Here is a 52040-nt window from a genome sequence, read left to right on the forward strand (position 1 = left end):
TCCAACCCCCAACCCCACAGCCGACACACCGAAAACCAGTCGATCCCGCCCGCTACGCGGCCGGGATCGACACCACACCATTTCGCAACAGCCCGGAAACTGCTGTTCTACAGCGGATTGTCCGGGATTGCACCGGTCGTCCGAAACTCAGGCATGAGCGTACTTGCTCGGGATTGGTGCCGAACGCACGGAAAGGGACATCGGTGACCGTCATCATCGGGATGGATCCACACAAACGTTCAGCCACCATCGAGATCGTCGACTCGGCAGGCCACGTCCTGGCCGTTGGTAGATATGCCACCCACACCGTTGGCTATACCAAAATGCTAACTGCCGCACAGCAATTCACCGAACGTGTGTGGGCGGTAGAGGGATGCAACGGCATCGGCCGCCACCTCGCGCATCGCCTGGTCCACGATGGTGAATCCGCCTTGGACGTGGCCGCGAAACTCTCGGCGCAGGTGCGGGTCTTCGCTACCGGCAACGGCCCTGAGACCGACCCGGTCGACCGCAGTGAGCTGTCGAGCTCGCGCATCCACTGCTCATGAACTCAGCCGAGAGCTGGAGCGGCCAGGTCACCACTCACTGGAGGCGACCAGCCGAACACGGTCATCGTTCGTGCTCGGCGGCGAGATCAGTCGGCAATAGGGCGCATCGCCCGATCCGGCAGGATCCCGGCCCGGACGAGTTCGTCGTAGATCCGCTGCTGCTCATCGTCGAGATTCGAGTACAGCATGTCGTACGCCAGTTCTTCCTCGGCGAGTACCGCGACCGGATCCCAGTCGTCACCGAGCGCGGCGAGGACAGCGCTGCGCCGTCGCACCTCGTCGAGGGTGAGGTCGTAAGCAAAATTGTGGTCGGCCATTTGGGCATCTCCAACCAGGTTCTTTCCAAAAACGAATTGACGACGATGCCCAATCACGCCGTCTCGGGCAATGACCTGCATCACGTTTCGCGGTTGGACTTCGTCACATTTGATGCCCGTGCGCGGACTGGACCGCGCAGTAAATGCGTCCACATAATCGCCACGCCACGTCCAACGCTGAAATCGGGCGCGGCTACGCCACACCGCCAACAGAGCGGAACTCGCCAATGGCCGTCGCTAGCGCCCGGGTGCTGTTGCTGGCCGCCCTGATGCTATTTTCCCCGACGCGAAACCCCCGCACCGATCGAACCCGAACTGGGCCATACGACATCAGAGGCCAGTGACGAGCGCTCGATATTCGGCATTTCCGTGCACTGCTGGCGGGCCCAGTCGGGTGAGATGATCTCAGCCCGTTGATCTTCGGAGCGCTCGCGCTGGCCGGTTCGGCCAGCGCGGTGTGCGGCACGAGCGGATGATTGCGATCGATGGGCCTCGGCAGTCGCCGCGATTCAGTGGTGGAACAGTCGAACTCCGGTGCGGGCGAGGGTGATGCGGTGTTCGCGGCAAGCATCGGCGATAACCCATGACAGACCGAACATCCAGACGGACCAAGGCGCACTGGATTTCGGCATGTGGTGCGCTCGCACGGCAGGCCCCGCAGCCGGTTCCAACCACACGACCAGCGGTAGAAGGGCACGCTGCCATGTGCGCATGAACGGCCAACCCAACCGTTCTAAACGTGCACTACAGCTGAGGAATTGGCGCGAAAATGCTGTTCTACAGCGGCTTGTGCGGGATTGCACCGGTCGTCCGAAACTCGGCAAAGTAGTGCACTGCCGGCTGCCGTACGGCGCGGGCCGTTGGGCTTCCGACGCCGCGCACCGGCCGGTCGAACAGCGCGGGTGGCGGTATTCCCGTACGTTCGCGCTGTATGGCGGCACGGGTCTACCGGTGGGCTTCGGTTCGACCGTCGGCGGCTGCCGTGAGCCGGCGGGCCAGGGCGCGCACGGCGTCGTTCAGTGCGTCGGGGTGTTCGATGACGAACGGGCGGTTCAGGCCGGCCAGGACGGGGGGAATCCAGTCGAGTTGTTCGGCTCGGATTCGGACCCGGACCCACGGGTGGGTGTCAGGAAGTGAGTCGATCTCGTGCATGGTCGCGATCGCCGCGGGGAGCAGTGGGCGGACCTCGGTGAGGGTGCCCTGAACTCGGATCGATACCTCGTACCGATAGGGCGCGGTGGCAAGTGCGGACATCAGATGCTCGGTCGGCTCGAATCCCGCTGGCGGAGTGAATGTTCCGGGCAGCGTTGTCACCGTCGTGATGCGGTCGAGCCGGAACTGACGTAGTTCGTCACTGTTGCTGTCCATCCCCGTCAGGTACCACCGGCCGGAGTGGGCGACGAGCCCGTATGGGTGTACAGTCCGCTCACTGCGGCGCCCGTTCCGGTCGGTGTAACCGATCGCGACCGGTCGGCGCTCGCGGGTGGCCTCGGCGAGCCGGAGGAGGACCGCGGTCTCGACAGCAGCCTCGGAGCGGGCGTCGGCGGTGAATTCGGCGGTGTGGATCAGTGCGTCCAGCCGGGCCGTCAGAGGTGGGGGCAGGACGCGACGGAGTTTGGCCGTAACGCTGTCGGCCGCGTGGGCGGCTGTTGTCGATTGACCGACGCCGCGGCTGGTGAGGAGTCCGAGCAACACGGCCACCGCTTCGTCATCGGTCAGCATCAGCGGCGGCATTCGGTACCCCGGGGCGAGGCGGTATCCGCCGTAGCGGCCCCGCACCGATCGAACGGGGATCTCCAGGTCGGTGAGATGGGTGACGTATCGCCTGACGGTGCGTTCATCGACGCCGAGCCGTCCGGCGAGTTCGCCGACGGTGTGGGTGCCGCCGGTCTGCAACAGCTCGAGGAGGGCCAGCACTCGGGCGGTGGGGCGCGTCATCAGGAAATTCTCTCATCTATACCGGGCGGAAACTGTCCGGTATCGGCTCTACCGTGGCCTGCGGGCGGCGCAACCTCCGCCCCAACCAACAACAGGAGTCCGCAATGAACCTCGTCTCAATCCGTTTGATCACCGGCGACATCCAACGGCTGGTCGGCTTCTATCAGCACCTGACCGGTGTCGAAGCCACCTGGGCTACACCGGATTTCGCCGAAATCGTCACACCGGCCGGCACACTCGCGATCGGAAGCACCCGCACCGTCGCATTGTTCGCGGCCGGCAGCGCGCGCCCAGCCGACAACCACACCGCGATCATCGAGTTCCTGGTCCCCGACGTCGATGCCGACTACCAGCGATTGCGGGACACGGTCGACGATTTCGTCAACGAGCCCACGACGATGCCGTGGGGCAATCGGTCATTGCTGCTTCGCGACCCCGACGGCAACCTGATCAACCTCTTCACCCCGGTCACCGCGCAGGCCGTCGCAAAATTTGCCCGCTGACATCCGCTTGTCGGCATGTGCGTGCGGGCACCTGTGAGGCGCTGGGCCCATCGATCCTCGACAGGCCCGCGCTGGCCGGTTCGGGCCGCACACTATTCGGCATAGCGCGTTCGGTCGTGCGTTCAGTGATGGTGCTGAGCGATGGTCAGGATCCACTCTCTAGCCGTAATCGCTGGTGAGCAAAGGCAATTCGGGATTTGTGAGGCTGAAGTTCGATATGTCGGCGGGTCGGGATGGGCCCAACCGGCATATCGCAGCACAACCAGGGGCCTTCGGTCAGCTGTCGGGCATGGCGATTCGGCGCCGTTCGGCACGGCGGGCGAGCGTATCGACGATTCGATGCCATGCCGGCGACTCCCTGAGGATCAGGGAAAAGACCGGCGTCGGGTTCGCTGGTCGGCTGCTGTTGCCTTCGTGTTCGATCTCCCATGCTTCCAGGTCGTTGATGAGCCGATCCACGCGTGGATCGTGCGGATCCCAGTCGACTGATTGATCGCATCCGAGATACAGGCGCATCTTCTCGGGGTCGTCGAAGCCGGCGTTCTTGTCCCGTATCCACTGCGGCACCGCATGCGGGTCCGACGCCTGCATCAGGATCGACCAGTCGCGTTCGAGTCGGACCGTCCGTTCACTGACTCCGAGACTGCGAAGCCGGTTCAGTATGGCGACCATCTCGGGGTGCAGGACAAGCTCTTCGCCGCTTGCCAATTCGGCGATGCGGCGGCGATGCTCGGTGAGCTGCTCGATCTTGGTCTGCAATGCGGTGTCGATATCGGTGATGGCAGCTGCGAATTCGGTTGGTTGTGCGTGCAGCAGCGCATCGATGCGGGCCAGCGGAACTCCGGCATCGGCAAGAGTCCTGATCCGGACGAGATCTACCGCCGCCTGCGCGCTGTAGCGGCGGTAGCCGGAGGCATCGCGCTCAGGCTCGGGCAACAGGCCGACCTGGTGGTAGTGGCGGACGGTGCGCACGGTAACGCGGGCGGTTGCCGCGAGCTGGCCGATCGTGAGCACCGTATGCCTCCGGTCTTCGGGAAACATGGCCAAGCCGAGTTCAGGCGCGAGCCACCCGGTCGACGACGTCGCGGATCGCCTGGACCACGACATCGGGGCGCGTGAAGCACAGCTGGTGGTGGCCGACATCGGAGACGACGCGATGTTCCCCGAACGACACCGTGCTCACCACGGCCGTGGCCATCCTCCGCCTGCCCTCCTGTATCGCACATATCGTCTGCTCCGGCATCGACGCCTGCGGGCCGGGGTCGGTGCCCTCGGCGGTGAGCGCGACCACCGGTACGTCGGGAATGTCCGGCCCGGCACGCAGTTCGTCGGCGAGTGCAACCAAGCTGCCCCGTTCGGCGATGCCGACCCGGAGCCATTCGTCGCTGACATGGGCTTCGATCAGCGGCTGCCGCATGTGTCGCGGATAGTCCGCCATCAGTCCGGCGAACATCTCGTGCAGGGCTGGGCGCATCTGCCGGATCTGCTCGGGACCGGGCGCCGGCTGCCGGCCGGCAGCCGGGCTCGCCGCAGCGGGCATGAAATCCTCCCAGTCGCGGTGGAAGCCATCCAACCAGACCAGCCCGGCCACCTCCTGCGGGTACAACTGCGTGAACCGATGCGCGTAGGCGCCGCCGAGGGAGTGCGCGACCAGGACGTACGGGGCTTCGAGGTCCGCGTGCAGCAACTCGTGTAGTTCCATCGCGACCGCGGCGGCGGTGCGCGGCAGCGGGACCGGATCGCTGTACCCGCTGCCGCCACGGTCGTACACCACTGCGGTGCAGAACTGCGAAACCCCTTGCTGCACAGCGAAATAGTCCAGACCGACCGCACCCGCGCCCGGCAGGAACACGACGGCCGGCCCGCCACTGCCCAGCCGATGCACGAAAACGCGGCGGCCGTCGACCTCCTGAAACTCCCCGATCGGCGGAGCAGGCCGAGCTGCGGAAGCGATGTTCTTCGTCATGAAGCAAGGGTGCAACCCCGACGCAGCGTCAGGGTCAAGCCTTCCCGTCATCCTCGGGCCGTCGCGGAGTGGGGATCGAGTGCCCAGATCTGCGAAAAGCACTGTGTCATAGGCCATTTTGTAGGCCCAGTGATCTATGCCGATGATCTTTTGATGGTGACGCACCGACCGTTGTCCGAGGGTCCGCCGATGCCGGGGGCTTGTGCGTTCAGCGCGATTATTCGCGGGTTGCGGGGCCCTCGATCAACCCGTACTCGACAGCGGCGGAGGTGGTGAGTGTCCGTTGCTGTTCCAGATCTCGACGGATCTGGTCTGTGTCGCGACCGGTGAGTTCCGCCAGTCGAGCGAGCAGTGTGCCGAACATGGCTCGCGCGTGTTCGAGTCGCGGTTCGACACGACTGAGCCCGCCCTCCAGACGTACCGATGGCTCCCGCAACACGAACTGGGCACTTCTGTAGGCGTAGCGATGCTCGCACGATGCGAGCACTCCCAGCGCTGCACCGCCGAGCGTGCCGCTCACGTAGGCGCTCACGGGCGCGCGAAGCACGTCCAGCACATCGGTGACAGTGCTGGCGTCGAGCAGATCCGCTTCCAGCCCGTACATTTCGAGCCGGATCGGTCGGGCGCTCTCAGCGTCCAACGTCAGCAACCGAGCGCACAACTCGGTGGCAGCCGCGGCGTCCAAATGCCCGCGCGCGATAACCGTCCGCTGCATGAGCAACGCGTCCGCCGGTCCGTCCGGGCGAGGATCGATCCACACCTGCGTCGAGGGCGGCGGGACCGGAACAGGCTGCGGTTGTTCACGTTTCGCCGGGTAGTAGTTCGGAAACTCCGACGGCCAGGGCTGCCACTGAGAAGTGGGTGTGCTCGTCTCGATTCTCAAGGTTGTTCTCCGATCCGATTCGATTCAGCTGTCGTACTCGTCACTTGCAACGCGATGCGGCTGTCGACCGCAGCGGCGTACCGCTGCAGCGTCGAGGTCCGCACATCGACGTTCTCCGTCTCCAACCGCGCCACCGCCGACTGCGACGTACCCATACGGGCAGCAACTTCGGTCTGCGACAACCCCGCCGCCCGCCGCCGCTCCACCAGTTCAGCAATCAGCCGCGCACGATCCTCCGACATCCTGCGCAGCGCCATCTCCCGGAACCCGGGCAGCACCGGGAGAGGTTCCTCGCCCGGCGACTGGCTCACCTCCTCGCTCATACCTACAACGATATCTCACTTTAGATATAACGCCAGGTCCTGAACAGAAGCGCGCCAGCTGCACTAACAACGAGGATCCGACGAAATCCACAATCAGCACCGCCGCGCCTTCTAACGTGCTCATCGGCTTCAGGCGAGGGACCGGATTCGGTGCCGATGGGCTCGGTGGTGTGCTGAGACTGGGAGTCGACCACTGCCATGGTCCGCCGCGGCGCGATAGTGCGGCGTGCGGATTTCCTTGCGCCGCAGAACGTTCAGGTCTTGATCGACCAGACAGTGAAACGTGTTCTAGCATCTCGGTGAGCATCGCCGCGATGCGGCATAAGACCGGGAGGGGCGCGGGACGGTAGGTTCGTTCCGCTCGAAGCAGCATGGTCGGGGAAATTCTTGCTCATATCGCGGATGACTGGACCTCTGTGCGCGCTACCCACAGAGTTCGTCCATGGAACTGGAACCCCAACCGGTCCGCATTCGGTGGCACTTTGTACTCGATGACAGATCCGTTCTTCGGGATCATGGCCCGCGGTCAGCTCGGGCGCGGCTATCGTGTTTGGACGAGCGCTGCAAGCATTGAGTTCATCGCGCCCGGCCGTGAGATGGTGACCGCCACCATGTCGCTCCCGTCTGATCACGTCGCGGTGATCCGTGACGCCACGAGCGAGGGCGGCAAGTCGATCACAGCTCACACCGCCGAAATCGTTTCCGATCAAGGCGTTCTAGTTGCCCGAGCCACCCAGCAGCTGTACGTGCGTCGCGTCAACCAGTGACCACGACATGGCCCCACCACCTTCAATGCCGACCCACAACGTCCTGCACTCGACAGCGGCAAATGTTCCTGTGCCGCAGTCGGTCTCATCGTCGGCCGCGCCGCGCCGGCCAGTCCGGTCAGCGCGGTATGCAGTGCGGGATGGGGATGTTGGTTGATCAGCGTGCGGCCGACGCGTGGCGTGCGGCCGACATTGGCTGACGGGCATCTGCAACGGCAGTAACCACACAGGTGCCCAACCGGCCGACGCGATCGTAGAGCGTTGCGGTGCCGACTGCGATCCCGTCGCCGGTGACCTGATCCTGAGCCTGAAGCCCGAGTTCGGGACCTTCGGGCAACCGCGAGAGCGTCAAGGTCATGTCGGTGTTGATGTAGCCGATCCCCGCAGATCCCCAATGGCAGACGAAGTTCGTGGCGTCTCCCATAGCAGCTGCTCGCTGAAACGGGGAGATCGGTTCGCCCTCGACCAAGGGAATGAGGTTCTGCCACAGCACTTTACGGTCGGCGTTCCGGCCTGCGGTCAAGTTGTCGGTCCACTCGGATTCGCCACACTTGAGCAACGGCGGCTCGCCGTGCGGCGATGTCAGCTGAGCCTGCGGTGCGGGCAATGACGCCTGCGGCTGCCACATCTCACCCGGTGCCGCAGAAGCTGAAGCGAGGAAGACCGCACTCGCCCGCGCACGGAGTTCGCCCTGCTGCACGATGGAGGCATCGGCGACGATCACCCGCGTGCCCTCGCGGATGACGGCGCTGTGCACCGCGATCGGTTCGTTGAGTACCGGCCGCAACATATCGACTGTCAGCCGCGCGGGTATGAAGCCCACCACGGGGCAATGCGTTTCAAGCTGACGCGCCAACAGTCCACACACCGCCGGCCCGTTCACCTGCTTCGAAGACCACTGGCTGACCCCGAAACCATGCGCTTGGTACTGCCCGTCTCGCGCCACGAAGAACGAAACCACCGCGATCGGCCCCCTCTGTTTCCGACTCGTCAAAACGCATCGATTAGAACACGTTTCATGGCCCCCAGAAGATCATCCGGCTCTAGTCGAGCGCACGGAATTCGACAATATGGCGCGTTGGCCAGGGCGGCCAGCGCGGCTGCCGAAGTGGTGTGGGACATCGGACCGCGCCGACAACACAGTGGGTCGGCTCGCCCCGCTTTCGGCCTTCCTGGCCAGGCAACGGCACGGGGCCGGTGCCGCGGATTCTGCGGCACCGGCCCCGGTTGGATCATTCGCCTACTTGAGCCGGTCCGGCTCGAATCGCTATTTGCGGCCGGTGAATTCGTCCATGGAGTGGTAGACGCCCACCGTGTTCAGGTAGAAGTCGCGGACCTTGAGCGGGAGGAGGCCGGAGATGGCGCGGTTGAGGCGGGAGGTCCAGGGTAGGACTACCAGGGCGGAGCCCTTCTTCATTTCGGTCCAGGAGGTGTCGACGACTTCCTCCTGGTCCAGGATGGGGGTGAACCAGAAGCCCTTGGCGCCGTCGAACATTCCGGTGTTGATGTAGGTCGGGCAGACCGTGGTGAACTTCACGTGCTCGTTGCCGGACTGCTCGAGCTCCAGGCGCACCGAATCCGACCAGCCCAGTGCCGCCCACTTGGAGGCCGCGTAGACGCTCATGCGGGGGTTGGCCACCAGCCCGGCGGAGGAGGCGATGTTCAGGACGCGGCCCTCGACGCCCTTGTTCGCCACCATGGCGGGCAGGAATTCGAGTGTGATGTACATGGGCGCAAGCGAATTGATCGCCATGGTCTTGTCGATGTCGGCACGGTTGCCGGTCTCCCAGAAGTAGCCGTTGCCGCGCACGATGCCCGCATTGTTGACCAGCACGTCGATTCCGCCGACCTCGGCGCATACGGCCGCGCCCGCCTCGGCGATGGCGTCGCGGTCGGACACGTCCACCGCATAGTGGTGAATCTTGCTGCCGCCCAGCGCCGCCAGCTCGGCCGCGGTCTCCTCGAGCGCCTTCTCGTTGATATCCCACAGCACCACGTCGGCGGCCTGCTCGGCCACCGCGCGCTGCGCGAACGACTTGCCCAGGCCCATGGCCGCCCCGGTGACCAGGACCTTCTTGCCCGCTACGGTCTTCATACCCCTCTGTACCCCTGTCGAAATGAGCTGCGGAATCACTTCTGCCGCAGCGTCTTCATGACGCCCAGGTAGAGCGTCATCGTCTTGGCCCACAGCTGTTCCGACATGCCCGGCAGCGGTGCGATGGGCAGCACCCGCTGCACCGCGATGGTCTGGGTGTCGATGTACTTCAGCAGGCCCTCGGGCCCGTGCCGGCGGCCGGTGCCGGAGATACCGAGCCCGCCCGAGGGCGCGGCCACCGAGCCCCACGCGGCGATGAAGCCCTCGTTCACGTTCACCGATCCGGCGCGCACCCGCGCGGCGACCTCGCGGCCGTGGGCGGTATCGCGGCTCCACACACTGGCATTGAGGCCGTAGGCGGTGTCGTTGGCCTGGGCGACGGCCTCGTCGTCGCTGGACACGCGGTAGACCGACACGACCGGTCCGAAGGTTTCCTCGCGGTAGACGGTCATGCCCTCGCGCACGCCCGCGAGAATGGTGGGCTCATAGAAGTAGGGGCCGAGGTCCGGCCGCGCCTTGCCGCCGGCGAGGACCGTCGCACCCTTGGCGACTGCGTCGTCGACGTGCTTACTGACGGTGTCGATCTGGCGCGGGAAGGTCAGCGACCCGATCTCGTAGCTGTAGTCGAGAGTCTTACCGAGGCCCAGTTTCTTTGTGTGGGCGACGAATTCGGTGACAAACTGGTCGTACACCGTGTCGTGCACATAGATTCGCTCGATCGATTCGCACAGCTGCCCGGCGGAGGCGAAGCAGGCCCGCACCGCGATCTTGGCGGCGGCCGACACGTCGGCGTCCGCGAGCACCAGCAGCGGGTTCTTGCCGCCGAGCTCGAGCGAGTATCCGATGAGCCGCTCCCCCGCCTGCTGGGCGATGGTGCGCCCGGTGGCGCTGGATCCGGTGTAGTCGACGTAGTCGGCGCGCGCGATGACCTCGGTGCCGACCACCGCGCCCCGCCCGAGCACCGCCTGCCACAGGCCCTTGGGCAGACCGGCGCGCTCGGCGACGTCGATGGCCCAGAGCAGGGTCAGCGCGGTCTGGTTGTCCGGCCGCCCGATGACGGCATTGCCGGCCAGCAGCGCGGGCAGCGCGTCGGAGGCGCCCAGCGCGAGCGGGTAGTTCCACGGCGAGATGACCGCGACCACGCCCTTGGGCCGGTTGCGCACCTCCACCTGGGTGAGGACCGGCATGACGCCGCGCGGCTTGCGATGCGCCAGAATCGATTTGCCCTCGGCCGCGTAGTAGCGGGTGTTCACCGCGACGTCGGAGACCTCGTCGAAGGCGTGCACCCGGGACTTGCCGGTCTCGAGCTGGATGATGTCGAGGATGGTGTCCTGCTCGGCCAGCACCAGGTCGTGGATGCGGCCCAGCAGTGCGGCCCGCTCCCCGACCGGCACGGTCGCCCATTCCTGCTGCGCGGCGCGCGCGGTGGCGAAGGCCGCCTCGATATCGGTGACCGAGGACTGCGGCAGGTCGGTGATCTTGGCGCCGGTGGCAGGCGCGAACACCTCCACCGAGGGCGCACCGCCCGCGACGGCGTGGCCGAGCAGGCGCTGGACCCGGTCAAAAGGCAGCGCATCGGCGGCGGCGAGCTGCGGGGCAGTCGTCATTGGTCGCCCTCTCGAGGAGTCGGGTGCGGGTGAAACCCATTATTAACTGAACATCGGTGTTACATGAACACTGGTGTTAGATTAATGGACGTGACGCACACCATGTCAAGCCCTCCGGCGGGCAAGGGCACCCCGGCTCGCCGCGGCCGGCCGCCGCAGACGGAGAAGCAGGCCGACCAGGTGCGCGCCCGCATCGTGCTGGCCACCGCCGAGGTGTTCGCCGAGCAGGGTTCGCGCGGGCTGAGCGTGGCGCGGATCATCGAGAAGGCCGGGCTGGCGCGGCCCACCTTCTACCGCTATTTCGCCAATGCCGTCGAGCCGCTGCACGCGGTGCTCACGGTCTCCAACGAGGACCTGGTCGGCGGCATCCGGTCCGCGCTGGAACGCAGCGAGCAGCCGGTCGATCTCGGCATCAATATGATCGAGGCGTATCTGCACTGGGCGGGCGGCCACGGCCGGATGCTGGCGCCGCTGTTCGCCGAACTGCACGATCCGGGCTCGCCGGTGTCGGCCTATCGCGAGCAGGCCATCGACGACATTCGGGACCTGGTGCGCACCAAGATCACCGGCCTGGGGCGACCGGCCCCCACCGATCTCGACCTCGACACCGCGCTGCAGACCTGCGAATTCGTCGTCTACCGCATTTCCGCGGACGCACCGCACGGCGAACCCGATCAGGCCACCATCGACGCCGCCCGGCTGACCATGATCCGCGGGGTGCTCACCATGCTCGGCACGCGCGCGGATGTCGAATACGCGCTCACGATTCCGGGGTTGTTCGAAGCCACCCAGGACTAACCGGTCCAGCAGGTTAGCCATCGGCGACGTCCCGGGCTAGGCTCGGCGCATGCCGGAAACCACGCCGCCCCAATCCTTCTCGGCCGTCACCCGCGCCATCGTCCAGGACGTCACGGTGACGCCCGCCAAGCGCACCGACCGCATCCAGACCCGCCGCATCTCCATGCCCGCGGGCACGGCGGCCGGCCTGCACACGCACAATGGTCCCGTCGTGGGCAGCATCGTGTCCGGCTCGGTGGCCTACCGGATCGAGGGCGAACCGCTGGTCGTGCTGCGGCCGGGCGATGTGTTCTTCGAACCGGAGGCGGTGCGCATCGCCCAGTTCGACGCACTCGACGAGGACGTCGTGTTCCTGGGTCACTTCCTGCTCGGATCGGATCAGGATCCGGCCATCGAATTCCCAGGAAATTAGCCGACACCGCGCATCCGCCCGTCCTATCGTCGATTCGTTCGTACAACGAAAAGAGCTGAGGATGAAGGCTATTCGCACCCGCGAGCCCGGCATCGACGGATTGGTCTACGAGGACGTCCCCGACGCGAAACCCGGTCTCTGCGATGTCCTGATCAAGGTCGAGGCGTGCGGTATCACGCACAACGAACTGGACTGGCCCATCTGGAACTGCCGCACCGGCCACCCCCGGGACTCGGTCATTCCCGGCAACGAGGTCTCGGGTGTGATCGCCGCGCTCGGCTACGGCACCGCCGGATTCGCCGTCGGCGACGAGGTTTTCGGCCTCACCGACCAGCTGCGCAACGGCGCGGCCGCCGAGTACGTTGCCGTCGAGGCCCGCAATATCGCACGCAAACCCCGCACCCTCGATCACATCCAGGCGGCGGCGGTCCCGCGTGCCGGGCTCACCGCCTGGCAATCCCTGTTCGACCACGGGCACCTCGAAAAGGGCCAGACCGTCGTCATCCACGGCGCGGGCGGCGCAGTCGGCTCGATGGCCGTCCAGCTCGCGCACTGGGCCGGCGCGCACGTTATCGGTACCGGCCGCGAGCACTCCCGTTCCCTGGCACTCGAACTCGGCGCCGACCGCTACCTAGCCCTGGACACCGAGCAACTGGCCGACGCCGCCGGCCAGGCCGACCTGGTGGTCGACACGATCGGCGGTGACGTCCTCACCGGTTCATCGATCCTGCTCCGCCCCAACGGAACCCTCATCACCATCAAGGCAGCAGCCGAATTCCCCACCGACCGCGACGACATCCGCAAGGTCGTCTTCGTCCAGGAATCCAACCGCGCCCAACTGACCGAACTCGCCCGCCTCATCGACGAGGGCCGCCTCCGCCCCCAGGTCGGCGCCGTCTACCCTCTCGAAGAAGCGGTGAAAGCCTTCAGCGCCAAGGCCGCCGGCGGCCTCCCCGGCCGAATGATCCTCCAGCCGTGAACCGCTCGCCGATCACAATCGACATCGGATCGCCGGCCTCGCCCATCGCGTCCATGGGGACCGTGTACCGGTTGCCGGTATCGGCGCAGATCACGTCGGCGATCTTGACCGGCGCTGGAAGGTCCCCGCACTCGAAATGGGCGAGACTCGGCACGATTACCTCGCCGACTCCCTCGGCGTAGGCGAGGTTCATCAGGCGGTTGATCGGCGCGCCCCGCAGTGTTGGACCGGACGGTCGTCACGGCCGCCGAGCTTGATCGACTTCGGTCAACTCACTGGTTTCATTGCTGCAGACTTCATTGCTGCAGACTTCATTGCTGCAGCTCGGGAATGGGTTGTTCTTCGAGGACGACGATTTCGCACTGCTCGGCCCAGTGCAGGTGGTGGTGATCGCCGACCATTTCCAGCGCCTCGTCCATGCAGGTGGCCTGGAGGATGGACATTCCGATCACTCCGCTGTCGGTCTCGGTGGTACCGGTCGGCGTGATGCGGCGCGCATTGCCGAGGGGTTTGCCCGCGTCGACGAGGCCGGTGCCGATCCGGCCGCTCCAATCCGCCCACAGCTGCATGCCTTTCGCGGCTTCCGCGGGTGTGGCCTGGGCGAATCGTTCGGCGACCGAGAGGGGTGCGAGGTAGAGGACTATGTAGCGCTTCATGTTACCGAAGATAGGTGACCAAATGGTCACATGTCAAGCTTCATGTGACCGATTGGTCTCGTATAGAGTGGGGGCGTGGACGAGGATGTGGTGTTCAAGGCGCTGGCCGATCGCACCCGGCGGCATCTCCTGGACGCGTTGTTCGCCAAAGACGGCCAGACGCTGACCGAGCTGGAATCCGGGCTGGAGATGACCCGCTTCGGCATCAGCAAGCACCTCCGTTTGCTCGAGGAGGCGGGCTTGGTGACGGCGGTCCGCAGCGGGCGAAAGAAGTTGCACTACCTCAATCCCGTGCCGATCCGGCTGATTCACGATCGATGGATCGACAAATTCACCGAACAACAGCTCTCCGCACTGGCCGATCTGAAGAAGGACCTGGAATCGTGAGCTTCAAGAACGTCCTCTCGCGTGTGCGCCCGGAGACGACCCAGATCCATCGCGTGATCATCGCCGCACCGGCCATGCGGATCTGGCAAGCTGTGACCGATCCCGACTGGACCGTGCGTTACGGATTCGGCGGCCGCAGCGTGCTCGAACCTCGGGTCGGTGGCGCGTTCACGGTGTTCGCTCCCTCCGGACCTCGTCCGATCGACAGCGAACCGGCGGTCATCATCCGCGGCACGGTCACCGATTACGACCCTCCGGTGTTGTGGGGTGCGCGCATACGTTTCCTGGGCGATGAGAACCTTGCCGCGGAGCCGGAAACCTATCTGCGATACGAGATTCGTGATCGCGGCGACGGCACCTGCGCCCTGACCGTCATCCACGATGTCGCCGGCGCTCCGCTCATCTCGATCATCGTCTCCGGCGATCTGGAATCGGAAGGCTTCGGCGGCGGCTACCCGTTCATGCTCAGCGACCTGAAATCCCTGCTGGAGACCGGGCGGTCGCTACCCGTCAGTCGCCCCACCCACAAGAGCTGATCACCTGAACTGCAATGGATTTGCTTCCACCGGGGTCAGGCCCGCTCGAAACGCATGGCGGGGTCGGTGATTCGGCCGTAGCGGAGTTTGGGGAGGTCGCGAAGGTAGTTCATGTAGAGGCGCCAGGGGGCGCGGTCGCCCGTTTTGGGGAGGATGTCGAGGGCCCGGAGCACGTAGCCCGGCTCGAAGTTCAGGAAGGGCGCGGTGCCGATGGACGGGTCGCGCACCGGGGTCGCCGTGGCGTAGCCGTGGGCGTCCATGTGGCGCAGCAGGCGAACCACGTACTCGCACACCAGATCCGCCTTCAGCGTCCAGGAGGCGTTGGTGTAGCCCATGATGAAGGCGAAGTTGGGGACATCGGAGAGCATCGTGGCCTTGTAGGCCATGGTGTCGGGGAGGTGGACCTTGCGGCCGTCCACCACCAGTTCGACGCCGCCGAAGGGGATGAGGTTCAAACCCGTTGCGGTGATGATGAGGTCGGCCTCGAGGTCGCGGCCGGATTCGAGGCGCAGGCCGGTCTCGGTGAAGGTGTCGATGCGGTCGGTGACCAGCTCCAGCCGCCCCTCGCGGATGGCGCGGAACAGATCGCCGTTGGGCGACAGGCACAGTCGCTGATCCCACGGCCCGTAGGGGGGGTTGAAGTGGGTGTCGATGTCGTAGCCGTCGGGCAGCCAGCGCTGCTGAAAGCCGCGGATCCAGGCCCGCATGCGCTTCGGATAGCGTTGCGACAGTTGGTACATCAGCGTGCTGAGGGCGACGTTCTTGGCGCGGGTCAGGCCGTAGGCGATGCGCGCGGGCAGGTACGCGCGGGCGCGGTCGGCGAGGTCGTCGCGGTCGGGCAGGGAGATGATGTACGACGGTGACCGCTGCAGCATGGTCACGTGCGCGCCCTCCTCGACCAGGGCGGGGCCGAGGGTGACGGCGGTGGCGCCGGAGCCGATGATGACGACCCGCTTGCCCTCGACATCGACGTGGGCAGGCCAGTGCTGCGGGTGGATGATCGGGCCCGGGAAGCGTTCGGTGCCTGCGAAGTCCGGGGTGTAGCCCTTGTCGTAGCGGTAGTAGCCCGAGCAGCTGAACAGGAAGGTCGCGGTCATGGTCACCGACCGGCCGTCATGGTCGGCGGTGACGGTCCAGCGGTTGTCCGCCGAGGACCATTCCGCCCGAACCACCCTGTGCCGGTAGCGGATGTGCGAGTCGATTCCGTTCTCGGCCGCGGTGTCGCGCACGTACTCCAGGATCGAGTCGCCGTCGGCGATGGCCTTCTCCCCCAGCCACGGCCGGAACCGGTAGCCGAGGGTGAACATGTCCGAGTCGGAGCGAATCCCGGGGTAGCGGAACAGATCCCAGGTGCCGCCGCTGGCCTCGCGCATCTCCAGAATGGCGTAGGTCCGCCATGGGAAGGCGCGCTGCAGATGGTAGGCGGCATCGATACCGGACAGTCCGGCCCCGACAATCAGCACGTCGACGTGCTCGGGCGTAGTGGCCATAGCCCCAGCCTATCGACCGCGGTGAGCGAGACCACTACGAACGCGACAAGAATTCGCCCACCAAGCCCGCCACCCGATCCGGATCGCCCTTGTCGATGCCGAAATGGTCGAGTCCCGGCACGGTGACGCGTTCGCAGTGCGGGATCACCGAGGCCAGCCGCTCCTGATCGGAGGCCGTCCACGCGCGCCGATCCTTGTCGCCCTCGAGCAGCAGCACCTCGGCGGTGATCTCGGCGTAGTGGTGGTAGGTACCGTCCAGCCGCACGTACTGGCGGTGCTCGGTGAGATTCTGCGGCAGCTGCGCGATGACCATGTCCATCTCGGGCGCCTCCATGAACCTCGGCATCATGCGGCGGAACATCCAGCGCGGGACCTTGCGCGCGCCGTCCGGGCCGATCGCACGGATGAATTCGACGAAGGCGTCGAAGGGTTTGCCCTGGGCCAGGTACTTCTCGTAGGGACCCATCCAGTCGGACGGCATCGAACCCCGCACCGACAGGCCCGGCTCGTACGCCGCGACCTTGCGGGTGCCCAGATTGTTCCGCGCCGCCTCGAGGGCGACGAACCCGCCGTACGAATGCCCCACCAGGAACGCCGCACCCGTCTTGTCCTGGAGCGCGCGCACATCCGCGCAGTCGTCCTCGACACCGTGGCCGGGCCGCTGCGGGCCGCTGTCCCCGCGCCCGCGACGCTCGATCGTGTGCACCGTGAACGCGGTGGCCAGCGCGTCGGCGAACCCGCTGTACCCCTGTGCCAGCGACAGCACCCCGGGGACGACGATCACCCCCGGCCCCGTTCCCTCGGTCACGTAGGCGATCCGCGTACCGTCCGCCGACACCACGGCATCCGTGGACCGCTCGCCTTCTCTCTCGGCCATGGGCAACCTTCCGCTTCGGCCGCACGCGCCACTTTCGGCCGCACACATTCCGAAAGACCACGGCGACAGCCGTATCGGGCCCCGTCCACGCTACGCCGATCGCGCCACCGCGGGCCGGCCTACCAGCGGGATTCTCCGGCGGTAGCCAGGTGTTCCGAGGTCGGCGCGGCGAGTCATTCCCGGTTGCGCAGGCCGCTGGCGCGCAGCACGCGGCGGGCGATGCCGGAGCGGATGGATTCCTCGGTGCCGAGGATGCGGACGTGCCGCCGGGCGCGAGTGATGGCCGTGTACAGCAGTTCGCGGGTGAGCAGCGTGGACTCCGGTCCGGGCAGTACGACCGACACGGTGTCGTACTGGCTGCCCTGGCTGCGGTGGATGGTCATGGCGTAGACGGTGGTCACGCCGGGGAACTGGGTGGGATGCACCAGGTAGGGCTCGGTGCCGCGCTGTAGAGCGGCGCGCAGGGTGCCGTCGGCCGCGCGGACGATGACGCCGGTATCGCCGTTGTAGATGCGAGCCTCGTGGTCATTGGCGGTGACCAGCAGCGGCTGGCCCGGGTACCAGTGCCCGGTACCGGGATCGGCGCTGATCCCGGCGGCGGTGACCCAGCCGGCGGCCAGGCGATCCCAGCGCTCGACACCGTAGGGGCCCTGGCGGTGGGCGCACAGCAGGCGATGGGATTCCAGCGCGGTGAGCGCGGCGGTCGCGTTGCCGTCGACGGCGGCGTCGGTGGCCTCGCGGGCGGCGCGCAGGACGTCGGCGCGTACCTCGGTGATGTCGTCGGGCGGGTAGAGCGACAGTTCGTCGCCGCCGTCGGCCAGCAGGGCCAGGGCGGAGTCCGCGTCACCGGCCCGGATCGCGACGGCCAGTTCGGCGATGCGCCCACCGAAGCGGCGGCCGCGGGTGAGCCGGACGATGCCGCCGCGCAGGCGTTCCCGCTCCCGCCCGGACAGGGCGTCCGGATGGGCGGCGGAGGCGGCCGGGTCGCCGCCGAGAATGCGTTCCAGCGCCGGATTCGCCTGTCCCGGAACGGGTCCCGCGACCAGGTCGGCGAGCACCGCGCCCGCGTCGACCGAGGCCAGCTGGTCCGGGTCGCCGACCAGCACCAGGCGGGCGTCGGGCCGCACGGCGGGCAGCAGGCGGCTCATCATGGTCAGCGACACCATGGAGGTCTCGTCGACCACGATGACGTCGTAGGGCAGCCGGTTGAACTCGTTGTGCTTGAACCGGCCCGCGCCGCCGCGCTGCCAGCCCAGCAGGCGGTGCAGGGTGGCGGCGGTCAGCTCGGGCAGGCCGATCTCGCCCGCCTGCTCGCGCACCGATTCCTGCATGCGGGCGGCGGCCTTGCCGGTCGGGGCGGCCAGGGCGATGCGCAGGGCGGGCGCACCGGGCACGGCCCGCTGATGCGCGACCAGCAGGGCCAGCACGCGGGCGATGGTGTGGGTCTTGCCGGTGCCGGGGCCGCCCGCGATCACGGTGGTCCACTGGGTGGTGGCCAGGGCGGCCGCCAGCCGCTGCCGGTCCGGCGGTTCGCCGGGTCCGGCGTGGTCGGGGAAGAGCCGATCCAGTTCACGGCGCACGAGTTCCGCGTCCACCATGGGATGGGTGGCGGCGCGTTCGGTGAGGACGCGGCGGATGGTCTCCTCCTGCCGGTAGTACCGGTCGAGGTAGAGCAGCGGGCCCGAGTCGTTCGCGCCGGGCGGGTCGATGAGCCGCAGCGGGCGCAGCGGCCCGGACGGGCTGCCGGTCACCAGCGGACTCACCCGCAGCGCCGCGATGACCGAATCCACGTCCGGCCACGGCAGGGTGGCCGGGTCGATCGCCGATTCCTCGGTGCCCTCGGCATCGACACCGATCTCGTGCATGCGCCGGACCTCCAGGCACACCGACCCGGAGCGCACCGCGCGCACGGCCAGCGCGGTGGCGAAGACGACGGCCGGGGACCTTTCGCCGCCGAGCCGCGCGAGCCGCAGCGCCACATGCACGTCGGCCGCCGACAGCACCCCGGCGGCATTGAACACCTGCAGCGGGCCGGTGCCGCGCTGCGCCAGCTGGATCGCGGTCATCGCGCCACCTCCGGGTCCCCGGCCAGCAGGGCCGACAGCTCGACGATCAGGTCCGCGGGCGGCAGCCAGTCGAAAACGCCGCAGCCGTCCGGGGTGTCGGGTCCGACCATGCCGCGCACGAACAGGTAGCGGATGCCGCCGAGGTGGGCGGCCGGATCGTAGCCGGGCAGCCGCCAGCGCAGATACCGGTGCAGGGCAACGGAATACAGGATGGCCTGCAGCGGGTAGTGCGAGCGCATCATCTCCGCGGCCATGCGCTCGTGGGTGTAGTGGGCGACGGTGAGGTCGCCGGTGCCGAGTCGGTTGGTCTTGTAGTCGACGACCACGAATCGCGGTCCGGTGGTGCGCAGCACGGCGTCGATGCTGCCGGTGAGGTAGCCGCGCAGCGGGGTGTCGTCGAGGTGGGCCAGCTGGTCGGCGTAGGGGGCGAAGACATCGTCGGCGGGCAGATGGCGGCGCAGCAGGTCGGCGATGCGCGGGACGGTCACCCGCACCGCGACCGGATGGTCGCCGCCGGCCAGCGGGAGCTCGAAGTCGAGCTCGCTCAGGCGATCCCGGGTCGAGAAGTCGGCGAGCGAACCGAAACCGATGGGCGTGTGCATGACTGCCAGCAGCGCGTCCGACAGCACGTCCGGGTCGGCGTCGAACATCTGCTCGCTCACCGCGTGGAGGACCCGCGCGCGGATCTCGGCGGCCAGGTCGGGGGCGTCGGTATCGACGTATTCGAGGACCTCGTGCACGAGCGTGCCGAACTCCGCGCCGTAGGGCAGCGAATTCATCAGCGACGGCCGGGCTCCCGCGAAGGCGGTGAGGTCCTCGGCGAGCACGGATGGAGTGGCCGGTTCGTCGGCGACGCCGCTGCCCTCGGGCAGGTCGGCGGCGGGCAGGGCGTCGTGCGCGCCCGCCGTGAGCGCCGAATAGGAGGTGCGCCGCCATGCCTGGTCGAGGGCACGGCCGAAGTGGGCGGCCGCCAAAGGCTCGGTGGCGGTGGCGGTGTCGTCGAGAGGCAGGCGGGCGCGGGCGATCTCGCGCACCGGCTCGACGGCGATCACACCCGGTGCGGCGGTGGCGGCCCACTCCCGGATGCGTTCCAGCAGCACCGAATCCGCAGGCACCGGCACCTTGTCGGCCACGGCCGGACTGCCGGGCTCACGGCCCAGCAGCATGCGGTGCAGAGGCGCGGTCTGAGTGTCGTAGGCGGGCGCCCACCAGGCCACGATCTGCGCGCCGGCCCGGGTGAGGGCCACATACAGCAGGCGCAGTTCCTCGGCCTGCTCCTCGGCTTCGGCACGCAGGCGGCGGGAGCTGTAGCCGGGCGCGTCGGGGCCGCCGACATCGAGGACGCGGCGGCCCTGCTCGTCGTGGAACAGCAGGGTGGGCGGGTTGCGCAGTTTGGCCGCGTCCCACGCGAAAGGCAGGTACACGACCGGGAATTCGAGGCCCTTGCTGGCGTGCACGGTGGCGACCTGCACGGCGGCGGCGTCGCGGTCCAGGCGGCGGCTGCGGTCGGCGACGCTGCCGGAGGCCGGATCACGCACCCGGTCGGCCAGCCAGCGGGTGAGCGCCGACAGGCCCAGGCCCTCGCGCAGGGCCGCGTCGTCGAGCAGCTGGGCGATCTGGCGCAGGTCGGTGAGCTGGCGTTCGCCGCCTTCGAGAGCGAGCAGGCGGGGGGCCAATTTTGTTTCGGCGCTGAGTTTTTCGGCGACCGCTGCGAAGCCCGCGCGGGCGAACAGCCGGGCCGAGTCGCGCAGCTCGGCGCTGAGACGGCCGACCAGATCCGCTCCCCCGGCGTCGATGTCCTCGGCGCTCAGCCCGAGCAACGCGGTGCCGGCGGCCAGGCGCACCCGGTCGGCGCGGTGCGGCTGCTCCAAAGCGTGCAGCACCCACAGCCATTCGGTGGCCGCGGGCGTGCCGAACACGCTCGCGCCACCCGCCAGCACCGAGGCGACGCCGGCCGCCTCCAGTTCGGTGCGCACCATTTCCAGCTGATTCCGGTTACGGACCAGGACCGCGATATCGCCCGGCCCGATCGGTCTTTCGCCGGGTGTGCCCGCGTCGATGAGCACCCCGGATTCGAGCAGGCCGACGATATCGGCGGCCACGTCGACGGCGACCCGTTCCCGCTGGCGGCCGACCGTCGGATACCCGGACTTGTTGAGCGGACCCGCGCCACTGCGCGGCAGGCACCGCAGTCGCAGGGGCGTGACCTGCTCCGGCGCACCGGACAGCCGCGAGAACGGCCTGGTCGCCGCCACCCGGTGCACGGTGATCTCCTTGTGCCCCAGGGCCGCACCGCCGTGGAGATGCTCGAGCGCGGTCAGCAGGCCCGCGTCGCTGCGCCGGTTGGTGGTGAGCTCGCGCTTGCTGTCGGCGTGCGCCACCGCGTCCAGATAGCTGAGCACCTCCGCGCCGCGGAAGGCGTAGATGGCCTGCTTCGGGTCACCGACCAGCACCAGGGTGGCGTGTCCGTGGAAAGCGCGGCGCAGGATGTCCCACTGCAGCGGGTCGGTGTCCTGGAATTCGTCGACCAGCGCCACCCGGTACCGGTCCCGGATGCGCTGGCAGGCGCGCGGCCCGTGCTCGGGATCGGCGAGCACCTCGTGCAGCAGCACCAGCAGGTCGTCGAAGTCCCGCAGGCCCGAAAGCCGTTTCCGCCGAGCCGTTTCCACCCGCACCGCCGTCGCGAACGCCACCCGCTCGGTCGCCGGATCCTCCTCGCCCTCGGCCTCGGGCAGCAGCAGGGCGTGTGGATCGCCCACCGCCGCCGCGGCCAGCCGCTGCGCATCGGCGGGCCCGAACGGCGCGCCGCCACGTGCGTACCGGCTCAGATACAGGTCATCGGCGACCGTGGACACCACATCCTCGATCCCCTCCACCAGCCGCGCTCCCGGATCCTGCTCCCCCGCCAGCCCCAGCTCGTCGAGCATCCGCTGACAGAAACTGTGCGTGGTGGCAATGGTTCCCGCGTCGAAGTCCGACAGCGCGGCCAGCAGCCGCTCCCGCCGCGTCGCGATCTCCCCCGGATTCCCCTGCGCCAGATGCCGGATCAGCTCGTCCCCCGACGTCAGCGCTCGCTCCGGATCCCCCAGCGCCGCCGCCACTCCCACGAACCGGTCCCGCGTCCGCTCCCGCAACTCCTGCGTCGCCGCCCGGCTGAATGTCACCAGCAGCAACTCGGAGACATCCACCCCCAGCTCGGCCACGAACCGCACCGCCAGCCCCACGATGGCGTAGGTCTTCCCGGTCCCCGCACTCGCCTCGAGCACAGTGGTCCCGACCGGCAACGGCCCCGTCAGCTCGAACCGATTCCCTGCATCCCCGAACGAATGGGAAATTGCGGGCATCGCGACCGAATCATCCTGCGGCCCAGCATCATCGCCGACGTCGGCGGGCGCATCCCACAGCCCGTCGGCGGCGGTCCCGGAATGATCGCGGTCCGGTTCGCCGCCCGGCATCGCCGAATCCGGCTCGGCAGCAGACAGATCGAACAGGTCCGGGCCGTCGCTGCCCGTGGGCACGGCGTCCCGGCGGCGCCTCTCCCCGGCGGGACCGTCGCTGCTGCGGCGCGTGCGGGTGGCCGGGCGCGGGGCCAGGTCCGGATCGGTGAGGGAGAAGAGGTCGTCGGTCATGCCGGGCTCCCGGGCGCGGTGATGGGCAGGGGGTTCCTCCTCGGGGTGGTCATGGCTGACCTTGATTCTCGTTGGTGAGCAAGGGGTTCCAGAGCCGGCGTGCCAGTTCGCCGAAACGGGTGGGTTCGGAGTCGACGCCGGGGAGCGCGGGTGCGGCGGCCTCGGTGAGCTGGTCGAAGCGCGGGGAACGGCCCAGGATGTGGCGGAAGTAGCGGTCGGTGTGTTCGCCGAAGCGGTCGTCGAAGTCCTGTCCGGCGGCGTGCAGGGCGTCCTCGGCGGAGGCACCGGCGAGGCGGCGTTCCGCGTAGGTGGCCGAGGCCGAGGGGGCGATGGGCAGGGGTTCGGACAGGCCCTCGTCGCGCAGCAGCACCAGGTCGCGCAGGATGCCGCGGGCCAGCGGCGCGGTGGGTGAGGTCAAGGTGGACTGCCAGGCGGGGCGATGGTGTTTACCGCGGCCGATGGTGATGGCCCGCCACGACTGATGGGTCCCGCTCGCAGCCAGCGCGAGCAGGCGAATCCAGGCCGCCATCCGGTGTTTCGGAGCCAGCCGCGAGAACGTGGTGCGCAGCAGCGCGTCGTCGTGGACGTCGGGAACGGTACCCGTGAGGCGGCGGCCGTCACCCAGATCCACGGCGATATCGATGGTGCGCGCGGGGATCTCGTGCAGTGGGCGAGCCACCCGCACCAGCTGGTCGACGGTGCCCTCCACCTCGTCGAGCACGGCCGCGCCCATGGTGAACGGCGGCAGGGTGCCGCGCCGCCATTCAGCGGCGCGCAGCACGTTCGGGTCCACGCCGGTCAGGCGCGCGGACAGCATGCGCTCGCCCATGTTCCATTTGGTCAGGCCGTCGAGCTCGATGGGGAGGCGGTCGGCGATCTCCTCCTCGTCCTCCGGCACCCGGATCCCCAGGCGCTGCCACAGGAATGCCCGCACCGGATGCTCGGCGAAGGCCACCAGATCGGCCAGCTCCACATCGCCGCGTTCGCGCGCGGGCAGCGGCGTACCCAGGAACAACGGCCGCGGCTGCGGCGAGCGCCCCGCGGCCAGCGCTCCCGCGAGCGCCACGGTGTCGAAGCTGAACGGCTGCTCGGGCCGGAAGTTGCGGCGATCGAAGGGCTGCAACGGATGTCGCGTCACCACCCGATCCAGGGCGGCCGCGCCGACATGCGCGCGCACCGTGTCGAGCAGCTCGGCCAGCGGAATCGCGGGCGGGCGGTGCGCACCCGACACCGGATCGGATCCGGTGTGCAGCAGGACGAGTCGCTCCCCGGCGGCCATGATGGCGTCCAGTAGCAGCTGCCGGTCCTCGCTGCGCGGATCCCGATCCCCGGGGCAGCGGTGCCGGGCCAGCGCGTCGTCGCCGTCCACGCCGCCCGCGCGGGGGAACACCTCGTCGTCGAGGCCGAGCAGCACCACCACCCGGTGCGGCACCGACCGCATCGGCACCATGGTGCACACCGTCAGCTCGCCGGTGCGGAAGTTGGCGCGCGAGGGCCGCCCGGCCAGCCGGGCGGTCAGCAGCGCCCCGATATCGCTGAGCCGCAAGGGAATCCCGCCCGCAGGCTCCAGCGCGATCGCGAGTTCCCGGCGGGCCTGCACCCCCATCCAGCCCTGGCTCGCGGGCATCTCGGTGAGCAGGTCCAGTGCCCGGCCCAGCACCGCTGCCCATTCAGCCGCGGGCCGCGCGGTGCCCGCCGGTTCCTCCAGCGTGGACCCGCGCAGATCGCGCAGGCACACCGCCAGCCGGTCCACGAATTCGGCGAACCGGCCTGCCAGGTCGATGTCATTGCTGTCCACGTCGTCCAGCGGCAGCACCAGATCCAGCCAGTCCTCGCTGGATTCCCCGGCGGCCACGCCGAGCAGGATGCGATCCACCGCAGCATTGAGTGTGTTCTGCGCGAAGTCCCCGAGGCCGAACGCCTGCCGCTGCCGCTGCCCGATCCCCCAGCGCGCCCCGGTCTCGGCGGCCCATTCCCGCAGCCGCTCGATATCGTCGTCGTCGAAGCCGCAGCGCACCCGAACCGGTTCGGCCGCACACAGATCCAGCACCTCGGTCACGGTGACGCGCCCGTCGGCCAGCTCCAGCAACGTGCCGACCACATCCAGCACCGGATTGACCGCCCGCTGCGCGCGATCGGCGAGCCGCACCCGCAGCCCGTGCGCCGGATGCCCGGGCTCGGCCCCGTCGAGGGACCACTGGCCGAAGGCCGCGCGCACCAGCGGCGCGTAACGCTCCACATCCGGGCACATGACGATGACGTCGCGCGGCTCCAGCGTCGGGTCGGCGGCGAACAGTCCGAGCAGCGCGTCGCGCAGCACCTCCACCTGTCGCGACGGCCCGTGGCAGGAGTGCACCGCGACGGTCCCGTCGGCCAGGCTCGGCTCCGGCACGAGCGACCACCGGTCCTGCCGCACGGCGGCCTGCAACTCCGACAGCAGCGTGCGCGGCGCGACCGTCTCCGGGCGCGGGTGATAGGTGTCGATGTGGTCGTACCCGGACAGCCGCTGCTGCAGCTCCCGCACATCCCGGCCCAGCGCCGCCAGCAGCGGATGCCGCACGCGCACACCGGGACTCGGGATCACCTCGGCATCGGCGAGCTTGGTCCACAGCGCGGGGCTGGGATGCACCAGCCACAGGTGCACCTGCCGTCCCGACGACAGCGCCGACAGTACCTCCAGCTGATCGGTGGTCAGCCGGGTCACGCCGAACAGCGAAATCCGTTCCGGCAGCGACACGATGGACGGTTCCACCCGCAGCCGCGCGCACGCCGCGCCGAGGCGCTCGGCGGGACTCGCCACCCCGACCACGCTGCGCAGCCGCCGCCACAACAGTGGCTGCCACACCAGATCGGCGGGCAGCGCCCGGCCCGCGCCGTCGGTGTCGCGCCCGTCGGACCACTCGGTGATCATGGCCGGGCGCTGGGCGGCGTAGCTGTCGAACAGCGACGCGATCCGCGCGGCCGTCGCGTACCGGCGGCCGACCCGATGACCGCCGGCGTCCCCCTGCCCGAGATGGCGCGCCAGCACCGAGGCCCACGGCTCGGCCAGCACCCCGTCCAGCACCGGCAGCAGAGTCCACACCAGCCGCTCCGGCGACCACGGATCCTGCTCCGGATCCACCCCCGTCGCCTCCGCCAGCGCCGCCGCCACCAGGGCCGCCGGATCCGCGAAATCGATATTGGCCGAAATACCGTCGGCCGCCGCGCCACAGCCCAGCACCGTGGCCAGCCGCTGATTCAGCCAGCGCTCGATCCCCTTGGCAGGAACCGCCACCACCTCCGGGGTGAACGGATCGCCGAGCGGATCGGCGAGCAGCTCGGCCAGCGCGTCGGCGAGCGTATCCGCTCGTTCGGCCCGGTGAATGTGCACGAGCTGTGTTTATACAGTCGGCGAACGACATGCAAACACCGAGCGCCCCGGCTCGCCGGGTGACACCTGCCACATGCCCAGGATTTGCTAGGGCGCGTCACCCCGAAATTCGAGTGTGGTATGCGACAGTGCCTTTCGGGGAGGTTCGAAGTTCTCAGGAAAGGCTGGTCCGCGTCGATGTCTGCGTCGGTGATTCCGCTCGTGCCCAGAACCGGGTTCACCGTTCGGCGGGTGGGAGACCGCTGGGAACTCGTCAACTCCCGGCATTACGGACGCGGCGTGGTACTGCAGTCGTGGCCGCGGGAGCGGCACACCGAGGCATTCGAGCACTGCTACCGCCTCAATGGGCGCAGCATCGAAGAGCTACAAGCGGCTTTTCACTGACGCGCGCGAAAGTCTGTGCAACAGTGTCGATTCGATAACACACATACCGATTCACCTCAAGACGTGCGTATCGGGCATCGTCCCCTCTATTGTGTTTCCTCGTGCGTTCCCCCAAGGCCCGGCGCGTGGCCTCCTCCGCTTGTGTTCTCGCTGCCGCGGCCCTCATTCCGGCCGCCCCCGCCTTCGTCCCCATGGCCGGTGCCGCACCGGTGCACACCCAGGGCCCTATAGCGGGATTCGACGCCGATATGAGCAGCCGCATCGCGGCCGTCGACAATTACCTCGGCACCCGCCCCGGCGTCACCGGCTACGTGATGCGTGACCGCGTCACCGGCGGCATTTATCGAAACGGCAACGCGGACACCAACTTCTGGACCGCCTCCACCATCAAGCTGGCAATCGCCGAGGATCTGCTGAACCGCGCCCGGATCGGCGCCATCCAGCTCGGCCCCGACGACCGCGCGCTGATGGAGTCCATGCTGGCAACCTCCAACGACAATGCCGCCGACATCCTGTGGAACAAGTACGCCGGCATCGACCGCATGTCGTTCAACAACGCCTTCCGCGCCAACGGCATGACCGGTCTGGTCCCCATGCCGCCCACCACCTCGATCGAGCAGGTCAAGCTGTTCCCCGACTGGGGTTTCCAGCAGTGCTCCCCCGCCGACCTGGACCGGCTGATGGACAACGTGCTCACCCGCATGCACCCGGACGACCGCGCCTACCTGCTCGACCGCATGCGTCACGTGGACACCAACCAGCACTGGGGCGTATGGGGCGCGGGCGCGGCCATGAACCCGGGCCTGAAGAACGGCTGGTCCGACGAGCAGGGCGGCTGGGTGGTCAATTCGGTCGGCTTCGCGGGCCCGGGTGAGCGCTACACCCTCGCCATCATGACCGAGCAGGGCGATCAGGGCGGTTACGCCGACGGCTCCGAAACCACCACGCACGTGGCGCAATTGCTGTTCCAGGGGCGCTGACACCGACGCTGCGCGCGGGCGGTTCCGGCCCGGCCGGGGCCGCCCGCGGCGCGCTTCCCGGCAATCCTCGCTGGACGACCGACCATATTGTAGTTTCAAGGTTGTTGTCTGAAAGGTCTGTTTTCGGTCGATCCTGATTGGTCTGCACTACTCACACTGCACTACCGTTACGGGTGAGTTGTCGTACTTTCCCCGTCTGGCGAGGAGCAGGAACTAGATGAACGCCGAGAAATCCGTCGCACAGCGTCATCGCGTGGTGGTGATCGGGTCCGGGTTCGGTGGACTGTTCGCCTGCAAACAGCTGCGCAAGGCCGACGTCGACATCACCCTCATCTCGAAGACCTCCACGCACCTGTTCCAGCCGCTGCTGTACCAGGTCGCCACCGGCATCCTCTCCACCGGCGAGATCGCCCCCGCCACCCGCATCGTGCTGCGCCAGCAGCAGAACGCGCGCGTCGTCATGGGCGAGGTCACCGACATCGACGTCGAGAACGGCACCGTCACCTCGCGCCTGCTCAACCAGGACTACGTCACCCCGTTCGACAGTCTCATCGTGGCCACCGGCGCGCAGCAGTCCTACTTCGGCAACGACCACTTCGCCACCTACGCGCCCGGCATGAAGACCATCGACGACGCCCTCGAACTGCGCGCGCGCATCCTGGGCTCCTTCGAAGAGGCCGAGCTCGCCACCGATCCCGAAGTCCGCGACCGCTTCATGACCTTCGTCGTGGTCGGCGCCGGGCCCACCGGCGTCGAATTGGCCGGACAGATCGCCGAACTCGCCGACCGCACCCTGGAAGGCTCCTTCCGCAATATCGACACCCGCGATGCACGCGTCATCCTCGTCGAGGGCGCGGGCGCGGTGCTCGCCCCGATGGGCCCCAAGCTCGGCGGCAAGGCGCAGCAGCGGCTGGAGAAGATGGGCGTGGAGATCCAGCTCAACGCCATGGTCACCAATGTCGACGCACGCGGCGTCACCATCAAGGACCAGGACGGCTCCGAGCGGCGCATCGAATCCGCCTGCAAGGTGTGGTCGGCCGGCGTGCAGGCCAGCGGCCTGGGCAAGATCCTCGCCGACCGGTCCAAGGGCACCGAGGTGGACCGGGCCGGGCGCGTCATCGTCGAACCCGACCTCACCATCAAGGGCTACCCGAACGTCTTCGTGGTCGGCGACCTGATGTCGGTGCCGGGCGTGCCCGGGCAGGCGCAGGGCGCCATCCAGGGCGGCACCTACGCCGCGAAGGCCATCAAGGCCGAGGTCGCGGGCAAGCAGACGGTGGCCGACCGCAAGCCCTTCAAGTACTTCGACAAGGGCTCCATGGCCACGGTGTCGCGGTTCAGCGCGGTGTGCCAGGTGGGCAAGCTGGAGTTCAGCGGCTTCTTCGCGTGGCTGGCCTGGCTCGGCCTGCACCTGTGGTACCTGGTCGGCTTCCGCAGCCGTTTCGTCACCGTGCTCGAATGGTTCGTCTCCTTCCTGGGCCGCCACCGCGGTCAGATGGCCGCCACCGAGCAGTGGGTGTTCGCGCGACTGGCGCTCGAGGCGCTCGACGATCCGGCCGAGGCGCGTCAGCTCGCCAAACAGATCGGCGGCGAAAGTTCTTCCGGTAACGGCAAATCCGCGGCGAATGAGGAAGCGGAGAAGTCCTCGCAGCAGCGTGCGGGCTGACAGTAAGCCCGACCCGATGTCCACCGAGGCCGGAATCCCTGAACTGGGATTCCGGCCTCTTTCATGGCTTTTCACGAGCACAGTGGCTAATTTCCAGTTATGGCAAGGATTTTCAGCTGTCCACTTTGTCACCAATCCAGGCGACCGGTGGGTTCGAATGCCGAGCGTCGATGTACCCCTAGATGTTCTGCCCGAACAGAAAGGTTCTGCATGGCCGCAGGTAAGCACCGAGCACTCAACCCGCACCGGAACAAGGTCGGCAATGTGGTTGCGGCAGGGGCGGTTCCACTAATACTGGCGATCGTCGGACCGGGCACCGCGAACGCGGCACCGGCCGAGGTCGCTCCGATGACACAGCAGGACGACGCGCCCAGGGCGCAGTGGCCGGCCGCCGACGCCCCGAACGTGAATCCCTATGAGGGCCTGCACATTCCGGGTGACATCAAGAGCTCCATCCAGTGGTCGAGTCAAGCCCCGGACACGAGCTACCTCGCCCCCGTGGGCGTACTGCACCCGCCGGCCCGGATCCCGGTCTCGGCCAACGCAGCGGACGCTCGCGTCGTGCCCGGGCCCGACGGGCCCGGGCACGCAGGCGCCGCAGTCGGTGCGTTCATCGCGTTCAATGCTCAACCCCGCGTTGTCGGCGACTGACCCTCGCCGCCGAGCAGCTCGATCGAGCACCGCTGTGCTCGCGGTGGGAACCGGCGGTGAGGGCCGGTTCCCACCAGCCCCGGCATCTCACCGCGCCGATACGGGCCACGTCCTCGGTCAGTAGGGAATGGGTTTGTTCGCCTCGGCCCAGCCGCGCTCGATATGGCTGCCGGGCGGGGGCGGGAACAGTCCACCGATCATCCAGGTGTCCCGGGGTACCTCGTTGATATTGAATTCGAGATGCAGCCCGCGGTCGTGGGTGTACGGGGCCATGAGGGCGTGCAGGCGCTCGCTCATGTGCTTGCGCAGATCGGGGTCGTCGAGTTGGCGCGCCAGATGGTCGATGGTGATCCGCACCGCGGGGATCGATACCCCGCCGACGTAGAAGGAGTCGGCCGGGACCTCGTGGAAGAGCGCCACCGCGTAGAACTCCGGCAGCCCGAAGCGCGCGTAGTAAGCCGTGATGTCCTTGGCGAAATTCTGTTTGTCCTCGGCCGTGAGGGTGTCGGCGGGGTGATAGATGTGCCACAGCGGCATGATGAACTCCCTTGGAAGAGACGGATTTTCAGCGACCGAGCGGCAGCACGAGGCCCTCGACCGGGCCGGACAGCGCCGCCTTCACCTGCCTGGTGAACTCGTCCACGAGCACCTCGGTCGCCCCCTGCTCCAACCCGTCGGCGACCGCCGCCGCCACCTCGGCCGGGCTGATCTTCGGCGCCGCGATGGCCTTGACCATGTCGGTGTCGGCGAACCCGAGATGCACACCGACCACCTGCGTACCCTGCCCCGCCAGTTCGATCCGCAGGGAGTTGGTGATCGACCACAGAGCGGCCTTCGACGCGCCGTACGCGGCCGCCCCCGAACCCCAGGACAGCACCGAGTGGATATCCACCAGCGCCCCACCACCGTTCGCGGCGAGGATCGGCGCGAAAGCCCGCGCGATCCGCAGCGGCGCGAAGACATTCGTCTCGAACGTCTCCACCACATCCGCCATCTCGGTCTGCAACAGCGGAGCCGGCCGCAACACCCCCGCATTGTTCACCACAATGCTCACATCCCCGGCCCGCTCCGCGACCGCGGCAATCGAATCCGGATCGGTGACCTCCAGCTCGACCGGCACGATCCGCGGATCGTCACTCGATTCCGGCTTCCGCGCGCTCACGTACACCTTGGCCGCACCCCGGTCCAGAAACTCCCGGGCAAACGCACGGCCCAACCCGCGCTGCCCGCCCGTCACCAGAACATTCGCACCCTCGATTGTGGTCATATCTACCTCCTGAGTCACCGACTGCCGTATCTGACTATATCCAACTATAGCCACCTTGTGGGAGTAGGTACAGGTGGCAGATCTGCCGTCCTCGGGATGGGCATCGATCTCGCCGAGGCCGCTGCGAGACCACCTGGCCTCGCCATCTCGGGCCCGGGCCGGAAAGTAGCGACGCGCGTCGCCGGCCAGGCACCCCGCGCAGCGCGATGATCGCGGGCCCGAATCTGTTGCGGCGCAATGCTGGCGACAAGATCAGAAAGCTCCCAGAGTGGGAAAGGGCAGAATTCCGCAGTGACGGCTCCCTGATCTTGATCGTCCAAGTCTGGTGAGCGCGTGACGCTTTCGCGGTCGACAACCTGGAACGACCGCGATTTCCTGTCACACCCCTGTTCTAGCGTCAGGGAGGTGGAGAGGACACCGCGGTTCCGCGCCGCTCATCGGGCGGCGCTGGACCACACGCTGGAGCTGATCGCCGAATCCCCTTGGGGCCGTGGGCTGGTGCTGCGCGGGAGTATCACCATGGCCGCGTGGGTCGGCGACAAGGCGAGGCCGCCGGCCGATCTGGACTGGATCGTGCCCGACCCGACCGATATCGCCTTCACCGATCCGGCCGACCCGTTTCCCTATGTCGACGACATGTCCTGGGTGCAGCACTGGCCCGAGGCCGCGTTCGGGGCGGTGACCGGCGAGATGTGGGAGGACGAGCAGTTCGAGTCCTTCGGGCTGCGCCCGATCCTGCCGCCGGAGGGCCTGCACTGGGTGGATCCGGACGATTACAGCGACAACCACACCTGGACTCCCCTGCTGGACAACCTGATCGAGACGATCCGGCAGCGACCGGCGACCCCGGCAGGTGTGGTCCTGAGCGCCGACGGTATCGACGAGGTTGCGGACGGGAGCTATACCCTCGACTACTACGACACCCCCGGCCTCAGGGTCCGGGTGCCCTGGTACACGACCGGACCCGACGCGATGGCGGGCGAGGTCCAGTTGGATTTCGCCGCCGACCAATCCCTCCCCGACTCCCCCGTCTGGACCCTCGTGCCACGCGGTGACGGCAGCGCGCCCACCCCGTGCGCCACGGCGAGCCCGGAACTGTCCCTGGCATGGAAACTCCTGTGGCTGTTCACCGAATCCACCAGAACCTCGGAGTACGTCGACATCCGCGACGGCGGCGCGGGCAAGGATCTCTACGACGCCGTGCTCCTGGCGGAGTCCCCGCGCATCCACCTACCCCGGCCGCTGCTGCGCAGAGCCCTCGGCACGGCAGCCGACGATTTCGAAGCCGACGACATCCTCACCTGGAACGTCCACTGGGACGCGTTCCGGCAGAACCATCCTGACGTCACCGGCAGCCTGCGCGAATGGCTCGAACGACTGGTCCGAGCGCTCACCCGAGCCCGGACATAGGGCTCCCCGCGAGGCGATTGCGGTCAGCGGGTCAGCAGGCGACCCGTCCGGGTGAACAGGGTGCCGCCTGCGGCGAGGGGTAGAAGTGCTGCGTCCAGGCCGGTGGTGTCGGCTGGGCGGTCGTCGGGGTAGGTGAGCACACTCTCCAGTGCGCGCGGGGCCGAGAGGGCATCGTCGGTGATGGTGTCGGCGCCGAGTTCGAGGCGGTGGCGCAGGAGTGGGGTGGCGCCGATGTCGGCGGTGAGCTCGCCGCTCCAGTAGCCGTGGTCCTCGCCGGTACGGCCGACCTGGACGCGTTCCCGAATGCGCAGGCGCGCACCCTCTTCCAGCCGGATGGTGGTGAAGGTGTCGTGCTCGGCGCCGCCCGCGACCACCGTCGGTTCGGGATCGACCTCGAGTTCGCCGCCGGCGGCCACGTCGAAGTGCCAGTGCGCCACGGACTTCCGGGTCTCGCGCCCGGGCAGCGCGATGGTGGCGGCCACCGACCGGACCGTCAACCGTGCGCCCTCACCCACCGAGACGACGATGTCGAGCACGTCACCGCCGAGCGGGGTGGCGGCGGTGCCGATGATATGCACCGTGTCCACGCCGGTGTGCCGCGCCGCCAGGCCGCCGACCGCGTGGATGTGCGGCAGCGTCCCGGCGGTCGCGGTGATGCGGAGCTCAGTGCGAATGGGCACTGCCCGCCGCCGCGTCCTGTTCGGCCGCCACACGCAGCCGCTCGCGCACCCAGGCCAGGACCGGCGTCGCGGCCGGGTCCTCGGTGAGGGAGGTGAACACGAACGGCCGGCCCTCGCGCACCTTGGTCGAATCCCGGTCCATGACAGCCAGATCCGCGCCGACCATGGGGGCCAGGTCGGTCTTGTTGATGACCAGCAGATCCGACCAGGTCACGCCCGGTCCGCCCTTGCGCGGCACCTTGTCACCACCGGCCACGTCCACCACGAAGATCTGCGCGTCGATCAGGCCGGAGGAAAACGTGGCGGTCAGATTGTCGCCGCCCGATTCGACCAGGATGAGATCCAGCGGCGGGTTCGCCTCGATCAGGTCGTCGATGGCATCCAGATTCGCGGTGATGTCGTCGCGGATCGCGGTGTGCGGGCAGCCGCCGGTCTGGACCGCGGTGATCCGCTCGTCGGGCAGCACCGCGTGCCGGCGCAGGAAGTCCGCGTCCTCGGTGGTGTAGATGTCATTGGTCAGCACGGCCAGCGACAGCTCGTCCCGCAGCTGCCGGCACAGGGCCGCGGTCAGCGCGGTCTTCCCGGACCCGACGGGCCCGCCGATCCCGATCCGCAGCGGCTCGCCCGGCGTCCGCTCCCGCTTGGGCCGGTCGTGGCTGTGGTCGTGCGGTTCCCCGTCGATCAGGTGAGGTGGCATGTGCGGCTCCTTTCACCCCCATCCTTGCCCAGCCACGTAAACCGGTTGTTACCAACCCGGTGACCGGCTAGGACGCGAACAGCGGCATGTCCCGCCGCAGGTGCCGCTCGGCGAGCACGTCCTGCAGCGGGTCGGAGAGCGCGGCAAGCGATTTCGCCGCCTGCCGCGCGGTGGCGTCGCACAACTCGGCGAGCCGGACGGTGCAGGCGGCGACCGCGGCGGGATCGAGGGCCAGCAGTCGCTGCGCGGCCGTCGCGGCCCCGGTCATGGTGGTGTAGACGGTGACAGCGGCGATGTCCTCCGGTGCGGCATCGCACACCGTGCCGACCACCCCGAACACCGTGGACAGATGCGGTCGAGCGCCGAGCGCCCGCCAATCGGCCTGCGGCCAGACCTGTTTGGCCAGCCGCAGCAGCCCGCGCCCCTGGGCCCGCGACGCCGCCCGGGCCGCCGGCGACGGCGTCCGCGCGTCGGCCTCGAGTTCGGCGCGCCCCGGTTCGAGGGTCCCCGCACACACAGCGGCGGCGAGTGAGGCCGCCACCAGACCGGAGGTCCGGATGCGCCGCCGCAGGTAGAGCTCGACGCTGGCGACATCGCGCAGCAGACCCGAGGCGACCGCCTCCTCGACCCCGCCCGAATGCACGTGCCCGCCGATCGGCAGCCGGGAATCGGCGAGGGTGAGGAGGGTGGCCAGGCTCATCGCCGCACGTCCGGATATCGCATGGCCCGATCCTAGGCCGCGCCCGGCCGCGTCCCCTCGGCTAGGTGAGCAGGCAGGGCATCGAGGCCGAGATGCTCTTCAGGGCGCAGGTGAAGGAATTGAGCGTGCCCGCGGAACCGGTCTCGGGGACCAGCCCGGCGACGGGGTTCACCGCGGCCGGTTCGGGGGCGGCGGGTTGCAGCGACAGCGGAGCGGCCAGGGCTGGGGTCGCGCCGAGTCCGGAGCCGATGGCCGCGATCGCACAGGCTTTCAGCACAACGGTTTTCATGAATCGTCCTCTCTCACAGCAAGCTCACAGGAAGCGGAGCGCAGCGAGACTAACCCGAAAGCCATGAGTGTGAAGTCAATTTGTTTCAAATTGGGGGGGATTCAACGCCGCAGGCGGCGGACCCACGCAAGGGAACTTGACCTGAACCAATGTTCAGGTTGCAGGCTTGGGGGCACGTTCATTGCCGAGACTAGGAGTTGCTGTGCGCGCCATCCGTCTTCACGAGTTCGGACCTGCCGAGAATCTGCGGTACGAGACGGTCCCGGACCCCGAGCCCGGTCCCGGCCAGGTGCGGATCGCGGTCCGCGCGGCGGGGGTGCATCTGCTGGATACCACACTGCGGCAGGGCTTCTCGGGATCGCCGATGCCGATCCCGGAACTGCCGACCATCCCCGGCCGGGAGGTGGCGGGGACGGTGGACCGGGTCGGTTCCGGAGTGGACGACAGCTGGCTCGGCCGCGCGGTCGTCGCCCACATCGGGCAGGTGCCGGGCGGATACGCGGAACTCACCGTGACCGAAGCCGAACGGCTGCACACGATTCCGGACGGTGTCGATGCCGGTGCCGCGGTCGCGATGATCGGCACCGGACGCACCACGCTCGGGATTCTCGGCTTCGCCCAGGTCAGCGCCGAGACCGTGGCCATCGTGCCGTCCGCGGCAGGTGGCATCGGCACCCTGCTGGTGCAGTACCTGGCCGCCGCGGGCGCGACCGTCATCGGGCTCGCGGGCGGCAAGGCGAAGGCCGATCAGGTCTACGAGAACGGCGCGGATCTGGCGCTGGACTACCTGGATCCGGCATGGCCGGACGCGGTGCGCGCCCGCTACGGCGACCGCCCGGCCACCCTGCTGTTCGACGGTGTCGGCGGCGAGATCGCCCGCACCGCGGTCGATCTACTCGGCGCCGGCGGCGTGCGACTGGTGTTCGGCTGGTCCGGCGGACAGATCGACCTCGACGAGCAGGCCCTCGCCGCCCGCGGCATCACCTCGCAGGTCGTGCTCGGCCCGCCCATGCTCGAACGCGCGGGCGGCTTGCGCGCCTTGGAGACTCGCGCGCTGGCCGAGGCCGCGACCGGTCGTCTGCGCCCGGCCGTCCAGTCCTTCCCACTCGCGCAGGCCGCCGCCGCGCACCGGGCCCTGGAATCCCGCGAAACGACCGGAAAAGTGGTGCTACTTCCCTGACCTGCGACCCATGCCGCGCTCCATGAACCGTTGCGCGGCCCCGCGCCGCAGATCCGAGAACGCCTGCACCGGACCGGTCCACCAGGGCGAGATCTCCAGCGGCCGCGCCACCACGGCGTGGCAGATGAGATCGGCCGCCTCGTCGGCGGTGAGCCCGGGCACGCCGGAGAAATCGGTGGGCGCGCTCATGCGGGTGTGCACCAGCGGCATGTACACCGAGGTGGTGGTGACACCGTCGGCGGCGATCTCGGTCGCCACGGTGCGCAACCAGATGTCGAAGGCGCCCTTGGACGCACCGTAGGCCGACCACCGCGGCGCGGGCGGCATGCGCAGTCCCCAGGTGGAGATGTTCACGATATGTCCGCGCCGGTGCTCGCGCATGCTCGGCAGCAGGGTGAGCAGCAGCCGCACAGGTCCGAGGTAGTTGACGTCGATAGTGCGGGTGAAATCGTGGAACCGGTCGTAGGATCGGTCGATCGGGCGGCGAATCGACCGGCCCGCGTTGTTGATCATCACGTCGACCCGGCCGTGCTCGGCCAGCACCCGCTGTCCCAGCGCCTCGACGGCATCGAATTCGGTGATGTCCGACTGGTAGACGTGCGCCGTCCCGCCCGCTCCCCGGATCTCGGCGGCCACCTGTTCGAGGTCCTCCAGCGACCGCGCCACCAGCAGGACCGTCGCGCCCGCGGCCGCCAGTTTCCGCGCCGCCGCCTTGCCGATGCCGTGCGAGGCGCCGGTCACCAGGATGACCTCGCCGGACACGGCCTCGCGCAGCGCCTTCTCACGCGGCCGGGAGGTCGGATAGAAGAGTCTGGTCGCCACGCGTTCCGCCAACGGACGTCCGTTCGACCCGGCCGGTCGCGCACTGTTCGGAGCGTCTTGCTCAGCCACGTTTCCGAGCCTAACCGTCGGACCGGTATGTGATCGGGAACTGAGTGGAAATACCCTGGGCGCAGCCCACTTTCCGGCACCAGGATGGGAGGCGGTCTACGGGGGAAGGAATCCGTCATGTCGCATCGAGCGCCGGAAGAGCCGACGCCGGAACACGTCTCGATCCTGGGGTGGATCGCCCGCGGCATCGTGCTGGTGCTGTTCGTGCCACCGCGGCTGGTATGGGAGGCGCTCACCCGGATACCGCGACTGATCGCCGCGGCATTCAGGCTGTTCAACGAGCATCTGGCACGACCGCTAGCGATCTTGTTCCGGGACTGGGTCTTCCGCCCGCTGCGCAATTTCGTGCGCAACTATCTCTGGCACCTGCTGATCCAGCAGCTGCTGTTCGGCATGGTCCTCACCCCGATCGGGGCATTCCTGCTCGCCTATGTCCTGCGCCCGATCCAGCGCGCCATCGAGGAGTGGCTGTGGCGGCGGGTCCTGAAGCCGGGCATCCCGTGGATCTTCCGCAGCGTGGTGAGACCGATCGCCGAGGCGATCGGGTGGACGCTGGCCATGGCGTGGAAGTGGCTGGTCGCCGTCCCGATCTCGGCCCTGTGGCGGCGAATCCTGCGGCCCGGCGGCCACTGGCTGCTGGTCACCGTGATCGAGCCGCTCGTCACCTGGTTGATCGTGTGGCCCGCCGAGCACCTGTGGCGATGGGTGCTGCGTCCGCTGGTCTACGCGGTGATCGTGACGGTCCTGTTCGGCTGGCGGGTGGCCACCACCGTCGTCCACATCACGGTGGTGACCCCCTGCCGCTGGTTCAACCGCGCTGTCCTGCAACCACTCTTCGCGGCCGTCGCCCGCGCCTGGCGTGCCCTCGTGGGCCCGGTGCGCTGGGCGTATCAGCGGGTGGTCATGCCCTGGCGCGCCCGCGTCACCGAGGTGTGGACCACCCTGTTCGGCTAGTGCGCGGAACCGGCCGGCACCGCGGCGCTGGTCGCGGGGGCGCCGGACTTGGCGAAGAACGCCACCACCGCCATCGCGGCCAGCAGCACCGCACCGGTGGTGGTCGCCACGTGCATGCCGGTCACGAACGATTCGCGCGCCGATTCGACCAGGGCGCCATTGCCGCCGGCCTGGGCGACGGTCTCGCCCAGCGTCGGCCCGAAGTCCCCGCCGGAGCGGAACACCAGGGCCGCCAGGGATCCCAGCAGCGCCAGGCCCAGCCCGTTGCCGAGTTCGAAGCTGGTCTCGGAGATGCCGACCGCCGACCCGGCCCGCTCGGCCGGGACCGACGACACCGCCACCTCCGACACCAGCGTGAACGCGATGCCGAAGCCCGCGCCCGCGACCACGGAACCGGCGATGTACCAGCCGATCCCGCCGTCCACACCGACCCCGAGCAGCATGAGATTGCCGAGGGACGCCATGCTCAGCGCCAGCACGAAGGTGGTCTTGGTGCCGAGCCTGCGCCCGATCCGCGCGCCGCTCATCGAGAACACGAACACCACCACGGCCCCCGGAATCCCGAGCAGCGCCGACTGCAGCGCGTCGCGTCCGGTCACCGATTGCAGGTACATGCTGGTCAGGTAGCTCATGCCGGCCAGCGCCAGCATGCCGACCGTGCTGGACCCGATGGCCACCGAGAACAGCCCGCGCCGGAACAGGCTCAGATCCAGCAGCGGTTCGGCCAGCATGCGCTGCCGCCGGATGAACGCGGTCAGCAGCAGTACACCGAGGATCCCGATGCCGACGGCCGGCAGGTCGAATCCCTCGGCCGCACAATGCTTGACCGCGTACACGAGCGGCAGGATGCCACCGATGGACAGCAGCACGCTCACCCAGTCCAGGCGCCCGCGCCCGGCGTCGCGGTGCTCGGGCAGCAGCAGCGGACCGAAGACCAGCAGCACCAGCAGCACCGGCGTATTGATGAGGAACACCGAGCCCCACCAGAAGTGGTGCAGCAGGATGCCGCCGATGATGGGCCCGACCGCCGACCCGCCCGCGAAGAACGCGGTCCAGACGCCGATGGCGGTGGCCCGCGCCCGATCGTTCGGGAACAGCGTCGAGATCAGGGCCAGGCTGGACGGCAGCAACGTCGCGCCGCCGATGCCCATGAGCGCCCGCGCCGCGATGAGCACGCCCGCGCTGGGTGCGAAAGCGGCCAGCGCCGAGGCGATTCCGAAGACCGTGGCACCGGCGAGCAGAATATTGCGGCGCCCGATGCGGTCGCCCAGATTGCCCATGGTGATGAGCAGTCCGGCGATCATGAAGCCGTAGATGTCGAGGATCCAGAGCTGCTGTGTCGCGGACGGATCCAGGCTCTGGGTGAGGGTCGGCATGGCCAGGTAGAGCACCGACATGTCCATCGACACCAGCAGCACCGGCAACAGCAGAACCGCCAGGCCCGCCCAGGCGCGGCGCGGCGTCTTCACGTCGGGACGCGCGAGGGTACTCGTCATGACCTATCCTTCGGGCTGATTTCGGGCTTGCAAGAAAATGCGCGCGTACGTTGTACGCACGAGCGCGAGTACAGTGTACGCATACCCTGCGCGGAAGGGAACAATTCGTCCGATGACCGAGGCCAAGCTCACCCGGGCCGCCATCGTCGACACCGCCATCACCCTGGCCGACGAGTCCGGACTGGATTCCCTGTCCATGCGCCGCATCGCCGATCGGATGAACTCCGGCGCCATGTCGCTGTACCGGCACATCCCCAACAAGGACACCCTGCTGGCGGCCATGACCGACGAGGTCTCGCGGCGCAACCCCTACCCGCCGGCCGAGGGCCAGGACTGGACCTGGCGGGACCGGGTGCGGATCGCGGCCGAGGTGGATTGGCGTCTCTACCAGGAACATCCGTGGGTGCTGTTCACCTTCGCGGTGCCGCGCTACAACTTCGGCGAGCACAGCCTGGTGGTACTGAGCTGGCTGGTCGAGGGGTTCGCCGAGCTCGGCGTCGACACCCGTGAGGCGACCCGCATGTCACTGTCGGTGTGGAGCTACATCGCCGGGGTCGCCCTGCAGGAGGTCAGCGCCCGGCTGCTGCAGGGCCGCGACAGCAGCGCCGACGAACGCTCCGGGCTCACCGCACTGCTCGACGGCGACCCGCGCTGGCCCACCCCGCCCCCGCTCGCCGATCTCGTCGGCACGGGCGACACCGCCCTGCTGAATCCGGAGCACCTGCTCGACACCGGTCTCACCGCAATGTGCGACGGCTTCGAGGCCCACGCCCTTCACTGATCCGCCCGGAATCACCACCATGGGCACCACTGAATCCCGTTGTCCGGCATCGTCTGCATCATTACATGGACTGCAATGATGCAGACGATGCAGTTCTGCTGCTTCTGCGTGCAGACCGGCGACGGCGTCTTGTGCCCCTGTTCGATCACTCGTAGACTCGAACACTCTCTTTCGAGTTCCCAGGCAAGGCCATCCGGGTCGCAGGCCGTGATATCCAGCGGGACACCGGCGCCGGCCACATGCTTTTGCCGTCAACATGATTCGGCATCCGTTCCGTCCATCGATCGGTGGTCGATGTGTACCGAACTCGGAACCGCGCCCGAACCCACCCGGCGCTCACCCAGGCTTGGCGGAGATGGCCACCGTCGTGACCGCCGCGGCGATGTTCGTCGGTACCAACATCGACAATGCGGTCGTGTTGACGGTGCTCAACGTCACCTCGCGCAGCACGGGGATCCCGAGGCGGTGGCAGATCTGGGCCGGGCAGTTCCTCGGCGTCGGGCTGATCGTGGCGGTGTCCGGGCTGGCGGCGCTGGGACTCTGCGCCGTCCCGGTGGAGTGGATCGGACTGCTCGGCGTGGTCCCGCTGAGCCTGGGGATCGGGATGCTGGTCAGGGCCCATCGGCGCTGCGATCGCACACCGCCCCCGGCCGGCACCGGGCTGTGGTCGGTGGTGGGACTGACCGTCGCCAACGGCGGGGACAATATCTCCGTCTACACTCCGGCCTTTCGCATCATGGGACCGGCGGACGCGTTGCTCACCGTCATGGTGTTCGCCATCCTCACCGCCGCTTGGTGTTCGGCCGGCATGGTGCTGATATCCCATCGCCGGCCGGCCGAAACCCTGCGGCGCTACAGCCGTTGGCTGATGCCGGTCGTGCTGATCGTGCTCGGGCTCTACATCATCGACCGTTCGGGCCTCGTGTTCGGCCAACCGCTACTTTGAGTCCATTCCGGTCGGTACTCTTCTATCGGAACGAGAGGCCGGTGAGCAGCGAGAGTTCCGGACACCGGAGTCCAGGAATGGCATGGTCACCGACGCGTCGATGAACTCCCAGCGGTATCGCCGGAGCTGGGTATCACTACCAACGATTCTCCTTTTCCAGAGGTGAATGATGGCCAGGAAGTTCGCAGGACATGTCGCCCTAGATATCCGTGACTCGGTCGCCGACTGGGAGCCGTACGCAGAGCCGACCGCGAAGCAGGGTGCGCCCAACGTGCTGTATCTCGTGTGGGACGACATCGGAATCGCGACCTGGGACTGCTACGGCGGTCTGGTCGACATGCCGAATATGAAGCGGATCGCCGATCGGGGCGTGCAGTTCACGCAGTTCCACACCACCGCACTGTGTTCGCCCACGCGTGCCTCGCTGCTGACCGGGCGAAATGCGTCATCGGTCGGCATGGCGACGATCGAAGAATTCAGCGATGGATTCCCGAGCCTCTCGGGTCGCATACCCGCCGACACCGCGTTGTGTTCGGAGGTGCTCGCCGAGCGCGGGTGGAACACCTACGCCGTCGGCAAATGGCACATGACGCCGCTCGAGGAGGAGAATCTCGCGGCGTCCAAGCGGCATTGGCCGCTGGGGCGCGGGTTCGAGCGGTTCTACGGCTTCCTGGGCGGCGAGGCCGACCAGTGGTATCCGAACCTGGTGTACGACAATCACCCGATCTCGCAGCCGTATCCGCCGGAGGACGGGTATCACCTGTCGAAGGATCTGGCCGACAAGTCGATCGAATTCATTCGCGACGCAAAGGTGATCGCCCCCGACAAACCGTGGTTCATGTACCTGTGCCCGGGATGCGGGCATGCGCCGCACCACGTCGCGCACGAGTGGGCCGACAAATACCGCGGCCGGTTCGACATGGGCTACGAGAAGTATCGCGAGATAGTGCTGGAGAACCAGAAACGCATGGGCCTGGTGCCGGAGAACACCGAGCTGTCGCCCATGAACCCGTACATGAACGTCACCAGTGCCGACGGCAAGCCGTGGCCGGCGCAGGACACGGTCCGAGCATGGGATTCGCTGTCCGACAACGAGAAACGGCTGTTCGCCCGGCAGGCGGAGGTGTTCGCCGGATTCCTGTCGTACACGGACGCGCAGATCGGCCGGTTGCTGGACTATCTCGAGGAGAGCGGTCAGCTCGACAACACCATCATCGTGGCCTTCTCGGACAACGGTGCCAGCGGCGAGGGCGGTCCGAACGGTTCGGTCAACGAGATGAAGTTCTTCAACGGCTACATCGACACGATCGAGGACAGTCTGGCCAAGCTCGACGAGCTGGGTTTGCCGACCACCTACAACCACTACAGCATCGGGTGGGCGATGGCCTTCAACACCCCGTACAAGCTGTACAAGCGGTATGCCTCGCACGAAGGCGGCATCGCCGATCCATGCGTGATGTCGTGGCCGGCCGGCATCCCGGCCCGCGGTGAGATCCGCCACCAGTACCTCAACGTCTGCGACATCACTCCCACCGTCTACGAACTGCTCGGCATCACACCCCCGGACACGGTGAAGAACGTGGAGCAGCGCCCCCTGGAAGGGGTCAGCTTCCGGGCCCTGTTCGAAGACGCCGACGCCGATGTCGGCAAGCACACCCAGTTCTATTCGATGCTGGGCACGCGCGGCATCTGGCATCGCGGGTGGTTCGCCGACACCATTCACGCGGCCTGCCCGTCCGGCTGGGGACATTTCGACAAGGACCGCTGGGAACTGTTCCATCTCGAACAGGACCGCAGCCAGATGCACGACCTGGCCGAGGTTCATCCCGAGAAGCTGGAGGAATTGAAGGCACTGTGGTTCTCGGAGGCCGAGAAATACAACGGGATGCCGCTCAACGATCTCGACATCATCTCCGCGATGGTGCGCTATCGCCCGACCTACGCCAAGGGCCTGGACCGGGCCGTCTACTACCCGGACAGCGCGGAGGTCGGACCGGGCGCGGCGCTCGAGATTCTGGGACGTTCGTTCGCGCTGCTCGCCGAGACGACGATCACCAGCCCGGACGCGGAGGGGGTGCTGTTCGCCCACGGTGGGCGGCTCGGCGGGCACGCCTTGTTCGTCCAGGACGGTCGCCTGTGCTACATCTACAACTTCCTCGGCGAGGAGGAACAGGCCATCGTCTCCGACCGCCGGGTACCGCTCGGCGATCACATCCTCGGGGTGCGGTACGAACGGCACGGCACCCGGCCCGACCACTTCACGCCCACGGGTGAGGCCGTCCTCTACATCGATGAGAACCCCGTGGGTTCACTCGACGACATGCGGATCCAGCCGACCGTGTTCTCCGGTGTCGGGGAGGGCGTCCGGGTCGGCCGGGACACCGGTCAGTCCGTTTCGGCGCGATACCGGTCACCGTTCCCGTTCACTGGAGGGACCATGCACCAGGTCATCGAGGACGTGAGCGGAAAACCGTACCAGGATCTGGAAATGGTGGCGGCCGCAGCCTTTTCGCGCGATTGAGGAGAGCTCCCATGGCCACCGCGATCCGCGCAGAGGTCCACCGCGGCATGGTCCGGATAGCCGGTGGCGATTTCAGCATGGGTTCGGAGGATTTCTTCCCCGAGGAGCGGCCGGTGCATCGGGTGCGAGTCGATTCGTTCTGGATCGACCCGCACCCGGTGACCAACGCCGCCTTCCGGCGATTCGTGAAGCAAACCGGATACATCACTGTCGCCGAACGCATTCCGGCGGCCGAGGACTACCCGGATGCGGAGCCGGCGGACCTGACACCGGGCGCGCTGGTGTTCCGGCCCACCTCGGGTCCGGTGTCATTGGACAACTGGCGCCGCTGGTGGCGGTACGTTCCGGGAGCCGGCTGGCGCCATCCACACGGGCCCGGCAGTACGCTCGACGGGCTCGACCGTCACCCGGTCACCCAGGTCGCCTACGAGGACGCCGCGGCCTACGCGGCCTGGGCCGGCAAACAGCTACCCACGGAGGCGGAATGGGAGTACGCGGCCCGTGGCGGACTCGAATCGGCGACCTACGCCTGGGGTGACGAATTCGAACCCACCGGCCGGCGCCTGGCCAATGTCTGGGTCGGCGCCTTCCCCTGGAAGTTCCATCCCGGCCGAGGACAGACGTCCACGCCCGGCACCACGGCGATCGGCACCTATTCGCCCAACGGTTACGGTCTGTACGACGTGACCGGCAACGTGTGGGAGTGGACAGTCGACTTCTTTCGCCCCGGGCACTCGGCGTCGTCCTGTTGCGCTCCACGCAACCCACGGGTGGACACACCCGAAGTCGAAGCGGCGCAACGCTTTCCACGCCGGGTGGTCAAGGGTGGCTCGTATCTGTGCGCGGCCGACTACTGCCTGCGCTACCGCCCGGCCGCCCGGCAGGGGCAGACCGAGGACACCGCCACCTGCCATCTCGGATTCCGCTGTGTCGTGCGCGACGAAGGTCCGTGACAAGTGATGCGGCAGAAGCGAATCCGCTGATCAGTTCTCGATATCGCCGTCGAGGTAGACCCATGCCCCGTGGTCGCGGCGGAAGCGGCTGTTCTCGTGCAGCTGTCCCGCCCGGCCGTGGGCCCGGTAGTGGGCACGGAACTCCACCGTGCCCTCGGTGTGGAACGGTCCCCCGCCGGTCGTGCCGAGGATCTCGAGCCGGTCCCAGCGCAGTCCCGGGTCGAAATCCACATCGGCGGGCCGGGTTTCGGGGGCCCAGCTGCGCAGCAGATACGCCTCGTCCCGCACCGCGAAGGCACTGAAGCGCGACCGCATGAGCTGTTCGGCGGTGCTCGCAGTCACCTCGCCGCGGTGCAGGCGCCCGCAGCAGTCGGCGTACGCGGCGGGCAGCCCGCACGGGCAGCCCTCGGGCACGGGACGGGGGGTGCGGCGCTTCGACATGGGCCTAAGCTTACGGATTGGCCGCATACGACGAGTGGTGCGATCATTCCTGTCGGTGGCTTGTGTCACACTCGCCGGTGATGAGCCGCCACACCACCTTCCGCTACTGCCTCGACCCCACGGTCGAGCAGCAGCGGGAGCTCGACCGCCACGCCGGCGCGGCACGGTTCGCGTTCAACAAGTCCCTCGACTTCGTGAAAACCGCGCTCACCCAACGCGCAACCGATCCTGATCACCAGGTGCCGTGGACCGGGTTCAGTCTGATCAACGCGTTCAACACCTGGAAGAAGACCGAAGCCGCGGGCCGGGTGATCTGCGTCGACCCGAATGGGGTCGCCGCAATCGCAGTGACCGGTCTGGTGTGGCGCGGCGAAGTGTGCCAGCAGGTGTTCGAAGAAGCCGCCGTGGATTGCGGTCGCGCCCTGACCGCGTTTGCCGACTCCCGCACCGGCAAACGCAAAGGCAAGGAGGTCGGATTCCCTCGATTCAAGAGGAAGACTTCGACCACCCCGTCGTTTCGGCTGCGCAACAGGATCTCCAAGTCCGGTCGCGCGGGGATCCGGGTCGGCGACAACGGAATTCCGCGATCGGTGACCCTGCCCGGTATCGGAACAATCCGGGTGCGGGAGGACACTCGTCGCCTGCGGCGCATGCTCGCGAACGGGCGCGCCAGTGTCCTCTACACCACTGTGACGTTCCGGGCGGGTCGCTGGCAGCTCAGCGTGACCATCGAGGCCGCCGACTACCACCCGGCTGTCCGCCACCGGCCGCGTGCGGCCGACGATGACACTGGCTGGGTGGGGGTCGACCGCGGGTTGTCGAATTTCCTGGTCGCCGCCACAGCGGACGGCACCGAAGTCGCCCGCATCGACAACCCGCCCAAACCGCTGGCGGCCGGGCTGCTCCAGCAGCGACGGCTGGCGAAATCGTTGTCCCGCAAGCAGAAAGGATCGCGAAACCGCAAGGACGCTGCCGCACGGCTGGCGCAGCATCACCACCATGTCGCCAATGTTCGCCGCAACTTCCTGCATCAGGTCGCCAACACGCTGGTCAAAACCCACGACCGGCTCGTCATCGAGGACCTGAATGTGGCGGGCATGCTGGCCAACCACCATCTGGCGCAAGCGATCGGCGACGCCGGATGGGCCGACTTCGGCCGAATCGTGCGCTACAAACAACAGTGGCGCATCGGCACCGTCGTCACCGCCGACCGCTGGTACGCATCGAGCAAACGCTGCTCGGCCTGCGCCAGGATGAACACGCAGCTGACCTTGTCGGATCGGGTGTTCACCTGCGAGTGCGGGTTTCGCGCCGAGCGCGACCACAACGCCGCGGTCAACCTCGCGGTATGGCCGACGATCCAGCACGAAGACTCTCCCCGACCCCCGGACCCCCAAGCAGGAGGCCGGGTAATCAACGCCCGCCGACGGGAAGGCGCTGACCGACACCCTACGGGTGCCGGTGAAACCGGCCCGGACGACGCGGGAACCGACGTACACACCACGCAAGTGGCGTGAACCGACGACGCCCGAGAAGGGCGGTGCCTGATAACCGATCAGGGTTTTTCAGACGCGCTGTAAGGGTAGAAGCTGCGTCCGGTGGGTCCACCGGACACCGACCAGACCTCGACGATCCGCCCGTTCTCGAATCGCAGGATGTCGGTACCGCTGATGTCGCGCACGACGGTGCCGTCCGGATCGACGACCCGGGCCCCGTAGGGCTGGGCGATCAGTCCGGTTCGGCCGTCGGTCATGTCGACGACGGGCACGCCCTGCGGGTCATACTCCAGACCCGGCCGCTCGGCGCGGAACGCATCGACGACGGCGGCGAGGGCCGCGGGGTCGTGGACGTCGTCGAAGACGGTCGCGCCGGGCTGGGCGTAGCGGAGGGTGAATTCGGGCGCCATGATCTCACCGGCGATGGCGAGGTCGCCGCTCCAGAGGGCGGCCCAGCGGTTGTACAGGTCGATGGCGTAGTCGCGCATCCCAACTCCAATAGTCTCATTGATACGGTATGACGGGAAGGAATGTATAGTCTCAGCGATACCGTGTCAACCCGAGAGGAGTTGCCGAATGACCGACCTCGGCCCGCAGGACCACATCGTGCTGGGCCTCATCGCCCGGCACGGCCCGCTGACGCCCTACGACCTGAAGGTCCGCCTGGAGGAGAGCGTCGACAAGTTCTGGCCCATCCCGCACGCCCAGCTCTATCGCGTCCCGCCGCGCTTGGCCGAGCAGGGCCTGCTACACGAGGAGGCCGAGGAGAGCGGACGCCGCCGCCGCGTCTTCCATCTCACCGACGCCGGCCGCGCCGAACTCACCCGCTGGCTGGGCGACCCGACCGCGCCGCCGCCGGAGACCCGCGATCCCGCGCAGCTGAAACTGTTCTTCGCCGATCTCGGCGAGCCCGGTGACGTGGTGGCGCTGGCCCGCAATCAGGCCGCCGAGCATCGCGGCTGGCTGGAGTTGTATCGGACGCTCTACAACGAGATCGATCCGGACGACAGCGAGCGCGCGACCTCACGCGCCCGCGTGCTGCGGCTGGGCATCATGCACGAGCAGGCGTACGTGGACTACTGGGAGGAGTTGGCCGCGAACCCGGACGAAACGCCCGGTTCGCGAGAGTGATCGCCCGCAGGGCAGGTGACAGTGATTGCTCCGCAGGGCATTACGACGCGTGCACGACCGGGATCACCGGACTGGCCGACACGGTGGTGGAGACCCCGGCCCGCTGGTTCCGGCCGGGGTCGGCGGTGGCCGGATGCTCACCTCGATAGATGACGACGGCGAGCACACCCACCGTCCCGACGAGCGCGACGACCGGCGCGGCCACGAACACGGCCGAGCGCAACCGCTCGAGCACGCCGGGTCGATGGCCGGGTTCCGGCGGGGCCACGAAGGCGGGCGGCGGAAAGGTCGAGCCGTACGGGTCCGTCATGCGTACGACCGTATTGACGACATCCACAGGATGACAAGCAAACGTGCAGCAAATTTTCCGGGACGAGGTGGACCGGGCAGCGTATGCCCAGTTCACCCTCCGTTCAGTGACGTGAAGCTCAGTCGTCCTCGCCGAGCACGACCGCGTAAGCGAAACCGTCCCAGCCCTTTCCGCCGACGGTCTGCAGTACGGTCCCGTCCAATCGTGGCTCGGCGGCGATCAATTCGAGGACCTCCCGGCTGGCCCGCACCGCCGCATCCGCCGACGCGGCGTCGGCGATGCCGCCATTGCGCACCACATTGTCGACGATGATCACCGACCCGGGCCGGGTCAGCCGCAGGGCCCACCGCACATAGTTGGCGTTGTTGACCTTGTCGGCATCGATGAAGACCAGATCGAACGGTTCCGGCTGCTCCTCGGCCAGCACCGGCAGCGAGTCCAGCGCCGCGCCGACCCGGATGTCGACCCGCTCCCCCACCCCCGCGCGATCCAGATTGTGGCGCGCCACCTCGGCGTGCTTCGGCTCGTACTCGAGGGTCACCACCCGGCCGGCCTTCCCGACGGCCCGCGCCAGCCAGGTGGTGCTGTATCCACCCAGCGTGCCGACCTCGAGTACGCGCCGCGCCCGCACGGATTTCGCGATCAGATACAGGAACTTGCCCTGCGGCGGCGAGACGTCGATGGCGGGCAGTCCCGCCGCCGCGTTCGCGCGCAAGGTTTCCGAATCCGCGTCTCCCACCAGGGTTTCGACGAGATAGCGATCAACTTCGGCCCACTCGGCAGTCGTCATATCCGAAGTCTGCCACCGCCTCCGGCGCACTCCCAGCATTGCGCTCACGCCGAGAGATTTCCCACTCGGGAGCCGGGCTCGGTGCCGGGCGCGCGCTCGCCGCGCCCGGCGCCGGCTCCGTTCAGAACAGGAAGTACCGCTGTGCCATGGGCAGTTCGGTGGCGGGCTGTTCGGCCCACACCTCCCCGTCGATCCGGACGGTGAAGGTGTCCGGCTCCACCTCGATGCGGGGCATGGCGTCGTTGTTGGGGAGGTCGGCCTTGGTGCGGCTGCGAACATTGGCCACCGGCACCAGTTTCCGGTTCACCCGCAGCCGGTTCGCGAGGCCGTTCTCGATAGCCTGCTCGGACACGAAGTGCAGCGAGGTTCCCGCCGCCACGCTCGGCGCGGCCCCGAACATCGGGCGCGGCAGTACCGGCTGCGGAGTGGGAATGGACGCGTTGGCGTCGCCCATGGCGGCCCAGGCGATCGTGCCGCCCTTGATGACCGCGTGCGGGCGGACCCCGAAGAAGGCGGGCTCCCACAGCACCAGGTCGGCCAGTTTGCCCACTTCGATGGAGCCGATCTCGGCGTCGAGGCCGTGCGTAACCGCCGGGCAGATGGTGTATTTCGCGACGTAGCGCCGCACCCGGTTGTTGTCGGCCGCGCCGTCGCCGGGCAGCGCGCCGCGACGGCGCTTCATGACGTGCGCGGTCTGCCAGGTGCGCATGACCACCTCGCCGATGCGGCCCATGGCCTGCGCGTCACTGCCGATCATGGAGATCGCGCCCAGATCGTGCAGCAGGTCCTCGGCCGCGATGGTGGAGGGCCGGATCCGGCTCTCCGCGAAGGCCAGATCCTCCGGAATGGACGGGCTCAGGTGATGGCACACCATGAGCATGTCCAGATGCTCGTCGAGGGTGTTGATGGTGTGCGGCCGCGTCGGGTTGGTGGAGCTGGGCAGCACATTGAGATGCGAAGCGACGGTGATGATGTCGGGTGCGTGCCCGCCGCCCGCACCCTCGGTGTGATACGAGTGGATGGCCCGGCCCCGGATGGCGGCGAGGGTGTCCTCCACGAATCCGGCCTCGTTCAAGGTGTCCGAGTGCAGCGCCACCTGCACGCCGGAGGCGTCGGCCACGGTGAGGCAGTGGTCGATGGCGGCCGGGGTGGTGCCCCAGTCCTCGTGCAGTTTGAAACCGCCCGCGCCACCGCGCAATTGCTCCCACAGCGCGTCATCGCGCACGGTATTGCCCTTGCCCAGCAGCAGGATGTTCACCGGCCAGGAGTCGGTGGACTCCAGCATGCGGGCCAGATGCCAGGCGCCCGGGGTAACGGTGGTGGCCTTGGAGCCCTCGGCGGGTCCGGTGCCACCGCCGACGAGGGTGGTGATGCCGCCGGCCATGGCCTCGTCGAGGATCTGCGGGCAGATGAAGTGCACGTGACAGTCGATGGCGCCCGCGGTGACGATGCGGCCGTTGCCGGCGATGATCTCCGTCGAGGGCCCGACCACCAGGTCCGGGTGCACCCCGCTCATGGTGTCGGGGTTGCCCGCCTTGCCGATGGCGACGATGCGGCCGTCACGGATACCGATGTCGGCCTTGATGATTCCCCAGTAGTCGACGATCACCACGCCGGTGATGACGGTGTCCGGGGTGCCCTCGGCGCGGGTGGCGCGGGCCTGGCCCATGGATTCGCGCAGCACCTTGCCGCCACCGAAGACGGCCTCGTCACCGGCGAGACCCGGTCCGCCGCTGCGGTCCTCGGTGATCTCGATGAGCAGATCGGTGTCCGCCAGGCGGATTCGGTCGCCGACGGTGGGCCCGAACAGTTCGGCGTAACGGGCGCGGGACAGTTCGGCCATCAGGCATCCAGCTTTCCGGGCGGGGTGAGGCTGATTCCGTGCACCTCGCGGGCGCCGCCCAGCGGGACCAGCGAAACCCGCTGCCCCAGACCGGGTTCGAAGCGCACCGCGGTGCCGGCGGGAATGTCGAGGCGGTGACCGTGGGCGGCCGCGCGGTCGAATTCCAGGGCGGTATTGGCCTGTGGGAAGTGCACGTGCGAGCCGACCTGAACCGGCCGGTCACCGGTATTGACCACATCCAGTTCGATGCGTTCCGCGCCCGCGTTGAGCTCGATCGCGCCTTCGGCACAGAGGTATTCGCCAGGAATCATGGCCGTCATCCGATCGGGTGGTGGACGGTGACGAGCTTGGTCCCGTCCGGGAACGTGGCCTCGACCTGGACGTCGTGGATCATCTCCGGGATGCCGTCCATGACGTCGTCGCGGGTGAGCACGGTGCGGCCCGAGGCCATCAGCTCGGCGACGGTGCGGCCGTCGCGCGCCCCCTCGAGCACGTGATCGGTGATGATCGCGATCGCTTCCGGGTGGTTCAGTTTGAGTCCACGGGCCTGTCGCCGCCGGGCCAGCTCGGCCGCGTAACTCAGCAGCAGGCGCTCCTGCTCGTGCGGCGACAGTCGCATTCGGACTCCTCGTCGAATCGCGGGGACGGATCGTCGGTCATTCTGGCACGACCTGCGTTACCAGCATGTTTCGGTGATATACGATCCGCGGACGACGAGTTCCGACGCGGCGATTCCGGTTCCGCGCCTTCAGTTCTGGGGGTTGAGGTTCTGCAGCCGGACCTGACCGCGCGCCACCGTCCGATCCTGTTCGTCGGTGATCACCACCTGCCACAGCTGCTGCGAACGCCCGCGGTGGACCGGGCTCGCGACACCGGTCAGCTTGCCCTCCCGCACCGCGCGCAGGAAGTCGGTGTTGTTGTTGACGCCCACCACGGTCCCGCGATCGCCGAGCCAGGCGCCGGCGGCCACGCTGGCGAGGGTCTCGATGACCGTGCAGTACACACCGCCGTTGACGATGCCCGCCGGCTGATACTGCTGCGGCGTCACCACCCACTCCGCGGCCACCCCGTCACCGCTCAGCGCGGTGAACTTCAGTCCCAGCAGGTCGGTGAAAGTGCCCTCGCTGAGCTTGTTCATCAGCTCCGGGGTGATATCGGCCAGGGACTTGATCGAGGAGAAGTCGTCGCTCATGGCTCCACGTTCGCACGCGGGATCTTGGTCCGGACCGCCGGGTCGACACGCTTGCATAGTTAGGTAAGCCTGACCTATACTGACTTCGGCGTCAGGATCGAGCGAGGCCCCGAGGGCTGCGGTGGCCCCGATCCCCTGCCGGTGGTGGGGGGTTTCGCTCTGCTGGGCACCCCACCCCCCTCCTCCCCCTCCCCCCCCCCCCCCCCGCCCAGCCCCCCCCCCCCTCCGCCTTCTCCCCCCCCCC

52 protein-coding genes are annotated in these 52040 nt (G+C 68.2%); 21 read left to right on the top strand and 31 right to left on the bottom strand.

Annotated features, from left to right (window positions below):
• Nucleotides 1-203 precede the first annotated feature (203 nt).
• Nucleotides 204-548, top strand: a complete 345-nt coding sequence (locus tag ACFXN1_RS40155; RefSeq protein WP_379446562.1) for a hypothetical protein — start codon at nucleotides 204-206, stop codon at nucleotides 546-548.
• An 86-nt stretch (nucleotides 549-634) separates the two neighbouring features.
• Here ACFXN1_RS40155 and ACFXN1_RS40160 read toward each other — a convergent pair whose 3' ends face one another.
• Together ACFXN1_RS40160 and ACFXN1_RS40165 are read right to left on the bottom strand one after the other, a co-directional pair.
• Nucleotides 635-865, bottom strand: a complete 231-nt coding sequence (locus ACFXN1_RS40160; protein WP_379446561.1) for a DUF6400 family protein — start codon at nucleotides 863-865, stop codon at nucleotides 635-637.
• A 945-nt stretch (nucleotides 866-1810) separates the two neighbouring features.
• A complete protein-coding gene (locus ACFXN1_RS40165) occupies nucleotides 1811-2803 on the bottom strand; it encodes a helix-turn-helix transcriptional regulator (RefSeq protein WP_379446560.1) in 993 nt (330 codons plus the stop codon).
• Between the two features lie 104 nt (nucleotides 2804-2907).
• On the opposite strand from ACFXN1_RS40165, the gene ACFXN1_RS40170 reads away from it, so the two are divergent.
• Nucleotides 2908-3306 (top strand): VOC family protein, encoded by a 399-nt coding sequence (locus ACFXN1_RS40170; RefSeq protein ID WP_379446559.1) that lies wholly within the window; start codon nucleotides 2908-2910, stop codon nucleotides 3304-3306.
• A gap of 276 nt (nucleotides 3307-3582) precedes the next feature.
• On the opposite strand, the gene ACFXN1_RS40175 is transcribed toward ACFXN1_RS40170, so the two are convergent.
• From ACFXN1_RS40175 to ACFXN1_RS40190, 4 genes are all read right to left on the bottom strand, one after another.
• Entirely contained in the window at nucleotides 3583-4320 is a 738-nt protein-coding gene (locus ACFXN1_RS40175) for a MerR family transcriptional regulator (RefSeq protein ID WP_379446558.1), read from the bottom strand.
• Between the two features lie 40 nt (nucleotides 4321-4360).
• Nucleotides 4361-5272 (bottom strand): alpha/beta fold hydrolase, encoded by a 912-nt coding sequence (locus ACFXN1_RS40180; protein ID WP_379463858.1) that lies wholly within the window; start codon nucleotides 5270-5272, stop codon nucleotides 4361-4363.
• Nucleotides 5273-5489: 217 nt separating this feature from the next.
• Nucleotides 5490-6155 (bottom strand): ATP-dependent Clp protease proteolytic subunit, encoded by a 666-nt coding sequence (locus ACFXN1_RS40185; protein ID WP_379445862.1) that lies wholly within the window; start codon nucleotides 6153-6155, stop codon nucleotides 5490-5492.
• Nucleotides 6152-6478 carry a helix-turn-helix domain-containing protein gene (locus ACFXN1_RS40190; RefSeq protein ID WP_379445863.1) on the bottom strand — a complete coding sequence of 109 codons (327 nt, stop codon included), beginning with the start codon at nucleotides 6476-6478 and terminating at the stop codon, nucleotides 6152-6154. The genes ACFXN1_RS40185 and ACFXN1_RS40190 overlap by 4 nt, the downstream gene beginning before the upstream one ends.
• Before the next feature lie 371 nt (nucleotides 6479-6849).
• Between ACFXN1_RS40190 and ACFXN1_RS40195 the strand changes: the two genes are divergently transcribed.
• On the top strand, nucleotides 6850-7245 hold the full coding sequence (locus ACFXN1_RS40195) for a PaaI family thioesterase (protein WP_379445864.1): 396 nt from the start codon (nucleotides 6850-6852) through the stop codon (nucleotides 7243-7245).
• A 157-nt stretch (nucleotides 7246-7402) separates the two neighbouring features.
• Here the strand turns inward: ACFXN1_RS40195 and ACFXN1_RS40200 are convergent, their stop codons facing one another.
• From ACFXN1_RS40200 to ACFXN1_RS40210, 3 genes are all read right to left on the bottom strand, one after another.
• Nucleotides 7403-8206, bottom strand: coding sequence for a thioesterase family protein (locus ACFXN1_RS40200; RefSeq protein WP_379445865.1), 804 nt, complete (start codon nucleotides 8204-8206; stop codon nucleotides 7403-7405).
• Nucleotides 8207-8512: 306 nt separating this feature from the next.
• On the bottom strand, nucleotides 8513-9340 hold the full coding sequence (locus ACFXN1_RS40205; RefSeq protein WP_379445866.1) for an SDR family NAD(P)-dependent oxidoreductase: 828 nt from the start codon (nucleotides 9338-9340) through the stop codon (nucleotides 8513-8515).
• Between the two features lie 35 nt (nucleotides 9341-9375).
• Nucleotides 9376-10947 carry a succinic semialdehyde dehydrogenase gene (locus tag ACFXN1_RS40210; protein ID WP_379445868.1) on the bottom strand — a complete coding sequence of 524 codons (1572 nt, stop codon included), beginning with the start codon at nucleotides 10945-10947 and terminating at the stop codon, nucleotides 9376-9378.
• 90 nt (nucleotides 10948-11037) lie between these two features.
• On the opposite strand from ACFXN1_RS40210, the gene ACFXN1_RS40215 reads away from it, so the two are divergent.
• The 3 genes from ACFXN1_RS40215 (at nucleotide 11038) to ACFXN1_RS40225 (ending at nucleotide 13136) form a co-directional block, all read left to right on the top strand.
• Nucleotides 11038-11745: a TetR/AcrR family transcriptional regulator gene (locus tag ACFXN1_RS40215; protein WP_379400202.1), complete on the top strand. Its 708-nt coding sequence runs from the start codon at nucleotides 11038-11040 to the stop codon at nucleotides 11743-11745.
• Between the two features lie 49 nt (nucleotides 11746-11794).
• Nucleotides 11795-12157: a hypothetical protein gene (locus ACFXN1_RS40220; protein ID WP_379445870.1), complete on the top strand. Its 363-nt coding sequence runs from the start codon at nucleotides 11795-11797 to the stop codon at nucleotides 12155-12157.
• A gap of 61 nt (nucleotides 12158-12218) precedes the next feature.
• Nucleotides 12219-13136 (top strand): NADP-dependent oxidoreductase, encoded by a 918-nt coding sequence (locus ACFXN1_RS40225; RefSeq protein WP_379445871.1) that lies wholly within the window; start codon nucleotides 12219-12221, stop codon nucleotides 13134-13136.
• 311 nt (nucleotides 13137-13447) lie between these two features.
• Here ACFXN1_RS40225 and ACFXN1_RS40230 read toward each other — a convergent pair whose 3' ends face one another.
• Nucleotides 13448-13792, bottom strand: a complete 345-nt coding sequence (locus ACFXN1_RS40230) for a hypothetical protein (RefSeq protein WP_379445872.1) — start codon at nucleotides 13790-13792, stop codon at nucleotides 13448-13450.
• 75 nt (nucleotides 13793-13867) lie between these two features.
• Here ACFXN1_RS40230 and ACFXN1_RS40235 point away from each other — a divergent pair, with 75 nt between their 5' ends.
• Nucleotides 13868-14179: an ArsR/SmtB family transcription factor gene (locus ACFXN1_RS40235; protein WP_379400206.1), complete on the top strand. Its 312-nt coding sequence runs from the start codon at nucleotides 13868-13870 to the stop codon at nucleotides 14177-14179.
• Complete coding sequence (locus tag ACFXN1_RS40240) at nucleotides 14176-14715, top strand: SRPBCC domain-containing protein (RefSeq protein ID WP_379445873.1); 540 nt, start codon at nucleotides 14176-14178, stop codon at nucleotides 14713-14715. The genes ACFXN1_RS40235 and ACFXN1_RS40240 overlap by 4 nt, the downstream gene beginning before the upstream one ends.
• A 35-nt stretch (nucleotides 14716-14750) precedes the next feature.
• Here the strand turns inward: ACFXN1_RS40240 and ACFXN1_RS40245 are convergent, their stop codons facing one another.
• The 5 genes from ACFXN1_RS40245 to recC all read right to left on the bottom strand — a co-directional run bounded on the left by ACFXN1_RS40245 (nucleotide 14751) and on the right by recC (nucleotide 26147).
• Nucleotides 14751-16205, bottom strand: coding sequence for a flavin-containing monooxygenase (locus ACFXN1_RS40245; protein ID WP_379445874.1), 1455 nt, complete (start codon nucleotides 16203-16205; stop codon nucleotides 14751-14753).
• Nucleotides 16206-16239: 34 nt separating this feature from the next.
• Entirely contained in the window at nucleotides 16240-17082 is an 843-nt protein-coding gene (locus ACFXN1_RS40250; RefSeq protein WP_379445875.1) for an alpha/beta fold hydrolase, read from the bottom strand.
• 173 nt (nucleotides 17083-17255) lie between these two features.
• The gene (gene recD / locus ACFXN1_RS40255; protein ID WP_379463860.1) at nucleotides 17256-19148 is read right to left on the bottom strand and encodes an exodeoxyribonuclease V subunit alpha; all 1893 of its coding nucleotides are present in this window, start codon (nucleotides 19146-19148) and stop codon (nucleotides 17256-17258) included.
• Entirely contained in the window at nucleotides 19145-22492 is a 3348-nt protein-coding gene (locus ACFXN1_RS40260; protein WP_379442588.1) for a UvrD-helicase domain-containing protein, read from the bottom strand. Before ACFXN1_RS40260 ends, recD begins: the two co-directional genes overlap by 4 nt.
• Nucleotides 22493-22826: 334 nt before the next feature.
• Nucleotides 22827-26147 carry an exodeoxyribonuclease V subunit gamma gene (recC, locus tag ACFXN1_RS40265; protein WP_379442585.1) on the bottom strand — a complete coding sequence of 1107 codons (3321 nt, stop codon included), beginning with the start codon at nucleotides 26145-26147 and terminating at the stop codon, nucleotides 22827-22829.
• A gap of 231 nt (nucleotides 26148-26378) precedes the next feature.
• Here recC and ACFXN1_RS40270 point away from each other — a divergent pair, with 231 nt between their 5' ends.
• From ACFXN1_RS40270 to ACFXN1_RS40285, 4 genes are all read left to right on the top strand, one after another.
• Complete coding sequence (locus tag ACFXN1_RS40270; RefSeq protein ID WP_326361853.1) at nucleotides 26379-26531, top strand: hypothetical protein; 153 nt, start codon at nucleotides 26379-26381, stop codon at nucleotides 26529-26531.
• A 191-nt stretch (nucleotides 26532-26722) separates the two neighbouring features.
• Complete coding sequence (locus ACFXN1_RS40275; protein WP_354833094.1) at nucleotides 26723-27511, top strand: tat pathway signal sequence; 789 nt, start codon at nucleotides 26723-26725, stop codon at nucleotides 27509-27511.
• 217 nt (nucleotides 27512-27728) lie between these two features.
• Complete coding sequence (locus ACFXN1_RS40280; RefSeq protein ID WP_379400214.1) at nucleotides 27729-29177, top strand: NAD(P)/FAD-dependent oxidoreductase; 1449 nt, start codon at nucleotides 27729-27731, stop codon at nucleotides 29175-29177.
• Nucleotides 29178-29387: 210 nt separating this feature from the next.
• Nucleotides 29388-29828 carry a hypothetical protein gene (locus tag ACFXN1_RS40285; protein WP_379442584.1) on the top strand — a complete coding sequence of 147 codons (441 nt, stop codon included), beginning with the start codon at nucleotides 29388-29390 and terminating at the stop codon, nucleotides 29826-29828.
• 117 nt (nucleotides 29829-29945) lie between these two features.
• On the opposite strand, the gene ACFXN1_RS40290 is transcribed toward ACFXN1_RS40285, so the two are convergent.
• Both ACFXN1_RS40290 and ACFXN1_RS40295 read right to left on the bottom strand, forming a co-directional pair.
• The gene (locus ACFXN1_RS40290) at nucleotides 29946-30365 is read right to left on the bottom strand and encodes a tautomerase family protein (protein WP_379442582.1); all 420 of its coding nucleotides are present in this window, start codon (nucleotides 30363-30365) and stop codon (nucleotides 29946-29948) included.
• Between the two features lie 28 nt (nucleotides 30366-30393).
• Nucleotides 30394-31095 carry an SDR family oxidoreductase gene (locus ACFXN1_RS40295; RefSeq protein WP_379442581.1) on the bottom strand — a complete coding sequence of 234 codons (702 nt, stop codon included), beginning with the start codon at nucleotides 31093-31095 and terminating at the stop codon, nucleotides 30394-30396.
• Nucleotides 31096-31500: 405 nt separating this feature from the next.
• On the opposite strand from ACFXN1_RS40295, the gene ACFXN1_RS40300 reads away from it, so the two are divergent.
• Nucleotides 31501-32505 carry a nucleotidyl transferase AbiEii/AbiGii toxin family protein gene (locus ACFXN1_RS40300; RefSeq protein ID WP_379442580.1) on the top strand — a complete coding sequence of 335 codons (1005 nt, stop codon included), beginning with the start codon at nucleotides 31501-31503 and terminating at the stop codon, nucleotides 32503-32505.
• A gap of 23 nt (nucleotides 32506-32528) precedes the next feature.
• Here the strand turns inward: ACFXN1_RS40300 and ACFXN1_RS40305 are convergent, their stop codons facing one another.
• The 4 genes from ACFXN1_RS40305 to ACFXN1_RS40320 form a co-directional block, all read right to left on the bottom strand.
• Nucleotides 32529-33179, bottom strand: coding sequence for an urease accessory protein UreD (locus tag ACFXN1_RS40305; protein WP_379442587.1), 651 nt, complete (start codon nucleotides 33177-33179; stop codon nucleotides 32529-32531).
• Nucleotides 33169-33882, bottom strand: a complete 714-nt coding sequence (gene ureG, locus ACFXN1_RS40310; RefSeq protein WP_379442578.1) for an urease accessory protein UreG — start codon at nucleotides 33880-33882, stop codon at nucleotides 33169-33171. Before ureG ends, ACFXN1_RS40305 begins: the two co-directional genes overlap by 11 nt.
• A 67-nt stretch (nucleotides 33883-33949) precedes the next feature.
• Nucleotides 33950-34582 (bottom strand): urease accessory protein UreF, encoded by a 633-nt coding sequence (locus tag ACFXN1_RS40315; protein WP_379400219.1) that lies wholly within the window; start codon nucleotides 34580-34582, stop codon nucleotides 33950-33952.
• 61 nt (nucleotides 34583-34643) lie between these two features.
• A complete protein-coding gene (locus ACFXN1_RS40320; protein ID WP_379442577.1) occupies nucleotides 34644-34871 on the bottom strand; it encodes a hypothetical protein in 228 nt (75 codons plus the stop codon).
• Nucleotides 34872-35073: 202 nt separating this feature from the next.
• On the opposite strand from ACFXN1_RS40320, the gene ACFXN1_RS40325 reads away from it, so the two are divergent.
• The gene (locus tag ACFXN1_RS40325) at nucleotides 35074-36051 is read left to right on the top strand and encodes a zinc-binding dehydrogenase (RefSeq protein WP_379442575.1); all 978 of its coding nucleotides are present in this window, start codon (nucleotides 35074-35076) and stop codon (nucleotides 36049-36051) included.
• On the opposite strand, the gene ACFXN1_RS40330 is transcribed toward ACFXN1_RS40325, so the two are convergent.
• On the bottom strand, nucleotides 36040-36942 hold the full coding sequence (locus tag ACFXN1_RS40330; RefSeq protein WP_379400222.1) for an SDR family NAD(P)-dependent oxidoreductase: 903 nt from the start codon (nucleotides 36940-36942) through the stop codon (nucleotides 36040-36042). The two genes, ACFXN1_RS40325 and ACFXN1_RS40330, sit on opposite strands and share 12 nt — an antisense overlap.
• Nucleotides 36943-37059: 117 nt before the next feature.
• Between ACFXN1_RS40330 and ACFXN1_RS40335 the strand changes: the two genes are divergently transcribed.
• Nucleotides 37060-37896, top strand: coding sequence for a hypothetical protein (locus tag ACFXN1_RS40335; RefSeq protein WP_379442574.1), 837 nt, complete (start codon nucleotides 37060-37062; stop codon nucleotides 37894-37896).
• Here ACFXN1_RS40335 and ACFXN1_RS40340 read toward each other — a convergent pair.
• On the bottom strand, nucleotides 37893-39392 hold the full coding sequence (locus ACFXN1_RS40340; protein WP_379442573.1) for an MFS transporter: 1500 nt from the start codon (nucleotides 39390-39392) through the stop codon (nucleotides 37893-37895). The genes ACFXN1_RS40335 and ACFXN1_RS40340 overlap by 4 nt on opposite strands.
• A gap of 112 nt (nucleotides 39393-39504) precedes the next feature.
• Between ACFXN1_RS40340 and ACFXN1_RS40345 the strand changes: the two genes are divergently transcribed.
• The 4 genes from ACFXN1_RS40345 (at nucleotide 39505) to ACFXN1_RS40360 (ending at nucleotide 44593) form a co-directional block, all read left to right on the top strand.
• Nucleotides 39505-40173, top strand: coding sequence for a TetR/AcrR family transcriptional regulator (locus ACFXN1_RS40345; RefSeq protein ID WP_379442571.1), 669 nt, complete (start codon nucleotides 39505-39507; stop codon nucleotides 40171-40173).
• 355 nt (nucleotides 40174-40528) lie between these two features.
• On the top strand, nucleotides 40529-41119 hold the full coding sequence (locus ACFXN1_RS40350; RefSeq protein ID WP_379442570.1) for a cadmium resistance transporter: 591 nt from the start codon (nucleotides 40529-40531) through the stop codon (nucleotides 41117-41119).
• 169 nt (nucleotides 41120-41288) lie between these two features.
• Entirely contained in the window at nucleotides 41289-43640 is a 2352-nt protein-coding gene (locus ACFXN1_RS40355) for an arylsulfatase (RefSeq protein ID WP_379442568.1), read from the top strand.
• Nucleotides 43641-43651: 11 nt separating this feature from the next.
• Complete coding sequence (locus ACFXN1_RS40360; protein ID WP_379442567.1) at nucleotides 43652-44593, top strand: formylglycine-generating enzyme family protein; 942 nt, start codon at nucleotides 43652-43654, stop codon at nucleotides 44591-44593.
• Between the two features lie 30 nt (nucleotides 44594-44623).
• Here ACFXN1_RS40360 and ACFXN1_RS40365 read toward each other — a convergent pair whose 3' ends face one another.
• A complete protein-coding gene (locus ACFXN1_RS40365) occupies nucleotides 44624-45034 on the bottom strand; it encodes a YchJ family protein (RefSeq protein ID WP_379442565.1) in 411 nt (136 codons plus the stop codon).
• Nucleotides 45035-45114: 80 nt separating this feature from the next.
• Here ACFXN1_RS40365 and ACFXN1_RS40370 point away from each other — a divergent pair, with 80 nt between their 5' ends.
• Nucleotides 45115-46551, top strand: a complete 1437-nt coding sequence (locus ACFXN1_RS40370; RefSeq protein WP_379442564.1) for an RNA-guided endonuclease TnpB family protein — start codon at nucleotides 45115-45117, stop codon at nucleotides 46549-46551.
• Nucleotides 46552-46589: 38 nt separating this feature from the next.
• On the opposite strand, the gene ACFXN1_RS40375 is transcribed toward ACFXN1_RS40370, so the two are convergent.
• The gene (locus ACFXN1_RS40375; protein WP_379442563.1) at nucleotides 46590-47018 is read right to left on the bottom strand and encodes a nuclear transport factor 2 family protein; all 429 of its coding nucleotides are present in this window, start codon (nucleotides 47016-47018) and stop codon (nucleotides 46590-46592) included.
• An 88-nt stretch (nucleotides 47019-47106) separates the two neighbouring features.
• On the opposite strand from ACFXN1_RS40375, the gene ACFXN1_RS40380 reads away from it, so the two are divergent.
• A complete protein-coding gene (locus ACFXN1_RS40380; RefSeq protein WP_379442561.1) occupies nucleotides 47107-47661 on the top strand; it encodes a PadR family transcriptional regulator in 555 nt (184 codons plus the stop codon).
• Nucleotides 47662-47701: 40 nt separating this feature from the next.
• Here the strand turns inward: ACFXN1_RS40380 and ACFXN1_RS40385 are convergent, their stop codons facing one another.
• The 6 genes from ACFXN1_RS40385 to ACFXN1_RS40410 form a co-directional block, all read right to left on the bottom strand.
• Nucleotides 47702-47971, bottom strand: coding sequence for a hypothetical protein (locus ACFXN1_RS40385; protein ID WP_379442560.1), 270 nt, complete (start codon nucleotides 47969-47971; stop codon nucleotides 47702-47704).
• 118 nt (nucleotides 47972-48089) lie between these two features.
• Nucleotides 48090-48761, bottom strand: a complete 672-nt coding sequence (locus tag ACFXN1_RS40390; protein WP_379442559.1) for an O-methyltransferase — start codon at nucleotides 48759-48761, stop codon at nucleotides 48090-48092.
• Nucleotides 48762-48882: 121 nt separating this feature from the next.
• Nucleotides 48883-50604, bottom strand: a complete 1722-nt coding sequence (locus tag ACFXN1_RS40395) for an urease subunit alpha (RefSeq protein ID WP_379442557.1) — start codon at nucleotides 50602-50604, stop codon at nucleotides 48883-48885.
• On the bottom strand, nucleotides 50604-50915 hold the full coding sequence (locus tag ACFXN1_RS40400) for an urease subunit beta (protein WP_379442556.1): 312 nt from the start codon (nucleotides 50913-50915) through the stop codon (nucleotides 50604-50606). The genes ACFXN1_RS40395 and ACFXN1_RS40400 overlap by 1 nt, the downstream gene beginning before the upstream one ends.
• A gap of 5 nt (nucleotides 50916-50920) precedes the next feature.
• The gene (locus ACFXN1_RS40405; protein ID WP_326310528.1) at nucleotides 50921-51223 is read right to left on the bottom strand and encodes an urease subunit gamma; all 303 of its coding nucleotides are present in this window, start codon (nucleotides 51221-51223) and stop codon (nucleotides 50921-50923) included.
• A 129-nt stretch (nucleotides 51224-51352) separates the two neighbouring features.
• Nucleotides 51353-51796 (bottom strand): PaaI family thioesterase, encoded by a 444-nt coding sequence (locus tag ACFXN1_RS40410; RefSeq protein ID WP_379400236.1) that lies wholly within the window; start codon nucleotides 51794-51796, stop codon nucleotides 51353-51355.
• Nucleotides 51797-52040 lie beyond the last annotated feature (244 nt).

It is taken from the genome of Nocardia sp. NPDC059154, from assembly GCF_042755705.1.
Taxonomy (GTDB): Bacteria; Actinomycetota; Actinomycetes; order Mycobacteriales; family Mycobacteriaceae; genus Nocardia.

Excerpts from the sequence above, each read along its gene's own strand:
- ACFXN1_RS40160 (WP_379446561.1), bottom strand. The coding sequence starts at position 865 with ATGGCCGACCACAATTTTGCTTACGACCTCACCCTCGACGAGGTGCGA.
- ACFXN1_RS40165 (WP_379446560.1), bottom strand. The coding sequence starts at position 2,803 with ATGACGCGCCCCACCGCCCGAGTGCTGGCCCTCCTCGAGCTGTTGCAG.
- ACFXN1_RS40170 (WP_379446559.1), top strand. The coding sequence starts at position 2,908 with ATGAACCTCGTCTCAATCCGTTTGATCACCGGCGACATCCAACGGCTG.
- ACFXN1_RS40180 (WP_379463858.1), bottom strand. The coding sequence starts at position 5,272 with ATGACGAAGAACATCGCTTCCGCAGCTCGGCCTGCTCCGCCGATCGGG.
- ACFXN1_RS40190 (WP_379445863.1), bottom strand. The coding sequence starts at position 6,478 with ATGAGCGAGGAGGTGAGCCAGTCGCCGGGCGAGGAACCTCTCCCGGTG.
- ACFXN1_RS40195 (WP_379445864.1), top strand. The coding sequence starts at position 6,850 with ATGGTCGGGGAAATTCTTGCTCATATCGCGGATGACTGGACCTCTGTG.
- ACFXN1_RS40205 (WP_379445866.1), bottom strand. The coding sequence starts at position 9,340 with ATGAAGACCGTAGCGGGCAAGAAGGTCCTGGTCACCGGGGCGGCCATG.
- ACFXN1_RS40210 (WP_379445868.1), bottom strand. The coding sequence starts at position 10,947 with ATGACGACTGCCCCGCAGCTCGCCGCCGCCGATGCGCTGCCTTTTGAC.
- ACFXN1_RS40220 (WP_379445870.1), top strand. The coding sequence starts at position 11,795 with ATGCCGGAAACCACGCCGCCCCAATCCTTCTCGGCCGTCACCCGCGCC.
- ACFXN1_RS40225 (WP_379445871.1), top strand. The coding sequence starts at position 12,219 with ATGAAGGCTATTCGCACCCGCGAGCCCGGCATCGACGGATTGGTCTAC.
- ACFXN1_RS40230 (WP_379445872.1), bottom strand. The coding sequence starts at position 13,792 with ATGAAGCGCTACATAGTCCTCTACCTCGCACCCCTCTCGGTCGCCGAA.
- ACFXN1_RS40245 (WP_379445874.1), bottom strand. The coding sequence starts at position 16,205 with ATGGCCACTACGCCCGAGCACGTCGACGTGCTGATTGTCGGGGCCGGA.
- ACFXN1_RS40250 (WP_379445875.1), bottom strand. The coding sequence starts at position 17,082 with ATGGCCGAGAGAGAAGGCGAGCGGTCCACGGATGCCGTGGTGTCGGCG.
- recD (WP_379463860.1), bottom strand. The coding sequence starts at position 19,148 with ATGACCGCGATCCAGCTGGCGCAGCGCGGCACCGGCCCGCTGCAGGTG.
- ACFXN1_RS40260 (WP_379442588.1), bottom strand. The coding sequence starts at position 22,492 with ATGCCCGCAATTTCCCATTCGTTCGGGGATGCAGGGAATCGGTTCGAG.
- ACFXN1_RS40275 (WP_354833094.1), top strand. The coding sequence starts at position 26,723 with ATGGCCGGTGCCGCACCGGTGCACACCCAGGGCCCTATAGCGGGATTC.
- ACFXN1_RS40280 (WP_379400214.1), top strand. The coding sequence starts at position 27,729 with ATGAACGCCGAGAAATCCGTCGCACAGCGTCATCGCGTGGTGGTGATC.
- ACFXN1_RS40285 (WP_379442584.1), top strand. The coding sequence starts at position 29,388 with ATGGCCGCAGGTAAGCACCGAGCACTCAACCCGCACCGGAACAAGGTC.
- ACFXN1_RS40290 (WP_379442582.1), bottom strand. The coding sequence starts at position 30,365 with ATGCCGCTGTGGCACATCTATCACCCCGCCGACACCCTCACGGCCGAG.
- ACFXN1_RS40295 (WP_379442581.1), bottom strand. The coding sequence starts at position 31,095 with ATGACCACAATCGAGGGTGCGAATGTTCTGGTGACGGGCGGGCAGCGC.
- ureG (WP_379442578.1), bottom strand. The coding sequence starts at position 33,882 with ATGCCACCTCACCTGATCGACGGGGAACCGCACGACCACAGCCACGAC.
- ACFXN1_RS40315 (WP_379400219.1), bottom strand. The coding sequence starts at position 34,582 with ATGAGCCTGGCCACCCTCCTCACCCTCGCCGATTCCCGGCTGCCGATC.
- ACFXN1_RS40320 (WP_379442577.1), bottom strand. The coding sequence starts at position 34,871 with ATGAAAACCGTTGTGCTGAAAGCCTGTGCGATCGCGGCCATCGGCTCC.
- ACFXN1_RS40335 (WP_379442574.1), top strand. The coding sequence starts at position 37,060 with ATGTCGCATCGAGCGCCGGAAGAGCCGACGCCGGAACACGTCTCGATC.
- ACFXN1_RS40340 (WP_379442573.1), bottom strand. The coding sequence starts at position 39,392 with ATGACGAGTACCCTCGCGCGTCCCGACGTGAAGACGCCGCGCCGCGCC.
- ACFXN1_RS40345 (WP_379442571.1), top strand. The coding sequence starts at position 39,505 with ATGACCGAGGCCAAGCTCACCCGGGCCGCCATCGTCGACACCGCCATC.
- ACFXN1_RS40350 (WP_379442570.1), top strand. The coding sequence starts at position 40,529 with ATGGCCACCGTCGTGACCGCCGCGGCGATGTTCGTCGGTACCAACATC.
- ACFXN1_RS40355 (WP_379442568.1), top strand. The coding sequence starts at position 41,289 with ATGGCCAGGAAGTTCGCAGGACATGTCGCCCTAGATATCCGTGACTCG.
- ACFXN1_RS40360 (WP_379442567.1), top strand. The coding sequence starts at position 43,652 with ATGGCCACCGCGATCCGCGCAGAGGTCCACCGCGGCATGGTCCGGATA.
- ACFXN1_RS40365 (WP_379442565.1), bottom strand. The coding sequence starts at position 45,034 with ATGTCGAAGCGCCGCACCCCCCGTCCCGTGCCCGAGGGCTGCCCGTGC.
- ACFXN1_RS40370 (WP_379442564.1), top strand. The coding sequence starts at position 45,115 with ATGAGCCGCCACACCACCTTCCGCTACTGCCTCGACCCCACGGTCGAG.
- ACFXN1_RS40375 (WP_379442563.1), bottom strand. The coding sequence starts at position 47,018 with ATGCGCGACTACGCCATCGACCTGTACAACCGCTGGGCCGCCCTCTGG.
- ACFXN1_RS40380 (WP_379442561.1), top strand. The coding sequence starts at position 47,107 with ATGACCGACCTCGGCCCGCAGGACCACATCGTGCTGGGCCTCATCGCC.
- ACFXN1_RS40385 (WP_379442560.1), bottom strand. The coding sequence starts at position 47,971 with ATGACGGACCCGTACGGCTCGACCTTTCCGCCGCCCGCCTTCGTGGCC.
- ACFXN1_RS40390 (WP_379442559.1), bottom strand. The coding sequence starts at position 48,761 with ATGACGACTGCCGAGTGGGCCGAAGTTGATCGCTATCTCGTCGAAACC.
- ACFXN1_RS40395 (WP_379442557.1), bottom strand. The coding sequence starts at position 50,604 with ATGGCCGAACTGTCCCGCGCCCGTTACGCCGAACTGTTCGGGCCCACC.
- ACFXN1_RS40400 (WP_379442556.1), bottom strand. The coding sequence starts at position 50,915 with ATGATTCCTGGCGAATACCTCTGTGCCGAAGGCGCGATCGAGCTCAAC.
- ACFXN1_RS40405 (WP_326310528.1), bottom strand. The coding sequence starts at position 51,223 with ATGCGACTGTCGCCGCACGAGCAGGAGCGCCTGCTGCTGAGTTACGCG.
- ACFXN1_RS40410 (WP_379400236.1), bottom strand. The coding sequence starts at position 51,796 with ATGAGCGACGACTTCTCCTCGATCAAGTCCCTGGCCGATATCACCCCG.